Origin of the sequence: Actinomadura rugatobispora, assembly GCF_042656285.1 — a bacterium.
GTDB lineage: Bacteria > Actinomycetota > Actinomycetes > Streptosporangiales > Streptosporangiaceae > Spirillospora > Spirillospora rugatobispora.
Genome location: NZ_JBHSON010000005.1, coordinates 115344 through 171994 on the forward strand (window position 1 = coordinate 115344; position 56651 = coordinate 171994).

The following is a 56651-nucleotide window of genomic DNA, read 5'->3' on the forward strand; positions in this document are numbered from 1 at the left end:
CACGATGTCGTCCACTGGACGGAGTTCGACCGGGGCGGTCATCTTCCGGCGCTGGAGGTGCCGGAGCTGCTCACCGGCGATGTCCGGGCGTTCTTCCGGCTCCTGCGCTGAGGCCCGTTCCGTCCAACGTCAGGAAGTCGATGACGCGGGCGATGCTCTCCCTGCCGTGGCCCGCGTCGATGGCGCGCCGGGCGGCGGCGTGGGCACCGCGCAGGGACGCCGCGTCGATGCCGCGTGCCTCGGACGCCTGGATGACGTGTTCCATCCCGGCGGCGATCGAGGTGGTGTTGGAGACGTCGTCCCGGAAGTCGCCCGTCTCCAGGTTGCGGACGATCTCCGTGCCGAACGCGGGCAGCATGCCGAGGATCCCCTGGGCGAACGGCGCCAGGTCGCCCGGGGCGATGTTCTCGGCCCTGGCCAGCGCGAACGCGTGGATGATGGCGCTGACGGACGTCCAGGCGATGCCGAGCAGGGCCACGTCGTAGGCCGCGGCCCGTCCCGGGTCGGCGCCCAGGTAGGTGCCCGTGCCGCCCAGGGCTTCGAGGGTGTCGCGGTGCGCGCGGTAGACCGGCTCTGGTCCGCTGTAGAGCAGGACGGCGTCCGGTCCGCCGATGGTCACGGTCGGGGTCATGATCGAGCCGTCGAGGTAGTCGATGCCGTGCCCGGACGCCCACGCGGCCATCGCGCGGGCGCGTTCGGGCGAGTCGGCGGTGAGGCTGACCAGCGTGCGGCCCTTGAGCGCGGACGCGGCGGACTCGGTGATCGTCTGGACGGCGTCGTAGTCCAGCACGCACACGATCACCAGGGGGCTCGCGGCCGCGGCCTCGGCGGCGGTCGGCGCGGCGGAGGCCCCTTCGGCCACGAGCGCCTCAGTCTTCGCGGCGGTGCGGTTCCAGACGGTGGTGGCGTGCCCCGCCTTGAGGAACGCCCTGGCCAGCGCCTGCCCCATCGGGCCCGTCCCGAGGATCGTCACGGGGGCGCGGGTGGCGGTGGTGGTCGTCATGTCGGCTCCTTGGTCTTCGGTGGTTTCACCCTGCCGGGGAGCACTTCTGGCGGACTTCCGGACCGCTTTCGGCCGGCGGCGCGCCTCCTGGTCGGCCCCGGGCGAGCCCGGGGCCGATCGCCGTCAGCCCGCTTTCCTGATCTGGTCGATCAGGGGCGGGAGGAGGTCGTCGTGACCGGCGTCCACGATGTCCTGCATCGCGATGAGCAGGTGGCTGAGGAGCACGTTCGGGACGCCCTCGCCGCGGGACGCCTCGACGATGTTGGACATCCCGACCGCCTGCATGCCGAGCGGCGAGGCCTCCTCGTCCTCCGCCGCGCCCTGCCCGATCGGCGCCGCCATCGCCTGCAGCCACGGAGCGAGGTACGCCGAGCCGAACTCGGCGGCCCGTTCCTCCCCCACCATGGTGATCGCGTGCCGGACTCCGGAGGCCATCCCGTACATGGCGCTGAGCAGGGCCAGGTCGTACAGCGAGGCGAGCCCGGCGTCCCCGCCCAGGTAGTGGGCGCCGCCGAGGCGGTCGAGCGCCGGCCGCGCCCGGTCGAACGTCTCGCGCGAGCCGCTGTAGAGAATGAACCCCTCGGGCGTGCCGATGAGCCGGGGGATCGCCATGATGCCGCCGTCGACGTACCAGGCGCCGCGCGCGTCCAGCCGGGCGGCGAGCGCCCGGGCCTGGTCGGGCGTGCCGTTGGTGAGGTTGACCAGGTCGCGGCCGGTGAGGGCGTCGGCGGCCGGGGCGAGCAGCTCCTCCACGACGGGATAGTCGAGCAGGCAGGCGATCACCAGCGGGCTCGCCTTGATCGCGTCGGTGACGGAGGCGGCCCGGACGGCTCCGGCCGCGACGAGGTCGTCGGCCTTCCCGGGTGAACGGTTCCAGACGGTGGTGGGGTGCCCGGCCTTGAGCAGGGCCGCGGCGAGAGCGCTTCCCATGGAGCCGAGCCCGAGCACGGTGACCGGGCTGTTCGTCGTCGTATCGGTCGTCATCGTCTTCCTCGTCGGTCGTGGTTCGGGGCGGTCTCAACACTGCGGGACGGGCGTTGCGGTCTGGTTCGGGTCGGCTTGTGGTGCGGTGCGCGGCGGGGTGCGGGTTAACTGGCCGCGTGCGTTTCGGGGTGCTGGGGTCGCTGGAAGTCTGGGCGGCGGACGGAAGGGCCGTCCGCGTACCGGAGACCAAGGTCAGGGCGCTGCTGGCCGTCCTGCTGATCCATCGCGGCCGTCCCGTGCCGGCCGACCGGCTGATCGAGGACCTGTGGGGGACGGAACCGCCGGGCAGCCCCGCCGCCACGCTCCGCGCCAAGGTGTCGCAGCTCCGCCGCGTCCTGGCCGGCGCGACCGGCCGTCCCGGCCTCGAACTGGTCGCCTTCCGCTCCCCCGGCTACCTGATCAGGACGGTTCCGGGGGAGGTGGACGCGGACCGCTTCCTCGCGCTGCTGCGGGACGCGGACGAGCGGGCCGGCGCCGATCCGCGGGCCCGGGCACGGTCGCTGGCGCAGGCCCTGGACCTGTGGCGCGGCCCGGCGTTCGCCGACTTCGCCGACGAGGAGTTCGCGCGGACGGAGATCCAGCGGCTCGAGGAGCGGCGGCTCGTCGCGGTCGAGGACCTGGCGGAGACGCGGCTGGAGCTGGGGGAGCACGGGACCCTGGTGAGCGAGCTCGGTGATGCCGTCTCGGTCCATCCTCTGCGTGAACGGCTCCGCGCCGCGTACATCCGGGCCCTCTACCTGTCGGGACGGCAGAGCGAGGCCCTGGCCGACTACACCGGCTTCCGGCACCTGCTCCAGGACGAACTGGGCATCGACCCAGGGCCGGAGCTGGTCGCTCTACACCAGGCCATCCTGCGCCAGGACCCCGCTCTGCGAACGCCGCCGTCACGGTCTCCCGCGACGGCTCGTCCCGTGAGCAACCTGCCGCATCCGCTGACCGCGCTGATCGGACGGGAGGACGCGGTGCGGGAGGTGCGCGGGCTGCTCGCGTCCGAGGAACGCCTGGTGACGCTGACCGGGGCCGGCGGCGTCGGCAAGACCCGGCTGGCGTTCGAGGCCGCGCGGCGGTCGGAGGACGCGTTCCCCGACGGCGTGCTGGCGGTGGAACTGGCCGCGCAGCCCCCGGCGAAGGCGGGGAGCGAGGGTGCCGCGCGGGTGGCCGAGGCCGTCGCCGCGGTGCTCGGCATCCGCGACGACGGCCCGGCCTCGCGTCCGGCGGCGGACGAACGGACCCGCCCGCTGCTCGAACGGCTCGTCGAGGCCGTGCGCATGAAGCGGATGCTGCTCGTGCTGGACAACTGCGAACACGTGGTGGGCCCCGCCGCCGAACTGGCCGCCGAGCTGCTCCGCGAGGCACCGGACCTGCGCGTCCTCGCGACCAGCCAGGAGCCCTTGGCGGTGGTCGGGGAACGCCTGTGGACCGTCCAGCCCCTGGACCTGCCTCCCGCCGAGGATGCCGGCGACCTGCTGGAAGGGCGGTCGAGCGCGGTGCGGCTGTTCGTGGCGCGGGCGCGGGCGGCCGCCCCCGGCTTCGCCCTGGACGCGTCGAACGCCGCCGCGGTCGCCGCGATCTGCCGCCGGCTGGACGGGATCCCGCTGGCCCTGGAACTGGCGGCGACCCGGGTACGGGCCATGGGCGTGCACGAGCTGGCGGAACGGCTCGACGACCGGTTCCGGGTGCTGACGGCCGCTCCGCGCGGCCTGCCCGCCCGCCAGCGCACGCTCCGGGCGATGATCGACTGGAGCTGGGAGCTGCTGACCGAGCCCGAACGGGTCGTGCTGCGGCGGCTGGCGGTGCACGCGGGCGGCTGCACGCTGCGGTCGGCGGAGGAGGTCTGCTCGGGGGACGGCGTCCGGGCGGACGAGGTGCTCGGGCTGCTGGGCCGGCTGATCGACCGCTCCCTGGTCGTCCCGGTGCACCCTCCCACCGCGGATGCGGCCGGGGCGCGGGAGGTGCGTTACCGGCTGCTGGAATCGGTCGCCGCGTACGCCAGGGAACGCCTGGACGAGGCGGGCGAACTCGACCGCGTGCGGCGCCGTCACCTCGACCACCACCTGGCACTGGCCGAACGCGCCGAACCCTTCCTCCGCGGCCATGACCAGCGCCGCTGGCTGGAACACCTGGACGCCGAGGCCGCCAACCTCCGCACCGCCCTGGAAACAGCGGTAGGCACCGCATCAACCGGCGCCGCGCCGACGCCTGGCCCGGGGCCAGCGTCCGCTGTGGGGCTGGCGCCGGGCGCTGCGTGCGACGCCGGTGTGGCTCCCACGTCCGATGTGGGGCTGGCGCCGGGCGCTGGGGACGCGTCCGGTGCGGGGGCGAGGGCTCCGGAGGCGGCGTTGCGGCTGGTCAATGCGCTGGCCTGGTACTGGTTTCTGCGGGGCCGGTACGCCGAGGCGCGCCGCTCACTCCAGTTGGCCCTGACGGCGGCGGGCACGGCGGTTCCCTCGGCCGATCCGGTGCGGGCGGCGGCGATGGCCTGGGACGCGGGCATGGCGCTGCTGGTCCTGGACGGCAGCGAGCCGGATCCGATCCGGTACAGCCGATCGGTCCTGCGCCTGTACGACGAGGCCGACGACCCGGCGGGACGGGCGCGGGCGCGCTGGTTCGTGGGGTTCTGCCGGCTCGGTTTCGGCGACTCCGCGGCCGGTGCCGGGTTCGCGCTGGTGGAGGAGGCGCTCGCGGAGCACCGCATGCTCGGTGACCGCTGGGGTACGGCGGCGGCGCTGAGCGTCCGCGCGGAGGTCTCCCTCTACCGCGGCGAGACGGACCGGGCACAGCGCGACGGCGAGGAAGCCATGGCGCTGTTCCGGGAGCTCGGCGACCGCTGGGGGGAGCTGAAGATCGTCCATGTCCTGGGCGAGCTGGCCGAGATCACCGGCGATTACGAGCGCGCCGAGCGGCTGCGCCGGGACGGCCTGCGCGTGGCCGAGGACCTGGGGCTGTGGAACGAGGCGTCCGGCATGCTCGCCAGGCTGGGACGGGTCGCCCTCCTCAAGGGTGACCTCGACCAGGCTGAGGAACTGCACCGGCGTGCGTGGGACCTGGCCGCGGCACGCTCGTACCTGCGCGGCCAGGAGTTCGCCGAGGTGGGCCTGGGCATGCTGGCCCGAAGGCGGGGACGCCTGGACGAGGCGGAGCGGCACCTGCGGGCCTGGCTGGAGTGGTGCCGCCGCTGGGAGGGCGAGGCCGGGGTGGCCTTCACCCTCGCCGAGCTGGGGTTCGTGGCGGAACTGCGTGGCGACGCCGGGGAGGCACTCGCGCTGCACCGGGAGGGCTTGGCCGCCGCTCGTTCCACAGAGGACCGGCGCGCGCTGGCGTTGGCGTTCGAGGGCCTGGCGGGGGCGTGGGTACTGGTGGACGAGCACGGCCGCGCGGCCCGGCTGCTGGGCGCGGCGCATGCGGCCAGGGCGTCGGTCGGCCTTCCGCTGCCATCGGCGGAGCGGGGCGATGTCGACCGCATCGCCGCCGGCCTCCGCCTCGCCTTGGGCGACGCCGCCTACGAGAACGACTTCGAGGCGGGCGCCGCCGAACCTCTGGACGAGGTCGCCCGCCGAGAAGCCTCCAATTGAGGGCGCCGGCCGAGGGACGTTCGGCGGTCAGGGGGTGGGGGTGGTCTTCGAGGTGGCCAGGAAGTCGCGGTAGTAGGCGGCGAAGTCGGGACGGGTGCCGTCCACGTCGGTGAACCCGTACTCCGCGGACAGGCCCCCGGTGTCGTACGAGCCGCCCGTCTTGGACATGATCTCCGGGTCGGCGGCGAGCGCGACGACGGCTCTCCCGATGTAGGCGGGCGTCTCGGACTGGGCGAAGTGCGGGTCCTTGGCGGCGCCGTCCCGCCAGGTGGCCTCGGTGACGCCGAAGTGGTCGAGCATGGCCTCCGAGCGCAGGAAGCCGGGTGTGAGCGAGAGCGCCGCGACGCCGTGCGGTTTGAGCTCGGCGGCTTGGTTGCGGGCCATCCTGATCACCGCGTGCTTGGCCAGGTCGTAGAAGAACGTGCCGCGGTAGCCGTCGAGCATCTCCTCGACCCACTGCTCGGTGCCGTCGGTGATCTCGATGACCAGGCCGCGGCCCGTGCCGATCAGGAGCGGCAGCGCGTGGTGGCTGGTGATGATGTGGGTGTCGACGGCGCGGTGCAGCAGCGTGAGGCCGTTGCCGAGGTCGTGCTCCCACAGCCGCTTGTCCCACTGGGTGAGGGCGTCTCCGCCCCAGATGTCGTTGACGAGCAGGTCGAGGCGTCCGTGGTCCTGGGCGATCCGCTCGGTGAGGGCGCGCACCTGGTCGGGGTCGGAGTGGTCGCAGCGGACCGGGATGCCGGTGCCGCCGCGTCCGGTGACCTGTTCGGCGGTCTCCTCGATCGTCTCCGGACGGTCGAGGTCGGAGCGGCCGGTGTCCCGGGACGTGCGGCCGGTGACGTACACCGTCGCCCCGGCCGCGCCCAGCTCGGTGGCGATCCCCCGGCCGGCCCCGCGCGTGGCGCCGGCGACGAGCGCGACGGTGTCGGTGAGCTGCCCCATGATCGTCGTCCCTCTCCAGAGTTAATAAATGTCTGTTCGTTTACTATAGGGCACAGCAGAGGGGAGGGAACGGCGTTCGAAGTCGGGTCAGGCGGTCAGGCGGGGACGAGGCGCCAGAGGGAGGTGACTTCGGCCGCGCGCGCCTCGTGGAGCTGGTCGTCGGCATCGGCGGCGCGCGGATGGACGGGCTTGGCGTCCAGGCGTCCCGCCACCTTCAGGCCGCCGGCGTCGAACGCCGCCAGGAGTTCTGCGCGCGTCCGCAGGCCCAGATGCTCGGCCAGGTCGGAGAGGATCAGCCAGCCCTCGCCGCCGGGCGCGAGGTGCTGGGCGAGTCCGCCGAGGTAGGCGCGGAGCATACGGCTCTCAGGGTCGTAGACCGCGTGCTCCAAAGGGGAGCTTGGGCGTGCGGGCACCCACGGCGGATTGCACACCACCAGCGATGCGCCGCCTGACGGGGACGGCGGCCACAGGTCGGCCTCCACGACCTCCACCCGGTCCGTCAGACCCAGGCGCGTGATGTTCTCGTGGGCGCAGGCAAGCGCGCGCGGGTCCTGGTCGGTGGCCACGACGCGTTCCAGGCCACGGCGTGCCAGGACGGCTGCGAGCACCCCCGTCCCAGTGCCGATGTCGTACGCCAAGGACCTGGACACCGGAAGAGGAGCCTCCGCGACCAGGGAGACGTACTCGCCCCGCACCGGGGAGAAGACCCCGTAATGCGGATGGATGCGGTCTCCGCCCAGCGCCGGGATGGAGACGCCCTTCTCGCGCCACTCGTGCGCGCCGATGACGCCCAGCAGTTCGCGCAACGACACCACGTAAGGCTCGTCGCCCGGCCCGTACGCCTCGAAGCACGCCTGCCTTACATCGGGAGCGCGTCGCAGTGGAACGACATGGCCCGCCTCCACCGGGATCAGCACCATGCCCAACGTGCGGGCGCGCTGTGCCTGCGCCTGGCGGTGCATGTGGAACGCCTGAGTCAGGGACGGCTCCGCGGCCTGCTGCCGCTTTCGCTGCGCGCGCTTGGGCGGACGGTCCACGCGCCGCATCATCGCTTGGAGCAACTGCCGCGCGTTCTGGAAATCGCCCTGCCAGAGCAGCGCGGTGCCCTCGCAGGCCAGCCGGTACGCGTCGTCGGCCTTCACGCGGTCGTCCGCGACCACCACGCGTCCGGGCGGGGGCGCACCGCTCTCCGAACGCCACCGCGCCGAATGCCGCGCCCCGCTCCCGTCGCCGTCCCGCTCATCCGCCCAGGTGAGGGTCTCGGCCTCGCCTTCGACCAGAGAACGCGCCGCCCGCCTTCCACGCCGACCGTTCATGAGTCCGCCATCCCCGTGGGCCACGCCGTTCACTCGATCGTATCGGCGCCCTATCCAGCCCTATCCAGCCCTATCCCGCGTCACGGCGCCCGGGGAGAGCCCGGGGTTGCGCTGGGGGAACCGTAGGAGCGCAACCCCACCTCACCGGCCCGCAACCACGCCCCCCCGTCCGGCCTCAAGGCCCCCACCGGGGCGCCTCCGCCCCGCCCGGCCTCAACCCGCCCGGGGCGTCTCCGCCCCGCCCGCGCCGGACCCGTCCTCGCCGGAGCCCGCCCCGCCCTGGAATCCGCGCCAGACCCTGCGCCGAGCCCGTCCCCGGAGTCTGCGGCGCGGTTCCGGGTGAGCGGGGCTGGGACGGGTTGGGCCGGGTCAGGCGGCGGGGACCTTGTCGAGGAAGCCGTGCACTTTGCCGATCCGGCCGTCACCGGTCAGAACCGCCACGTCGAACCCGACCACCACGGCCTCCCCGCCCTCCGGGCCGAGTTCCCAGGTGAAGCGGGCCAGGTCGTGGTGCGCGTCCACGTCTCCGGCCAACCGGAAGACGAAGTCGGGGAACCGCTGCTGGACGGCGCCGATCACGGCGTCGATCGCGTCCCGGCCCGCCACGTCCACCAGCGGGTCGGTGTAGGTGGCGTCCTCGGCGCAGAGGCCGTCGACGGCCGCGCGCCGGGCGCCGGCGTCCCGCTCGTTCCAGGCGGCCAGGTAGCGTTCCACCAGGTCCTTGACGTCGCTCATCGTCCGCTCCTCCGTGTCCGGTGACGCGGGCGGCGGGGGTTCGCCGCCCGGCACGGACCACGGTGCCAAGCCGGACGCGGAAGATCGATTACCTGGCGGGTCATCGCCGCCGCGACCGCCGACGATGATGTCGGATTCTCGCTAGTGGAACGCGGTGACCATCGACGATGCTGGAGGCATGCACGAGGACGTGGAGCGATGCGTACGCGCGGTGCAGTCCAAGGACGCCCGGTTCGACGGGTGGTTCTACACCGCCGTCGTCACCACCGGCATCTATTGTCGGCCCAGTTGCCCCGTGGTGCCCCCCAAACCGGAGAACATGCGCTTCTACCCCAGCGCCGCGGCCGCCCAGCAGGCCGGGTTCCGGGCGTGCAAGCGCTGCCGTCCCGACGCCAGCCCCGGCTCTCCCGAGTGGAACCACCGCGCGGACGTCGTGGCCCGCGCCATGCGGCTCATCGCGGACGGGGTGGTCGACCGCGAGGGCGTCCCGGGCCTGGCCGCGCACCTCGGTTACAGCCCGCGGCAGATCGAACGGCTGCTGAACGCCGAACTGGGCGCCGGCCCGCTCGCGCTGGCCCGCGCCCAGCGCGCGCAGACCGCGCGGCTGCTGATCGAGACCACCGCGCTGCCGATGGGCGACATCGCGTTCGGCGCCGGGTTCGCCAGCATCCGGGCGTTCAACGACACCGTCCGCGAGGTGTTCGCGCTCACGCCGAGCGAACTGCGCGACCGGGTGGCGCGCGGGCATCCGGCCACCGCGGGGCCGGGGTCGCTGTCGCTGCGGCTGCCGTTCCGCGCCCCGCTGTGCCCGGACAACCTGTTCGGGCACCTGGTGGCCACCGCCGTCCCGGGCGTCGAGGAGTGGCGGGACGGCGCGTACCGGCGCACGCTGCGCCTCCCCCACGGGCACGCCGTCGTCGCGCTGCGCCCGCACCCCGACCACGTCGCCTGCACGCTGTCCCTCACCGACCTCCGCGACCTGACCATCGCGATCAGCCGCTGCCGCCGCCTGCTCGACCTCGACGCCGACCCGGTCGCCGTCGACGAGCTGCTGCGCTCCGACCCGCTCCTGGAGCCGCTGGTGGAGAAGGCCCCGGGACGGCGCGTGCCGCGCACCGTCGACCCGGCCGAGTTCGCCGTGCGCGCGGTGCTGGGCCAGCAGGTGTCCACCGCCGCGGCGCGCACCCACGCCGCGCGCCTGGTCACCGCCCACGGCGACCCGATCACCCCGGTGGGCGGGCTCACGCACCTGTTCCCCGGCCCCGAAGCGCTGGCCGGCCTGGACCCGTCCACGCTCGCCTTCCCGCAGTCGCGCCGCACCACCTTCACCACCCTCGTCGCCGCCCTCGCCAGTGACGGCATCGACCTCGGCGCGGGCAGCGACTGGGACAAGGCCCGCGCCGCCCTCGGCGAACTCCCCGGAATCGGCCCCTGGACGATCGAGACGATCGCCATGCGCGCCCTCGGCGACCCCGACGCGTTCATCCCCACCGACCTGGGCGTCCGCGCCGCCGCCCGCGACCTCGGCCTGCCCGGGACGCCCGCCGCGCTCACCCGCCGCGCCGCCGCGTGGCGCCCCTGGCGGGCATACGCCGTCCAGTACCTCTGGGCGACCGGCGACCACGCCATCAACCGCCTCCCCGCCGCCTGAGCGGCCATGCCATCGAAAGGAAAATCATGAGCATCGGCACGACGTCCACGGGCGAGCGCACGCACGCCGTCCTGGACAGCCCCATCGGCCCGCTGACCGCCGTGGTGGACGGCGGATCCCTGGCCGGGCTCTACATGGACCTGCAACGGCACCGCCCCGCCCAGGAGACCTTCGGGGTGCCCGCGGACTCGGCCGACAGCACCCCCTACAGGGAGGTCGCCGAGCAGCTCAAGGCCTACTTCGCCGGTGAGCTGAACCGGTTCGAGGTGCCGCTGGCCATGCGCGGCACACCCTTCCAGCAGCGGGTCTGGGACGCGCTCCAGGAGATCCCCTACGGCGAGACCGTCTCGTACGGCGAACTCGCACAGGAGATCGGCAAGCCCGGCGCCTCACGCGCCGTCGGCCTGGCCAACGGCCGCAACCCGGTCAGCGTCATCGTCCCGTGCCACCGCGTCGTGGGCTCGTCCGGCGGGCTCACCGGGTACGGCGGCGGGCTGGAGCGCAAGCGCTACCTCCTCGACTTCGAACGCCGCGTGAAGGACTCCGGCACGCCCGCGACCACCCTCTTCTGACCGCCGGGCGGCGTTCTGTCGGACGCGGCGGTTACGGTGGCCCTGCACGCACGAATCGGGGCAGAGGAGCACGACCGATGGAGTTCCGGGTCGATCGTCAGGCACTGGCCGACGCGGTCGCGTGGGCGGCGCGGACGCTGCCGTCCCGGCCCGCGCTGCCCGTCCTCGCGGGCCTGCTGGTCGAGGCGACCGCCGACGGCGAGCTGGCGCTGGCCGCCTTCGACTACGAGGTGTCCGCCCAGGCCAGGATCACGGCCGAGGACGGGCTGACCGTCACCGCGCCCGGCCGGGTCCTGGTGCCGGGGCGGCTGCTGGCCGAGATCGTCCGCAACCTCCCGCACCAACCGGTCGACGTCGCGCTCAAGGGCTCGGAGATCGTGGTGAGCTGCGGCAGCGCCGAGTTCGGCCTGCTCCCCCTCCCGGTGGAGGACTACCCCAGCCTGCCCGAGCCGCCCGCCCGCGCCGGAACCGTCCCGGGCGAGGTGTTCGCCGCCGCCGTCGCCCAGGTGACGCCCGCCGCCGGCCGCGACGACACCCTCCCCATGCTCACCGGCGTCCGGATCGACGTCGAGGGCACCACCATGCGGATGGCCTGCACCGACCGCTACCGGATCGCCGCCCGCGAGCTGGCCTGGACGCCGTCCCGCGACGACTTCGCCGCCGGGGTCGTGGTCCCCGCCCGCACCCTCGCCGACACCGCCAAGGCGATCAGGCCGGGCGCCGAGGTGGCCATCGGCCTGACCGGCACCGGCGACGTCCTGATCGGCGTCTCCGGCGGCGGCCGCAGCATGACCACCCGCCTCCTCGACGACCAGTTCATCGACTACCGGTCCCGGCTCACCGGCGTGTGGACCTCCACCGCCCGCGTCCGCGTCGCCCCGTTCGTCGAGGCGATCAAGCGGGTGGCGCTGGTGACCGAGCGCAACACCCCGGTCCGCCTGGCGTTCGCCTCCGGCCAGGTGCGGATCCGCGCCGCCTCCGGCGACTCCGCCCGCGCCAACGAGAGCCTGCCGGCCGCGCTGGACGGCGAAGAGATCGACATCGCGTTCAGCCCGCAGTACCTGCTCGACGGTCTGGCCGGGATCGACACCGAGTTCGCCCGGCTCCAGTGCACCGGCCCCACCAAGGCCGCCCTCCTCACCGCCGTCCCCGACCCGGAGAAGGACGCCGAGGCGCCCGAGGACGAGACCCCACCGGACCCGGGAGGCGACACCGGCTACCGCTACCTGGCCATGCCCGTCCGCCTCTCCTCCTGAACACCCCTCGGTAACAGCCGCCCACCCGCCTATCGCGGGGCCCGGCACGTCCCCGCCCTCGTCGGCGTGGGGTGCCGGGATCCGCTTGCACGGCGATGCGCCTGCCGGCGCCGCACGACGGCCTGACGCCTCCTTAGGAGTCGCCGGATTGGGCGGTGATGCTGGAGGCGGTGCCGACCGTTCCGGCCTGGGGGACCTGGTGGGAGCCGACCAGCCATGCGCCGCCCGCCTCGGGGGCGGGCAGGGAGGCGGAGGCCAGCCACACGGCGGTGTCGCCGAGCGGCTGGGGCGACGGCGTCCGGCTCCAGGTGCGGCCGTCGAAATGGGCGAGTTCGCCGCGTCCACCGGCGACCCACACGTCGTCCGGGGCGAGGGCGGTCACGGTGTTGGCGGCCGTCACCGGGGCGTCCACCTTGCGCCACTTGCGGCCGTTCCAGCGCAGTACCCGATCGCGGCCCACGGCCCAGGCGTCGTCCCGGGCGAGCGCCACGACACCGGTGAGCGGGAAGCGGGTCGTGGGGATCGGCACGCGCGTCCAAGAGCGGCCGTCGTAGTGCATGACGAGCCCGGTACGGTCGGCCGCGCCCACGGCCCACACGTCCCCGTCGCTGGTCGCGGAGACGGCGAGCAGTCTGCCCTTGGCCACGGAAGGCGTCTCGGCGGCGTGCCAGGCGCCGCCGTGCCGGTGCAAGGCCACAGGGCCGGGCGGGCCGCCCCGCAGAAGGCCGTGTCCGACCGCCCACGCCTCCTCGCCGACCATGGCGACGTCGGTCAGGACGAAGCCGCGGGCCGCTCGGGGATCCTCGGGCCAGCCCTCCCAGGCGTCCCAGACGGAGCCGTTCCAGTGGTGGATGAGCGGGACCTCGGCCGCGGCCAGCCGGTCGTAGCCGCCGCCGACCGCGATGGCCTGGACGGACACGTCCGCTTCCGGCCTTCCGGCGGGACGTGCGGGCTTTGCCCGGGAGTCACGGCCGGCGACGGCTATCCCCCGGAAGCCGGCGCCGATATGGCTCGCGACGGGCAGCGGGCCCGGCGGGATCGTCCACCTCGTGCCGTCCCAGCGGGCGACGAGGGGATGCTGCCCGACGTGCCCCACCACCCACACCTCGGCCGGAGACGCGGCGGCGACTCCCGCGAGCATGTGCGAAGCCTCGACGACCGTGGGGGAGACGACCTGCCACGCGGTGCCACCGGAGAGCACCATCAGCGCGCCTGTAACCCCGGAGCGGCCCTGGGTCTCGTGTCGGTTCACCGCTGACGGCCTCTCACCTGAGCCTGGGACGAATCGCGTCGGGTGGGATCAACGACCGTCCCGTGGCGTCCTGACAAGCGTCTGCACACCCCGTCCAACGCGTTGACGCGCATGCTCCGTTCCTGATTCACGCTCGTCTACGACGATGCGCCGAACGCCGCGCGGAGAAAACCCCTCGCGGACCGGAACGCGCTTTGGGGGTGAAAGAACCGGGGGCGTCAGAGGTCCAGGACGGCCAGGATGAAGCGGAGATCGTCCTTGCCCGCGTTGCCGTAGGTGTGCGGCCGGTCGCCGACGAACACCGCCGCCGTCCCGGCCTCGACCAGGTCGCCGCGGCCGTCGACGTTCAGGGTGAGAACGCCCTCCTCCACGTACACGATCTCCTTGGTGCCGGGCACGTGCGGATCGCTCTCCCTGACCTCGCCCGGCCGCAGCTCCCAGCGCCACAGCTCCAGGGACGGCCGGGGATCGCTGCCGCCCAGGAGCGTGCCGGTGCCCCCGTGCGTGCCCTCCCACAGGACGACGTGGCGGTCGGGCGGGAACATCCTGATCGGCGGCTGCTCCTCGACCTGGACGAGCCGGGTGAGCGGCACGCCCAGGGCGTCGGAGATGCGGATGAGGGTGCCGAGGTTGGGGTTGCCGCGGCCCTGCTCCAGCCCGACCAGGACGCCCTTGCTCACCCCGGCGCGGCCGGCCAGCTCGTCCAGGCTCCAGCCGTGCCCGGCCCGCAGCGCCCGCACGGTCCTGGCCACGGCCTCGCCGATGGCTTCCTGATCGCTCACGGTGTCCTCCCCTCCGTCACCTTAGAGCGTCGCGAGCACCCCTCGCGGTCGGTAAGATGGTATGCGGAGTTCATTAAAATGACCGTGCTGGAGGGGAGCCCGGAATGCTGGAGCGGATCGTCATCGACGGGGCCGTGCGGGAGTTGCGCCCGGACGTCGCGGTGCTCGCCGTCACCGCCGAGGGCCTGGCCAACGGGCCGGGCGACGCCCTCACGGCGGACTGGCTGGCGCTGGCGGCCAAGGCCGCCGCACAGGCCGCCGACGACCCGCACCTGGAGGCCTGGCGGAACGCCTACCGCGCCTTCGGCGCCAAACCGCAGCGTACCCGCCCCTCCGTGGACGCCCTGGTGCGCCGGGCCGACTCCCTGCCCCAGATCAACAAGGTCGTGGACGCCTACAACGCGATCAGCGTCGAGTACGCCCTGCCGGTCGGCGGCGAGGACCTCGACGCCTACCGCGGGCCCGCACGGCTCGTCCGGGCGGCCGGGGACGAGCCGTTCGACACCGTCGCGGGCGGCGAGCCTGCCGTCGAGCACCCGCTCCCGGGCGAGGTGGTCTGGCGCGACGACGCCGGGGTGACCTGCCGCCGCTGGAACTGGCGGCAGTGCGTCCGCACCCGCATCACCGAATCCACCGTGAACGGGCTGTTCCTGCTCGAACGGCTCGACCCGTACCCCCTCGACCGGCTCCGCGCCGCCGGCGACGACCTGGCCGCCCGGCTGCGCGCCATCAGCCCGGACGTGCGGATCGAAAGCCGGCTGATCGGCGCGGACGGCTGATGGTCACGCTGCTGGCCCTCGGCGCCGCCCTCGCCTACGGCGTCGCCGACTTCCTCGGCGGCGCCGTCTCCCGCCGGACCAGCGCGCTGAAGGCGCTGGCCTGGTGCGTGCCGGTCGGCCTGGCAGTGATCCTGGCGGCCGCGCTGGTCATCGGCGGGCGGTTCACCTGGACGTCCCTGGCCTGGGGGTTCGGCGCCGGCCTGGCGGGCGGCACCGGCCTGATCACCTTCTACCGGGCACTGGCCCGGGGCCCGATGAGCGTGGTGGCCCCCGTGTCCGCACTCGCCGCCGCCGTCCTGCCCGTGGGCGTCGGCACACTACGCGGCGAGCAGCTGGACGCCCCCGTCCTGGCCGGCGTCCTGCTCTGCCTGGTCGCGATCGGCCTGATCAGCATGGAGAACAACACCCCCACCGCAACCGGGGCATCTCCGAATCCATCGGCATCCCCGGAGGCGGCCGCGTCCACGGATGGGCGGGTGGCGGGCATGCCTGCCTGGTCCGCCCGGCTCGCGGACAGCGGGCCGCTGATGGCCGGGATCTCCGGCGTCTGCTTCGGGATCTTCTTCATCATGCTCAAGGGGGCCGGCGACGCGAGCGGGCTCTGGCCGGTGGTCGCCGCCCGCGTCGGCAACCTGTGCGTGATCGGCGCGGCCTTGGCCGTCATGATCTGGGCCCGCGGCGCAGACCTCGGCCCCCCGGTCTCGGGACGGCTGCTCATCGGCCTGGCCGTCCTGTCAGGCACCCTGGACGCCTCCGCGAACGCCCTCTACTTCGTCGCCGCCCAGCAGGGCATGCTCAGCCTTGCCGCCGTCCTGACCTCGCTGTATCCCGCGATCACGGTGCTGCTGGCCAGGATCGCCTACAGCGAGCGGCTACGCGTCGTCCAACGCCTCGGGCTCGCCATCGCCGCAGCGGGCGTGGCCCTGGTCACCATCGGCTGATCAGCCGCCCCCCAACAACCCAGTTGCCCCGACGCTCAGACCGCCGGGGGCACCGGGACGCTAGGACCGCCCGGACCACGGGCCGCCGGAGGCGTCCGGGGACAGGTCGGGACGCTGGGACCGTCCGACCGCCGGGGGCGTCCGGGGACAGTTGGGACGCTGGGACCGCCGGGTCCGCCCGGACGCCGGGTCCGCCCGGACCGTCGGGACGCTGGGAGCGTCGGGGGCGCGGGACCGCCCGGACACCGGGACCGCCCAGACGCCGGGACCCTCGGGGGCGTCGAGACCGTCGGGGTGCCGGGGCGCTGGGATCGTCGGGGGCGTCGGAACCGCCGGGGTGCCGGGACGCCGGGGCCGCCCGAGACGCTGGGGCCGCCCGGACAGCGGAACCGCCGGGACGCTGGGACCGTTCGACCGCCGGGGGCGTCCGGGGACGTCGGGGCGCTGGGACCGACGGGGCCGCCCGAGACGCCGGGGCCGCCCCGACACCGGGACCGCCGGGACCGCCGGGACGCTAGGAGCTTCGGGGGCGTCGGAACCGCCCGGGGTGCCGGGAGTGCCCGGACGCTGGGACCGCCCGAGACGCCGGAACCGCCGGAACCGCCGGACGCTGGGACCGCCGGGGGTGTCGGGGGCGTCGGGACGCTGGGACCGTCCGACCGCCGGGGGCGTCCGGGGACAGTTGGGACGCTGGGACCGCCGGGGCCGCCCGGACGCCGGGTCCGCCCGGACGCCGGGTCCGCCCGGACGCCGGGTCCGCTGGGAGACTCGGGGTGCCGGGGCGCTGGGAGCTGGGAGCGTCGGGGCGTTGGAACCGCCGGGGGTGCCGAGACCGCCCGGACGCCGGGGCTGCCCGGACGCCGGGTCCGCCGGAAGCGTCGGGGCGCTGGGAGCGTCGGAGTGCCGGGGAACGCTTGAGGATGTTTGGGGGCGCTGGGGCCGTCCGCCCGCCGGGGGTGCAGTTGGCCTGTTCCTGGCGGGGCGGTAGGCCGTTTTGCATCTGCCGCGCTGCTCGCCGCGGCGCTGGGGCGGCTCCTTCGGAGCGCGGGCCTACCGGAGTGGTCAGGGGCTGGGTTAGGGGGTTACCCAGAGGCGGACGGTGTCGTCGCTGCCGGCGCTGGCCAGCGATCTGCCGTCGGGACGGAAGGCGAGCCCGTTGACCGTCGCGGAATCGTCGTGGCCGGCGAGGACGGTGGTGACGCGGCCGCCCGCCACGTCCCACAACTTGATCAGACCTCGGCCGGTGCCGGTGGCCAGGGTCTTCCCGTCGGGGCTGAACGCCAGCGAGTAGAACGACGAGTCCTCGACGTTGGTGAAGGTCTTGGTCAGGCTGCCGGTGGCGACGTCCCAGAGCTGGACGCTGTTCTTGTCGTTGGCCTTGGCCAGGGTCTTCCCGTCCGGACTGAAGGCCAGCATGTCGCTGAAGATGGACAGTTCCTCGCTGGGGATGACGCGGAGGGCGCGGCCGGAGGCCACGTCCCAGATCCGGACGGTGTTGTCGAGGCTGCTCGAGCTGGCCAGGAGCCTGCCGTCCGGGCTGAACGCCACCGAGCCGGCGGACTTGGTATGGCCGCTCAGGGTGCGGGCGGTGCGGTTCCCGGGCACGTCGAAGATCCGGATCTTCTTTCCCTCGCTCCGGGCGACCTTCGTGCCGTCGGGGCTCATCGCGATCCCGCCGGCGCCGTCGGGGTCGGACATGATGACCGAGGAGCTGCGGGACGCCACGTTCCAGAGCCGCACGGAGCCGTCCCACTGGCCGCTGATCAGGCTTTTCCCGTCGGGCCTGAACGCCACCATGGGGAACTTGGGCGTTTCGAGCTTCATGGTGACGGTGGGGCGGCCGCCGGTCGCGTTCCAAAGCCTGATCGAGCCGCCGTCGGAGCTGCCGGCCAGCTTGGTTCCGTCCCGGCTGAACGACACGGACCGTGCCCCGCCGGTGGTCTTGAGCGTCTCGCGCGGCGTGCCGGTGACCTCGGGGCTGGGGCTCGGCTGCACGGGAGGAGGCGCTCCGAGCGGCGTCGAGCCGGTCGCCGGGACGAGCCGGTCGTTGTCGGACTCCGGCCAGAAGAGCACCGCCGCCCCGATCACGACGGCCGCGACGAGCACGGCCGCCAAGGCGCCGATGAGCTGGGGACGCAGTTCGTCGGATGAGTCCGGCGTCGCCTGCCGTGCGGGGCCGTCCGCCCTGGTTTGTGGCTGTACGGGCGGAGGGCCGGGTGGTGGCACCTGAACGCCTGGCATTGGCAGGGGCGCAGGGGCGTCGGCCGGTGGTGGAGGAGCGGGTGCTTCGGTGGCCAGGGCGGCCAAGAGGTCGTGCGCGCGGTCGGCGGTCAGCCGTGCCGCCGGGTCCTTGTTCAGGAGACCGGTGAGCACCTCACTGAGCGGTCCGGAGTGGACGCAGGGGGCGGGGTCCTCGGTGGCGATGGCCACGAAGACCGCTCCGGGGTTGGTGCCGGTGAACGGCGGGCCGCCCTCGGCCGCGGCGAAGAGCGTGGCGCCCAGGGACCACAGGTCCGACTCGGGGGTGGCGTCCCGCCCGCGCACCTGCTCGGGGGCCATGAACGCCGGGGTGCCCAGGATGGCGCCGGTCTGGGTGAGGGTGGCATCGCCGTCCAGCGCGGCGATGCCGAAGTCGGTCAGCACCACCCGCCGGCCCTCGAGCAGCACGTTGGCGGGCTTGATGTCGCGGTGCACGATGCCCTGGCCGTGCGCGAGCCGCAACGCGTCCAGCATCTGGACGCCGATCTGGGCGACCTCGCCGACCGGCAGCCGCTCCCTCTCGGTCAGCAGGTCGTGCAGCGAACCGCCCTCGATGTACTCCATCACGATCCACGGGCGGCCGTCCTCACCGGCCACCCGGTCGTAGACGGTGATGATCCCGGGATGCTTGAGCCGGGCCGCGGCACGGGCCTCGCGTTCCATCCGGGCGTAGAAGACCTGGCGCTCCTCCGCTTCGACCTGCTCGGGCAGCCGCAGTTCCTTGATCGCGACCGTGCGGTCCAGGTCGGAGTCCCAGGCGCGCCACACCACGCCCATGCCGCCGCGGCCGATCGGGGCGAGGATCCGGTACCGGCCGCCCAACAGCTCCCCGAGGTCCTCGATCACAGCGGGAAGCATAGTGCGAACCCCCTCCAAACAGACACCGGTGTCTGCTGATGGCCTGGGCCGTCCATCGGTCGAAGGAGCCGGTCGCGGAACCGGCGGGCCTGTCGTGTGAGGTGCCTTGTGGAGTGGGTGGCTCGGCGGCATCCTGCCGGGCGGCGTGCGGAGGCTTCAGGAGCCCCTGGAAACGCGGAGCGCCCCCGGCGTGGCGTGGTGCACGGCAGGGGCGCTTCAGAATGGCGGTGGTGGTGGGATTCGAACCCACGGAAGGTTGCCCTTCACACGCTTTCGAGGCGTGCGCCCTCGTCCACTAGGCGACACCACCGCGGGGAAGCCTACCCGACTCTGCGGTGCGCGAAGAACTCGACGAGGAGCGCGCCGCACTCCTGCGCCAGCACTTCGGCGATGACCTCGGGACGGTGGTTGAGACGGCGGTCGCGTACGACGTCCCACAGCGAGCCCACGGCGCCCGCCTTGGGGTCGATCGCTCCGTACACGATGCGGTCCACGCGGGCCTGTACGGCGGCCCCGGCGCACATGGTGCACGGCTCCAGGGTCACCACCAGCGTGCAGCCGTCCAGGCGCCAGGAGCCGCGTGCGGCGGCCGCGGCGCGCATCGCGACGATCTCCGCGTGGCCGGTGGGGTCGGCGGAGCGCTCGCGGTCGTTGTGGCCGGTCCCGATGACCGCGCCGGACGCGTCCAGGACGACGGCGCCGACCGGAACGTCCCCCGACTCGGCGGCCCGCCGCGCCTCGTCCAGTGCCAGCCGCATCGGCCCGCCGAACTCGGCCTCGACCGCTCCGCCGCCCGCCGGAGGACGGTGCGCGGTGCCCTGGGGAGTGATCTCAGTCACGGAGCCGGTCGAACTCCTCGCCGAACCCGGCCAGTTCGGCGACCGTCAGCAGGGCGTCCCCCGGCAGCGCCCGCTCGCCCAGGTCGGCGAGCCGCTTGCCGTCGACGCCGAGATCCTCCAGCAGCTCGGGGTCGCCGCCCACGTCGCCGTCCGGGGCCTCGCCCACCAGCTGGTAGAACAGGCCCCCCAGCCCGTCCTCGCGGACGGTCGAGATGAAGGCCCTCGGCTCGTTCTCCCCGTCGAGGCGGAGAACGGCGAACCAGTCGTCGTCCTGCTCGATCAGGAGCAGCACCGGATCGCCGTACGATTCCACGGCGGCCTCGCGCATGAGGTCGGCGACGTCGTCGACGCCCTCGGCCTCCGCGAGCACGGCCTCGGTCCCCACCCACCCCTGCGGGGTCCGGGCGAAGACGGCGGCGAAGTAGGACACCAGCTCATTGTGACCCACGAGATCGCCCCGGTCACACCCCTTGTCCGGGACCGGGCGGGGGTGATCAGCCGATGGCGTCCAGCGCCCGCTCGAAGGCGGGGGCGAAGCCGACGCGGCCGGCGATGCTCAGCAGCATCTCGTCCGGGTAGAGCTCCAGGTCGCCGGAGATCGCGCCGAGCTCCATCTCGTCCAGGCCCAGCTCCGCGAAGATCGACATGTCGCCCACCGGGAGGACCTGGTCGAGCTCCTCGTCCTCCGGGATCGGGATGTCCAGATGATCGAGCACCTGACCGGCCAGCGGCCAGTCCACCGACGCGGTCACGTCGGAGAGGAAGACCATCACCTCGTCGCCGAGCAGCCGGATCGCGACGAAGAAGTCGTCGCCCACCGACACCAGCCCGATGGTGCCGCCCAGGCTCGGCTGCTGGCGGAGGGCGTGGATCAGCCCGTCCAGGTCCTCGGTCAGCGCGACGGGGAGGACCTCCGCCTCCCAGCGTTCGTCCTCCCGATACACCACGACGGCGAAGTCCGTCGCGTCCACATCCGTCATTTCCACCCCACCGGCGCGGTTCCTGCCAGGGCATGGTCGCAGATGCGGCGCGCCCTCGTGTCCCCCACCGCCAAACTGGCCCTCGTGACCGTCCGTGAGGTGAGCCGACAGCGCCTTCTGGGCGCCGCGGACGAATCTACTCGATTCCTGATCAGTTAATCCGGAAGGTGCGGCGACGGAGGGCCGCGTGGATCCGGGCGCGGCGGGAGCGGTGCGGGGTCACGCGGCGGCGCAGTTCGCGCGCCTCGGCCAGTTCGCGCAGGAAGATCGCGCGGCGGCGGAGGTGGTCGCGGACCTCCTCCGGGGACACGGCCGGCTCGGTGGCATCGTGCGCGCCCTCCGCCGCCTCCTCGGAGTCCTCGGGGGGTGTCCACGGGCGTGCGGTGCGGTCGCGGGACGGGGCCCCGGCGGCCGCGCCCGGCGCCGCCCGGTCCTCCTCGTCTCCGCCGCCGGCCGCGGCGTCCCTGGCGCGCGCTCCCTCGTTTCTCGCCAGCGCTCCGGTGACCTCCAGGAAGGCGTCATCGGCCGACGCCGCGCGTCTCGGCTGCTGGTCGCGATCTCGGGTCATAACGGCATCGTGCCCCGCAGGGCGGACTCCTATCCTCCTGTCGGCTTTGTGTGGCCTTGACGGACGCGTTCCGGGGCCGCGGCCTGGGGTGCGGGCCGGATGATCGGGCGCGGGTACGGTGTGCGCATGCAGACCCTTGCCGTCGACCACCCGCTCGTCGCGCACAAGCTCACCATGCTGCGGGACGTGACCACCGACTCCCCCACGTTCCGCCGCCTGGCCGACGAGCTCGTCACGCTGCTGGCCTACGAGGCCACCCGTGACGTCCGGGTCGCCGATGTCACCGTGGAGACCCCGCTGGTGCCGGCGCAGGGGGTCCAGCTCGCCAGCCCCAAGCCGCTCGTCGTCCCGATCCTGCGCGCCGGGCTGGGGATGCTGGACGGGATGACCCGCCTGCTCCCCACCGCTGAAGTGGGATTTCTCGGGATGATCCGCGATGAAGGGACGCTGCAGGCGCAGACCTATGCGACGCGTCTGCCCGAAGACCTCTCCGGACGCCAGTGCTACGTCCTGGACCCGATGCTGGCGACCGGCGGCACCCTGGCGGCCGCGATCCGGCTGCTGTTCGAGCGCGGCGCCGACGACGTCACGGCGATCTGCCTGCTGGCGGCGCCGGAGGGGCTCATGTACATGGAGCAGGCCTTCGAGGGGACGCAGGCGCCGATCCGGGTCGTGACGGCCGCCATCGACGCGCACCTCAACGAGCAGGGCTTCATCATGCCCGGCCTGGGCGACGCGGGGGACCGCCTCTACGGGGTGGTCTGAGCACGTCCCATCGCCCCATCGGCCCTGCGCCCTTCTCCCGAAGCCGTGTGACATATCCCACTCACACGGCTTCTTCTCTTCTGTCCCCGTGGCCGCCGCACGGGCCGCGCCCCGGCCCCAGAGTCCGCACTGGGACGAATAGTTCCTCTCACCTGCGTTGACGCCGAACTTGCGACGGACCGTACCGACTCTTGACCAAGCCCAGAAGGTGCGATGTTCGCGGATGGGTCACGGTGGGTAATAAGCAGCTACGGAACGCAGTGATCGTTCCCCTCCGCCGCCCTGGCAACTGGGGACCGCGAGGACCGGGGCGGTGCGAGCGAGGCTCGAGGACACGTGATGGCTCACCAAGGGGACAACCAGCGGCTGTCGGGCTACGAAGAGGTCGGCGACCGTCTCACCGAGGAGTTCGCGGGCGTGCACCCGCCCGAGACGGTGCAGCGCTGCGTCGCCGCGGCGCGGCACGGCGCGCAGGAGGTCACGGGGGGCGCGGCGCCGGACCTGGTGGAACGGATCGCCCGCAAGCACCTGCAGGTGCTGGCGGTCGTGGCCGCCGAGAAGCGCCGGCGGTCGCCGCGCTCGACCCTCGGCAACGCTCCATAGCCCTTACTTTGCGGCACATCGGGGCTGTGCGAGACTGGCGTGGGGTCTGTGGGTCATCATGCTCCGGGAGGCAGCCGTGCCCGCCAAGAAGTACATCACGTGGGCTGCCGCGGCCTTCGTGGCGTTCTATGTCGTCAGCCAGCCCGACCGCGCGACCCGGTCGCTGAACGACGCGGCGGACGGTCTCGCCTCCGTCGCCGGTTCCCTGGTCACCTTCGTCAACACGCTGGCCTGAGGGGGTCGGGATGAGGCTGGTGACCCCCGGCGACTCCGCGCCGGCGTCGGTGAACAAGTACCTGCTGCCGCACGAGAACCAGGTGATCACGGTGCGGCGGCATCCCGCCGTGCTGATGCTGCCGGTCGGCCTGGTGCTGGCCGGGCTGATCGTCGCCGGCGTGCTGAGCAACACCGTCACCCAGGCCACCAGCTGGATCTGGTGGGGCTGGCTGATCCTGCTCGCCTGGTTCGTCTGGCGGGTGGCCGAGTGGTCGGTCGACTACTTCGTGATCACCAACCAGCGGATGCTGCTGACCACCGGGCTCATCACCCGCAAGGTCGCGATGATGCCGCTGGCCAAGGTCACCGACATGAGCTTCCGGCGGACGATCATGGGCCGGATGCTCGGGTACGGGGACTTCGTGCTGGAGTCCGCGGGTCAGGACCAGGCGCTGGACACGGTGGACTACCTGCCCTACCCCGAGCAGCTGTACCTCGAGGTCTGCGAGATGATCTTCCCCAACAAGAACCCCTCCGACGACTGATCCCCGTCCCGGCTCCCGCTCCGCCTCGGGTCGTTCTGGGGTGGTTCGGGGGTGAAAGTCGGCCGGGTTCGGCCGTACTCGACGGTAGCAACTGCCGTGATATGGCGGGTTTGTAGGGATTTTCGGGCTCGGTCTACGCGAATTTAGGGCATCGCCGACCGATCGGCACGTGACCGGCTACGGTAAGAGGAAGATCCCCTGAGCGCGCGGGTGATCCCGGGGCCCCGACGGCGTCCCGGGATCGGCGGCGCACACCGGTGAAGGGCATGGGGGCCGGAGCCGGCCAGGTGATCGCCACCCGTGCCGCTTCTTTACTCTCGATGTGTGTTAACCCGCAATGTGCAATCATGTCGGCACCCCAGCCGCCTGATTACTTCCGCTAAGTGAGTCCACATGCCGGGTCCAGGCAACGTCGGCGAACGTGTCCGCAACCTGCGCCTGACCAGACGCTTGTCGCAGGCGCAACTCGCCGGTCACGACCTCTCCGACAGCTATATCTCTCTGATCGAGTCCGGAAAGCGGACGCCCACGCCGACCGTCCTGCGGATGCTGGCCGAACGGCTCGGCTGCACCCCGGAGTACCTCGCCGAGGGCGTCGAGCCGGAGCAGCGCGCCCACCTGGAGGTCCGGGAGAGGCACGCGCACCTGGCGCTGCTGGCCGGTGACCCGGCCACGGCGGAGGCCGGCTTCGACGATGTGATCGCCCGCAGCGACGATCCCGACCTCACCTCCCGCGCCCGCTGGGGCCGCGCCCGCGCGCTGGAGGAGCTGGGCCGTACCGACGACGCCATCACCCTGTTCGAGGAGCTGCGCGAGCAGGCCGAACGCGACCCGGGCCGGACGAGCTGGCTGCCCCCGGTGATCGCGCTGGCCCGCTGCTACCACGCCGTCGGCGACCTCGGCCAGGCGGTCGCGCTGGGAGAACGCGCCCTCAACCGCCTGCGCCATCTGGGCCTCGGCGTGGGCCACGAGTACACCGAGGTCGGGCGGATCCTGCTCCTGGCGTACGTGGACCGGTCCGACCCCGTCCGCGCCCACGCGCTGGGACGGCGCATGCTGGCGCCCAGGGAGACCACCCCCGACGAGCCCGCGGAGTACACGGAACCGGCCGACGGCTACCAGAAGGCCAGCTCGCGCGCGCTGAGCGAGGGCGCGGTGGGGGACGCCCTCTACCTGGCCGACCAGGCGCTCGCCGCGTACAGCGGAGCGAGCCCCGCCTTCGCCCAGGCCCGCCTGAACCTGGCCGGGGCCAAGGCCCTCCTGCGAGGCGTCGCCCCGTTCGGCCACGAACTCGACCTCGCCACCCCCTTGGAGAAGGGCGACGAGGAGCAGCCCGTGGGCGGTGTGCTCCTGGGACGTCCCGCGGGCCCCGGCTGGCAGCGGAACGAGGGGGCGCGCGCGACGGCCGCCGAAGAGGCCATCGAACTCCTTGAGGGCACCTCCGTCCTCGAAGGCTTCGAGGCCACCGAGAGCACCATCGAGAAGGCCCGCGCGCTCGTCCTCGTGGGCCGTCCCGACCAGGCGACCGCCATGCTGGAGGACTTCCTCGACACCGGCATGGCCCTGGCCGCGCCCACGGCCAACATCCCGGCCCATGTGACGGCCCACCCCGGAGTCGACCCGGCCGCCCGCGTGCGCAAGACCACGCAGGCACGCATGGTCCTGGCACGGGCACGGCTGGCCCAGGGCGACCCGACGGCCGCCCTGGTGGTCCTGCGCGCCGCCGACGGTGACCTCAAGCGGCTGACCCCCGGCCGGCAGGCCGCCCAACTGTTCAGGGAACTGGGCGAGCTGTTCGAACTCGCCGGCGACACCGAGGGCGCCACCATCGCGTACCGCCAGGCCCTAGAGGCCGCCGGACTCCGCCCCGCCCGCGCCCACACCGCCGACTGCGACCTGGGCCGAGTCTGAGCCCGGCTCAATGACCTCGACCGTTCTGAGCCCGGGGCACCCCGGGGATGGCCGAACCCCGGACGATCTGGCACGGGTCTGAGCCGGGCCGACCCGGCACGGCCTGAGCCCAAGGCGACCTGGCACGGGTCTGAGCCCGGCAAGCTGCGGCGAAACTGAGCCCAGGCGAGTCGGGGAGAGGGCCGAGCTCAGGGCGACCTGGCCCTCGTCCGGTGAAGGCGTGACCGGCTTCTTTGGCAGGGCCGGAATATAACCACGGCAGCGGTGGTCCTAACATGTAAACGTAGGATGATTGGTGGAATCGGCCGCCGCCGTCCTGCCGCCGTGATCGTTCGAGGGGGAGTCTTGACTCTGCGCACAGCCCGCCGCTCGTCCCTGGTCGAGCAGGTGATCGACCAGCTCAGGGGTGAGATCGCGACGGGCGTGTGGCCGGTCGGGGCCAAGATCCCGCCCGAGCCCGCGCTCGCCGAGAGCCTGGGCGTCGGCCGCAACACCGTCCGCGAGGCCGTACGGGCACTGACCCACGCCGGGTTGCTGGAGTGCCGCCAGGGCGACGGCACCTACGTGCGGGCCACCAGCGAGCTGTCCGGCGCCGTACGGCGGCGGCTGCAGACCGCCGAACTGGTCGAGATCCTCGAGGTGCGGCGCGGGTTCGAGGTGGAGGCCGCCCGGCTGGCGGCCGCGCGCCGTACTGAGGCCGACATCGCCGCGATCGGCGACGCGCTCGCCCGGCGGGACGCCACCTGGGCCGCCGGGGCGCACGCCGAGTTCGTGGAGGCCGACCTGGAGTTCCACACGGCGGTCGTGGAGGCCACCCACAACCGGGTGCTGATCGAGCTCTACCGCGACTTCAGCGCCGTGCTGCGGGCCAGCATCGGGGCCGCGGGCACCCTGCTGCGGCACTCGGACGTCCCGCACGGCCCCATCGCCGCCGCGATCGAGGCGGGCGACGCGGAGGCCGCGGCGCAGGCCACGCACACCTGTCTGGACGAGATCCTCCGGTCCACGGAGACGCGTCCGCCGGCCACCCAGGCCGCACCGGCTCCTTCTTGACGGCCTCCCGGCCCGTTCCGCCGTTCCGCCGTTCCGGCCCGGCCCGTTCGTCGGGACCGTTCCAGGCGCCTGACCACGTGCGCCGCCGGCCCGCCGGCTCGTCGTCCACCACGAGCCGCTGATCCCGCGGGCGTGCACGCCCGGCGGAGCCCGGCCCCGGCCCCATCCCGTCCCCGATACCTGTTCCCCTGCTCTCCTGCCCGGTCGCGCGGGCGCCGACGAAGGCGAAATGACTGCTTCATCACCGAACATCAGCCGTGCCACCGCCGCGTGGACGTTCCTCGGCCTGATCCTCCTGACCGTCAACCTGCGGGCGGCCATCACCGGCATCTCGCCGATGCTCGCCGACCTGCGGGACGTGTTCGGGCTGTCCGGGGTCGAGGTCAGCGTCCTCACCACGCTGCCCGTGCTGTGCCTGGGCCTGTTCGCCTACCTCGCGCCCCTCCTGGCGCGGCGGCTGGGCGCCGAGCCCGCGATCGCGCTCTCGCTGCTGCTGATCACGGCCGGGATCGTGCTCCGGGTGGTCCCGTCGCGGGCGGCGCTGTTCGCCGGGACGGTCCTCGCGGGCGCGGGCATAGCGATGGGCAACGTGCTGACGCCCTCGGTGGTCAAGCGCGTGTTCCCGCGCCGCGTCGGGTCGCTCACCGGCATGGCGATGATGCTGATGGCCACCAGCGGCGCGATCGCCGCCGGGCTGGCCGTCCCGCTGAACGACGCGGCCGGCTGGCGGGTCGCGCTGGCCGTGTGGGCCGTGCCCTCGCTGTTCGCGGCGCTGGCCTGGGGCCCGCTGGCCCTCAGGGGCCGCCGCCGCGAGGACGCGACGCCCGTCCGGGACGGGGCGTCCGCCGGGGCGGAGCGCGGGCACGGGTCGCTGCTGCGTTCGCCGCTGGCCTGGCACGTCACCGCGTTCTTGGGCTTGGCCTCGCTGATGTTCTACGTCCTCATGTCGTGGCTGCCGGAGATCATGCGCGATCACGGGCAGCCGCCCGCCGCCGCCGGGAGCATGGTCTCGGTCATGATGATCATCGGTATCCCGCTGGGCTTCCTGGCCCCGGTGGTGGCCGCCCGGATGCGCGACCAGCGGCCCCTCATCGTCGGCATCGCGGCGATCATGGCGGTGGGCCTGACCGGGCTGCTGCTGTTCCCCGAGCCCGCGTGGGTGTGGGTGACGATCCTCGGCGTGGCCACCGGCAGCGCGTTCCCGCTGGGCTTCACACTGCTGACCCTCCGCTCGCCGACCCCGCTGGTGGCCGCGCGACTGTCGGGTATGGCGCAGGGCGGCGGCTACCTCCTGGCCGGACTGGGACCGCTGGCCGTCGGCCTCCTGCACAGCGCCACCGGGAACTGGGACGTGTCGCTCGGCCTGCTACTGGCCCTGGTCGTCCCCGAACTGATCTTCGGCCTGCTCGCCGCCCGCCCCGCGTTCGTCCGGACGGGCCCACCCCGCCGCGAGGAGGGCGTGGAGAAGCTGATCGAGCCCAAGGGCGTCCCCGCGGCCGTCCCCGCGGGATCGGCCGCCGGTGGCCGGAACGCGCTCGGCTAACCGTTCGGGCGGCCCGCGTCCATGTCGAAGACGCGCGCGTGCAGGACGAGCCGCTGGTGGAGGGCGGCGCGGAGCGCCCGGTGCAGGCCGTCCTCCAGGTAGAGCTCGCCCTGCCACAGGACGACGTGCGGGAACAGGTCGCCGTAGAACGTGGAGTCCTTGGCCAGCAGAGACTGCAGGTCCAGCTCCCGCTTGGTGCTGACGAGCTGGTCCAGCCGGACCTGGCGGGGCGGGATCTTGGCCCAGTCACGGGGCGTCAGGCCGTGCTCCGGATAGGGCCGCCCGTCACCCACCGCCTTGAAGATCACCCTCTGAGTCTACGGCGTCTGGTGGGGCCAGAGAAGACGGCGCAACCGGCCGGGTCACCCGTGCCGGTGCGTCCGGTCAACCGCGAAGTCACTGATCAGAGCCCTCTGCGGCACCGTCCGGGACACGCCCCGGCGGCACGTCCACCGCCCGGACCTGGCCTCCGTGTAACGCTACGCGCCCCCGCCCGGACGGTGTTCGGCCGCCGCCGCGATGTTGCGCGCCATGCCGCCGAAGACCGCCGCGTGGAACGGGGAGACGCCCCACCAGTACGCGTGCCCCGCCAGCCCGTGCGGATGGAACACCGCCCGCTGCAGGTACACCGTCCGGCCCCGGGCGTCGCGTCCGATCATCAACTCCAGCCACGCCGGCCCGGGCAGGCGCATCTCCGCGCGCAGCCGCAGCAGCCGACCCGGTTCGATCTCCTCCACCCGCCAGAAGTCCAGCGAGTCGCCCGCCCGCAGACGCGCCGCGTCCCGCCGCCCGCGCCGCAGCCCCACCCCGCCCAGCAACCGGTCCATCCAGCCCCGCACCGCCCAGGCCAGCGGGAACGAGTACCAGCCGTTCTCCCCGCCGATCCCCTCGATGACCCGCCACAGCTCCCCGGGCGTCGCGTCCACGACCCGCGCGCGACGGTCGGCGTAGAGGCTGCCGCCCGCCCAGCCCGGGTCGGTCGGGAGCGGGTCGCTGGGGGCGCCGGGCACGGACGCCGACGACCAGCGCGTGCTCACGTCCGCCTCCCGGATCCTCTGGAGCGCCAGCCCCACCGCCCGCTCGAACCCGACCCTCCCCTCGGGCGGATCCGGGACGTACCGGGTGATGTCGTTCTCCTGGCACACCACCTCGTGCCGCAGCGACTCGGCCAGCGGCCGGGCGATCCCCGGCGGCACGGGCGTCACCAGCCCCACCCACAGGCTCGACAGCCGCGTCGTCAGCACCGGCACGGGCAGGATCAGGCGCCGCGGCAGCCGGGCGACCCACGCGTACCGCTGCATCATGTCCCGGTACGACAGGACGTCCGGGCCGCCGATGTCGAACCCGCGATCCACCTCGGCCGGGAGGGACGCGCATCCGACCAGGTAGCGCAGGACGTCCCGGACCGCGATCGGCTGCACCAGGGTCCGCACCCACCGCGGCGCGACCATCACCGGCAACCGCTCGGTCAGGTACCGCAGCATCTCGAACGACGCCGACCCCGACCCGATGATCATCGCGGCCCGCAGCACCGCGGTCGGCACGGCCGACGACTGCAGGATCCGCCCGACCTCGGCGCGCGACCGCAGATGCGGGGACAACTCCTGGTCCGCCTCCTCAGGGGGCACCGGCCCGCCCAGGTAGACGATCCGGCGCACGCCCGCCTCCTCGGCGCAGGCCGCGAAGATCTCGGCGGCGCGACGGTCGGTGGCCTCGAACTCCGGACCCTTGCCGAGCGCGTGGACGAGGTAGTACGCGACCGCGACGTCCTTCAGCGCCACCGCCATCGACTGGGGGTCGGTCACGTCACCCTGCACGACCTCCACCCGATGCGCCCACGGATGGTCGCGCAGCTTCTCGGGCGACCGCGCCAGGCAGCGCACCGCGTACCCGGCCTCCAGCAACTCGGGCACGAGTCGTCCGCCGATGTAGCCGGTCGCCCCCGTCACCAGGCACAGTTCGCCGTTCCCGCGCGGTCCGTCCATCTCACTCCCCCCCCGGCCGGTCCTCCGAGCCCCACCATTCCCCATCAGCCGTCCCCGTCACCCCCAAGACACGGAACCCGCAACCGGTCACGCAGCGGAAACCCCACCCGACCCACACCCCATCGCACCGCTCCGCTCGAACGTCCTACCTCCGACCGGCTGCGCAAGGCCAAAGGCCCCCACACGCTGCTTGACCGTGCCCAGAGCCCCGGCGAAGCTTCCCCACCGCCTAGGTCGTGCGCGCAGCGGCCGCTTCAAAAGCCGGGCGCAGGGCGTAGGTCGCGAAACGCCGCAGGTTGGGCCGACTCCCGGTCGCCGCCGGGCGATGCCTCCGAGCTCGCGCGCCTGCGCCAAGCCGCCGCGCGCTGGCGGGTCGGGCGCCGGATGCCATTGGGCGTGGCGGCCCGTCACCGTGCTGCTGAGCACCACACCGCGCTCATGCCTCTAGGGGCCGGGGAGGCAGGGGTTTTGGGGGCGGTCGCTCAGGACCGCTCGGAGGGGCACCAGACCGGCGGCCCGGCGGTCCCGAGTCGTGACCTCAGGAGCCGTCGGCCGCGGGAGGTCAGCGTTGACGGGGCGGTGGGTACGGCTCGTCGAGCGCATGCTCGGCGGCATGGTCTTCGCCGGCGCGGCGCGGGCGCTGACGGGCCTGGCGGGGCTCCGGCCGGGCGATGCCGCCGAGCTAGGCCGCCGCCAGTGTCTGGCTGCCGTCTCGGCGCGCCATGAGGAGATCACCAGCCCGCACTTCCCCTGTCTCCGCGCGGTGCCGGGTCGGGTGGTCTTGTCCGAGACGGCGCCGGACGTCATGTTGAACCCGGCGGCGGTCAGGGATCGTCCGGCAGCACTGGCGGCGAACGCGGCGAATGATCCCGCGTCGTTGACGGATGGCACGCGCCCCAGGGCGGTCGCCTCGTCCAGGGATGCCAGCAGCTCGGGCGTGGACGTGTCACCGGCGTAGGTGCTGCCGTAGTCGGGGGCGTCGACGATCGACTCGCGGAACCCGCCGGTCCGGAACCATTGGACTCGCACTCCCGATGGGCCCAGTTCGACGGCGTACTGGCGATACATGGCTTCGACGAGCTGCCACGCCAGCGCCGTCGATCCCATGAGGGGGTGGGGCGGCCCATATCCGACCATGGTCTGGACGACGCCGTCGCGTTGCTTGATCATGTGGGGTGCCACTGCCTGGACCGTGTGCATGTGGGACCGGGCGGCGACGGAGAGGGTGCGCTCGACGTCGTCGACCGGCAACTCGTGAAGAGGGGTCCCCTGTACCTCGTCATAGGTGACGGCTGTGAAGGCGATGTCGATGCGGCCATCGACGTCCACGACAGACCGGGCGTGCTCGCCGGTGGCGACGGCGTCGGTGACATCGAGTGCAGCGGCGGACGCGCTGAGCCCGGAGCCTGTGAGTTCGTCCGCCAGGGCTTGGACAGCCGAGTGGTTTCGACCGGCCAGGTGGACGCACGCCCCGTTCTCGGCGAACGCACGTGCGACGGCCCGGCCAACGGATCCGCCGGCTCCGTAGATCACGGCAGTCTTCCTTTGCAGCATGTGAATCCCTCCGGTGCGACTGTTCGCCTGGGTAGACCTGCGACCACGCGCTGAATCATTGGTGACGGGAGGCGCCCCAGGGGCACGTGGGGCTGGGTAGCCGACCCCACGCCGGGCCGGAGGCGTGGTGAGCGAGCGCCCGGCTGGGGTGGCCGGCCTACGCCGCCGGAGGTGGCGCCTTGATCTCCTGGAGGCGGATTCGGTGACTTCGCATAACAGGGCGGTGCCGCGATGCGACGGGCGATCGCAAGCCGTGCTTCCGGAAGGCACCAGGAACCCCGCTGCGCTCGCCAAGGCACGGCGGGCAGCGAATCTGAGGTCGAGCCGTACACCGTGGATGAGGTGCGTCGCTGCCGGTTGAGGGCCCAGGCGTCGAGGCCGATGATGACGGTCAGCGCGGCCGCGGCCACGCCCAGGAGCGCGCGGTTGCCCGAAACGCCTTTGCATGATGGCGCCTAAGGGCTGGCGAGGCGTCATGGGAGTGATCGGCTCGTCCACCAGGGCGATGGGCCGCTCGCCACCAGCACATCACCGGGGCCGTGCACAGCGCCTGGGCAGGCTGATCTGGATCTCGGGCCGATCCGACGGCGAAGGAGACCAAACGCAGAACGCCGGGTGCTCCGCTGTGGGAACCGCCCGGCGTTGTGCCTGTTCACGCTGGCGGAGGATGCGAGATTCGAACTCGCGAGGGCGTGAACCCAACACGCTTTCCAAGCGTGCGCCCTAGGCCACTAGGCGAATCCTCCGCAGGAGAGCTTACCGGTTCTCGAGGACTGACCGGACATCAATAACGGCCGAGAGGGGGATCGGGCCGTAGACGTGGGGGAAGAGCTGGCCGTCGGCTGGTTCGTGGCGGACGGGGGCCGGGAGCTGGGCGGGGTCGATGACCAGGAGGACGAGGGTCGTGCGGTCGATGTCCTTGTAGAAGCGGGACAGGACGCCCTCGACCTGGGCGAGGTCGGCGGAGCAGTGGATGAAGCCCTCGTCGTCCAAAGTGCGGCCCAGGGTGGACATGGTGTACGACACACCCGTGTCGCGGGCGGATTCCCAGTGGTGGCGCTCGGCGATGTGGAGGAGCGTTTCCTGGGGGGACGAGCGGTGGGGGGCGGGCATAGGGCCGGAGCCTACGTGAGTCGATCTGGGGCGGACGTGGCAACCGTGCAAACCCGGGGCCGCGGATGCCATAGACTCGGGGCAGACCCCTCGCACGGCGTCACCCTGTGAACCTCCCCAGGGCCGGAAGGCAGCAAGGATAAGCAGGCTCTGGCGGGTGTGCGGGGGGTCCCTTGGTTTAAGGCGACACTGTGCTTTCTGACGCTCTGCTTCTCGAGGAGGGCGGACCCCCGATGACCCTGGCTCTGTACCGCAAGTACCGGCCAGCGACGTTCGCCGAGCTCAAGGGGCAGGAGCACGTCGCAGAGCCCCTCCAGCAGGCGTTGCGGAACGGGCGGATCAACCACGCCTACCTCTTCAGCGGTCCGCGGGGCTGCGGCAAGACGTCCAGTGCCCGGATCCTGGCCCGCTCGCTGAACTGCGAGAAGGGGCCCACGCCCGAGCCGTGCGGAAGCTGCGACTCCTGCGTCGCGCTCGGCCCCACCGGCAACGGCCACATCGACGTGATCGAGATCGACGCCGCCTCCCACGGTGGTGTCGACGACGCCCGTGACCTGCGGGAACGCGCGTTCTTCGCGCCCGTCTCGGCGCGCTTCAAGGTGTACATCATCGACGAGGCGCACATGGTCACCCGGGAGGGCTTCAACGCGCTGCTGAAGCTGGTGGAGGAGCCTCCCCCGCACCTGAAGTTCGTGTTCGCGACCACCGAGCCGGAGAAGGTCATCGGGACGATCCGGTCCCGGACGCACCACTACCCGTTCCGGCTGATCCCGCCGGGCGTGCTCCAGGACCTGGTCGAGGAGATCCTCAGGGCGGAGGACGTCCCGTACGAGGAGGCGGCGCTGCCCCTGGCCGTACGGGCGGGCGCGGGATCGGCGCGGGACACCCTGTCGATCCTGGACCAGCTGCTGGCCGGCTCGGACGAGAAGGGCATCACCTACGCCAAGGCCGTGTCGCTGCTGGGCTACACCGACTCGGCGCTGCTGGACGAGGTGATCGGGGCGTTCGCCGCCCGTGACGGCGCGGCCGTGTTCGCCGCGATCGACCGGGTGGTCGAGAGCGGGCAGGACCCCCGCCGGTTCACCGCCGACCTGCTGGAGCGCGTCCGGGATCTGGTGATCCTGTCGAACGTGCCGGAGGCGGGCGGGACCGGGCTCCTGAACGTGCCGCCCGACGAGCTGGAGCAGATGCGGCGGCAGGCCGCGTCGATGGGGCCGGGAGAGCTGACGCGCGCCGCCGACCTGCTGCACACCGGGCTGACGGAGATGCGCGGGGCGACGTCGCCGCGGTTGCTGCTGGAGCTGATCTGCGCACGGATCCTCCTTCCCGCCGCGTACGAGGACGAGGCGTCGATGTTCGCCCGGCTGGACCGGCTGGAGCGCCAGGCGGCGCAGGGCGGGTTCGCCGGAGCCGGTGGCGGTGGCCCTGCGGGCGGCGGGCCGGCGCCGGCGTTCGCGGACGTTCCGGTGCCGCAGGCGGGGCCGTCCGGCTCGTCTTCGATTGTCGAGCGTGGTGGCGGGGGCGGGGAAGGCGAACGGGGTTCTGTGGATAACCGGCCGGGCGGGGACGCCGGCCGGGGCGCCCCGGCCGATGCCGGGCCCGCAGCCGCCGCCCGTCCGCAGGAAGCCCCCCGATCGGCGCCGCAGCCCGCCGCAGTTCAGGCGGCCGCGCCGCCACGTCCAGCGGCCCCGGCGCCAGCCCCGGCCCCGGCGGTACAGCAGTCGGCACCAGCGGCCCCGCCGGCGCCCTCGCAGGGCGGGGCGGACGTCTCGGCCGTCCAGCGGTACTGGCCGGACATCGTCGAGGCCGTCAAGCAGAAGAGCCGGGTCGCCTGGATGGCGATCATGTCGGGCGTCCGGCCGATCTCGCTGGACGGCAACCTCCTCACCCTGTCGTTCGAGGCGGAGGGGGCGCGGACCAACTTCACCAACGGCGGCCGGGACGTGGTGCTCCGCGAGGTCCTCCGGGAGCGGATGGGCGTCGAATGGAGGATCGACACCGTGCTCGGCGGTGCGATGCCCGCCGGTCAGGGCGGGCGTTCGGGCGGTCGGCAGGCGGGCAGGCCCGGCGGATCGGGCGGTCCCGGGGGCGGTGGATTCGGAGCGGCCCCCGCGTCGGCGTCCGGATTCGGCGGGGGCGGGGCCTCCGCGCCCGAGCCTTCGCGTCCCGGACCCGGTCAGCCGGCAGCGCAACCGGAGCCGTCCGGCGCACCGCAAGTGCACGGGGCGTCCGCGGCCTCCGTCCCGGGAGCGGGGCAAGGAGGGGCCGGTCCCGTACGGCAGGACCCCGACCCCGGGCCTCCGCCGCCCGACGAGCCTCCGCCACCGCCCGAGCCCTCGCCGGTGGACGAGAGTGACGAGGTCGACCCGGAAGGCGACGCCGACGCGGACGGTGCGGAAGCCGAGGCCAGCGGCATGGCCCTCATCCAGCGGGAGCTGGGCGGCCAGATCATCCGCGAGATCGACAACTCCTGAAGGCCGCCCGACCCTGAACCCCCTGAGCGGCGCCATTGGGCACGGGCAGGGGGCAGCACCGATAGCCCGCGCCCTAAGCGGGCGGGGGTGCCGGCGCAGGAGTCCTTTGGGGTTGGTCCGGGCGTGTCGGGCGAGATCATCGGGGGTGCGTGCCTTGGAGCAGCGCCGTTCCGCGACGGGGGCGCGTGGGATTCTGGATACGGAGTCGGCACGTACCGGAACGCGGGCGAAACCCGTAGTCTCGGGAAGACAGACGCGATGGTCGGCGGATCCGCCGAGTACGGGGCCCTTCGGGGGCGAGAGGAAACGGAGCACGCCGTGGAACCCGGTGGTCAGGTGAACTTCCAGGAGCTCCTGCAGCAGGCGCAGAAGATCTTCACCGCGCAGCAAGAGCTCGCGGAGGCCGAGGTGACGGGCACTTCGGGCGGTGGGCTCGTCACCGCGACGGTCAACGGCCAGGGCGAGGTGACCGGTCTGTCCATCGATCCGAAGACGATCGATCCCGACGATCCGGCCGATACCGCCGAGACCCTGGCCGACCTGGTGCTCGCGGCCATCCGTGACGCCGGACGAGGCGTACAGGAGCTGCAGCAGTCGGCGATGGCGCCGCTCGCCGCGCTCGGTGGCGGGCTTCCGGGGCTCGGTGGTGCCGGAGGGGGTGGTATCCCCGGCATGCCCGACATCTCCGGCCTCCCGGGCATGCCCGGATTCCCAGGATTGCCCGGCTCCGGTGCGCCCGGTGCGCCCGGTGGCCCCGGCGGGCCGAGCGGTTCGGAGGACGAAGGCGGCGAGGGCCCGGAGGAGCAGGGCGGCGCCGGGAAGCCGGGGAGCTGATCTTCCGTCGGAGCCGGACACGGCCCGGTGCCTGGACGGATCGGCCGTTCCGGCAGGCCGGACAGGCCGTCCGCAAGTCACCGTGAGGTGAGCGGACCATACCGTCACCGCGCCGGGAGTCGTATCGTGGTCGGTCGTCGTCACCCATCGACGGCCTAGCGTGAAAGGAAGGGACCGTTGTACGAAGGGGTCGTTCAGAACCTCATCGACGAACTGGGCAGGCTGCCCGGCGTCGGCCCCAAGAGCGCGCAGCGGATCGCCTTCCACCTCCTCGCCGCCGATCCCGCCGACGTCGAACGGCTGTCCAAGGCGCTCAAGGAGGTCAAGGACAAGGTCCGTTTCTGTAAGACCTGCGGCAACGTCGCCGAGGAGGAGGAGTGCCGGATCTGCCGGGACGCGCGCCGCGACCCCCAGGTCATCTGCGTGGTCGAGGAGTCCAAGGACGTCGTCGCCATCGAGAAGACCCGGGAGTTCCGCGGCCGCTACCACGTGCTCGGCGGGGCGATCAGTCCCATCGAGGGCGTGGGCCCGGAGGACCTGCGCATCCGGGAACTGATGCAGCGACTCGCCGACGGCACCGTGAACGAGCTGATCCTCGCCACGGACCCCAATCTGGAGGGCGAGGCCACCGCGACGTATCTCGCCCGTCTCGTGAAGCCCATGGGGCTGACCGTCACCCGCCTGGCCAGCGGCCTGCCGGTGGGTGGGGATCTGGAGTACGCCGACGAGGTGACGCTGGGCCGCGCATTCGAAGGACGGAGGCTGCTCGATGTCTGACTCCAACAGCCCACAGGACTGGAACGCCCTCGCCGAGCGGGTGGCCCGCCATGTGGAGAACTATCTCAACGGGCTCGAGGCCGTCGCCCGGGGCGATGGCGGCCGCCACACCGTGCCGCTGCTGCTCCTGGAGGTGTCGCAGGTCATCCTGGCCGGTGCGCAGCTGGGCGCCAGCGCCGACGTGATCCTTCCGGACAACTGGGAGCCGGAGGTCGGCGAGGACCCGGACCTGGACGAGATCCGGCAGGGCCTGTCCGAGCGGCTCATCGGGGTGGACGAGTACACCGAGGTCTTCGACCCGTACAAGGACGACGAGACGACGTCCTACCGGCTCTCCGACGACCTCGTCGACGTCGCCAGCGACCTGGTCCACGGACTGCGCCACTACCAGCACGACCGTCCGCTGGAGGCGCTGTGGTGGTGGCAGTACTCCTACTTCAACCACTGGGGCAACCACGCCGGCGCCGCGCTCCGGGCCCTGCACGCCGTGATCGCGGGCGCCCGCCTGGACGTCGCCGACGAGGCCACGGCGGCGACGGAGGCGGCCGGCGTCCTCTGACGCGGTGACGGGGTCGGCGGCGGCGCGTCGTGCGCGGCCGCGGCCCGTACGTGCCCGGGCGGTCTCCGAGCCGGCCGGGCGCCGCTCTGACCGGAGCGAGTCCGGATATTCGCGGTTTTGCGGGGCATACTCGATCAAGCGTGATCAAAGTCGTGGAGTTACCTGGTCGTAACGCATTCGAGTCACCTCGGTAGACTCGACCGCGGTACGCCAGACCCCTATCCGAGGAGCGCCCACTCGTGGCTCTTGTCGTGCAGAAGTACGGTGGCTCCTCCGTCGCCGATGCCGAGCGCATCAAGGCGGTCGCCCAGCGCATCGTCGCGAACAAGAAGGCGGGGAACGACGTCGTCGTCGTGGTCTCCGCCATGGGTGACACGACGGACGACCTCATCGATAAGGCCAAGCAGGTCAGCCCGCTCCCGCCGGTCCGTGAGCTGGACATGCTGCTCACCGCCGGGGAGCGGATCTCCATGGCGCTGCTGGCCATGGCCATCGCCAACCTGGGCCACGAGGCCCGCTCGTTCACCGGCTCCCAGGCCGGGGTGATCACCGACGGAGCGCACGGCAAAGCCAAGATCATCGACGTCACGCCGGGCCGGATCCGCACCGCCCTGGACGAGGGCTCGATCTGCATCGTGGCCGGGTTCCAGGGCGTCTCGCAGGGCACCAAGGACATCACCACGCTCGGGCGCGGCGGCTCCGACACCACCGCGGTCGCGCTGGCCGCGGCGCTGGACGCCGACGTGTGCGAGATCTACACCGACGTGGACGGCGTCTTCACCGCCGACCCGCGGATCGTCCCGGCCGCGCGCCAGATCCCCCGCATCTCCTACGAGGAGATGCTGGAGATGGCCGCCAGCGGGGCCAAGATCCTGCACCTGCGCTGCGTGGAGTACGCACGCCGCTACAACATCCCGATCCACGTGCGGTCCTCCTTCAGCCAGAAGGAGGGCACCTGGGTCGTCGACAGCAGCGATATCGAGGGCAAGAGGGACCAGAACATGGAACAGGCGATCATCTCCGGCGTCGCGCACGACCGCAGCGAGGCCAAGATCACCGTGGTGGGCGTCCCGGACAAGGTCGGCGAGGCCGCCTCGATCTTCACGGTGCTCTCCGAGGCCGAGATCAACATCGACATGATCGTCCAGAATGTCTCGGCCGCCTCCACCGGCCGCACCGACATCTCCTTCACCCTCCCGGCCACCGACGGGCAGACCGCGCTCACCGCGCTGAACAAGGTGAAGGACCGGATCGGGTTCGAGTCGCTGCGCTACGACGACCGGATCGGCAAGGTCTCGCTGATCGGCGCCGGGATGCGCTCACACCCGGGCGTCACCGCGTCCTTCTTCTCCGCGATCGCCGACGCGGGCGTCAACATCGAGATGATCTCCACCTCGGAGATCCGGATCTCGGTGGTGGTCGCCCAGGACGACATCGACACCGCGGTGGCGGCCGCCCACCGCGCGTTCGACCTCGACGCCGAGCAGGTCGAGGCCGTCGTCTACGGCGGCACCGGCCGCTGACGCCGGCCACCGATCGTCGACGAGCGCCCGGCCGTCGCCGGGGGCCTTGACCCCCCGGCGCCGCCCGTCGTCGTCGATGCCCCAACCGTTGAAGCGAAGGCGCCCTACCGTTGGCGAGGGCGCTTGGCCATCGGCGGTGGGCGGCGGGGTTTGGCCCTTTGGCGCTGGCGACGGGTCGTCGAGACTTCTTGGGGCGCGGGGGTGGCGGCCTGGGCGTCAGCGCGGACGGTTGATCGTTGAGGCGGTCGCCTTGGCCGTTGGCGTTGTCTGCTCGGCCGTTGACGTCCAGTGACTTGTCGTCAAGGCGATCGACCGGCCTCGGACGTCGTTGTGCTGGGGGACGGCCCGGTGAGGTCATTTGGGATTCGGGCGCCCGGGAGCGGCGGGGCGGGGCGCGAACAAGTTGAGCTTCCGCGCCTTAGGGTGGCCTACGTGACCGAGACCAAGGCGGTGAAGTCGGAGCAGACGCGTGCGCTGATCGTGCAGACGGCGCTGCGGCTCTTCCGCGAGCGCGGGTACGAGGCGACGACGATGCGGGCGATCGCCAAGGAGGCCGGGGTCTCGGTCGGCAACGCCTACTACTACTTCGGCTCCAAGGAGGAGCTGATCCAGGCCTACTACGACGAGCTCCAGGAGGACCACGTCAAGGCCTGCCGGGCCGTCCTCGACACCGAACGGGAGTTCGCGGCGCGGCTGATGGGGGTGCTGAAGGCCCGGGTCGACACGATGGTGCCGTACCACGAGTTCGCCGGGAAGTTCTTCAAGTTCGCGGCCGAGCCCACCAGCCCCCTCAACCCGTTCAGCGCTGACGCGGGTCCGGCGCGGACCGCGGCCGTCGCCATCTACCGCGAGGTCGTGGACGGCTCCACCCTGAAGATCGACGAGGAGTTCCGCAAGGAGCTTCCCGAGCTGCTGTGGCTCTACTCCATGGGGATCGTCCTGTACTGGGTGCACGACAGCTCCCCCGGCTGCCGCAAGACCTACCTCCTGGTGGACCGCACCGTGCCGCTGGTCAACCGCATGGTCGCGATGTCGCGGCTGCCCGGCTTCAAGTCGGTGACGCGGGAGCTGGTGGACATCATCCGCGACGTCCGCGCCTGACGCGACCCCGCCCGCCGGTCGTGCTCACGGCACGTCAGGTGAGGCCGAGGTGCTTGCGGGCGAAGGTCATCTCGGCCTCCATCTGCTTGATCCGCTCCTCGACGACCAGGGAGCCGTGGCCGGCGTCGTACCGGTACACCTCGTGCGGACGGCCCAGTTCGGTGAGCTTGCCGAGGTAGTTGTCGATCTGCCGGATGGGGCAGCGCGGGTCGTTCTCCCCGGCCAGGATCAGGACGGGCGCCTTCACGTTCTCGATGTAGGTCAGCGGGGACGACTCGCGGTAGCGCTCCGGGACCTCCTCCGGCGACCCGCCGAACAGGGAGCGGTCGAAGGCCTGGAGGCCCTCCATCTCGTCCTCGTAGGCGGCGAAGTAGTCGGCGACGGGGACGGCGGCGACCGCCACGGCCCAGTCGTCGGACTGGGTGCCGATGCCCAGCAGGGTCAGGAACCCGCCCCAGGAGCCGCCCGTGAGGACGAGGCGGGACGGGTCGGCCAGGCCGGACGACACCGCCCAGTCGCGGACGGCCTTGATGTCCTCCAGTTCGGTGAGCCCGACGCGGCCCTCGATGGCGTCCCGCCACTGCGAGCCGTACCCGGTCGAGCCCCGGTAGTTGACGCGGACGACGGCGAAGCCGTGGTCGATCCAGGCGGCGGCGGCCGGGACGAAGGAGTCCTGGTCCTGGGCGGTCGGGCCGCCGTGGACGTCGAACACCGTCGGGAACGGGCCCTCCCCCTCGACCGGCCTGCTGACCAGCGCGTGGACGCGGCCTCCGGGGCCGTCCACCCAGGCGTCCTCGACGGGCACCGACGGCGGGGCGGTCGGGCCGGGCGGGGTGAGCACCACGGCGCCGGACGTGGACCGCACGACGGGCGGTTCGGCGGCCGACGACCAGGAGAACTCGACCGTCCCGTCGGGGCGGGCGGTGGCGCCGCCGATCACGCCGCGGGGCGTGTCGATGCGGGTGAGGGAGCCGGCGCCGGAGCCGGACAGGTCGTAGCGGTAGAGCTCGTCGCGGGCCTCGTGGGAGTGGGAGACCAGCAGCGCGGAGCCGTCGGCGTACCAGTCGGCGCCGATCTCGCCGGGCAGGTCGAGGACGATCTCCTGCTCGGTGCCCGCGACCGGGTCCCAGATCAGCAGCTCGTCGCGGCCGCGGCGCTCGTGGCCGACCAGCAGCCGGGGGTCGCCCGCGACGGGGGAGAAGCCGGCGCCGTACACGCCCTTGCCGGGGCCGTCCCACAGGTCGGCGACCGCGGTCCCGTCGGGGCGGACGACGCGCAGGGCCATGTGGCGGCTGTCGCCGTGCTCGCTGTGGCCGATGGCGACGAGGGTCTCGTCGCGGGAGAGGGCGGCGACGTGCGCGTCCTCGGCGTGCTCGTACAGCGTCTCCGGGGCGGCCCCGGGACGGCACAGGTGGACGGTGTTGCCGCTCTCGGTCGTCCGGCCGACGAGCGCGAGCCCGCTGGACCCCAGGGCCAGCCCGGACGGGTAGGACGGCTCCAGGCCCGGCACGGCGGGATCGCTGCCCGAGCCGTCGGCGCCGGCGATGTCCGCGGCGCCGAACGGTGTGCGCCGCCAGATGCCGAACTCGTCGCCGTCAGTGTCGGCGAACCACCAGATCGACTCACCGGTGGGGTCGACGCCGCCCATCCACGTGCCGTTGGGACGGTCGGTGACCTGCCGCCGGGTGCCGGTCGTGCGGTCCCAGGCGTAGATCTCCCAGGTGCCGGTGACGTTCGACCGGTAGGTGCTGCGGTGCGGGGCGTCCAGGGCCCAGCCGGGCAGGCTCACCCGCGCGGCACGGAACCGGGCCTTCCAGCGCTCTTCGTCGACCATGCCCTCAAGTATGACGGTGCGGTCTCGATGCCGACGCCCGCTCGGCGGCGCTGACCGCGGAAGGCCGGAGGTCAGGGGCGCCTGGGCTCGGAGGGGGCGGCCAGCCGGGCGAGCACCCGGTCGATCTCGGCTCTCACCTGGCGGTCCATGGCGCGGGCGAAGCCCGCCTCCACCGCGACCTGGGCGCCGGGGCGCAGCCGGGCCAGCACGTCGGTGAGGCCGGCGAGGTCCTGCTCGGCCATCCGCGCGACCACATGCCTGGTGATCAGCCGGACGAACACGGCCGCCAGGTCGTCCATGCTCCGTTGCAGCTCCTGGCTGGCCGAGAGCACCTCCTCGAGCGGCACGCCCGCCTGGACCAGCGTCACGGTGGCCTCCAGCTGGCGGCGGCTCCAGTGGGTGACGCGGTCGCCGTCGATCTCGATGTGCCCCAGGCGCACGGCCCGTTCGACCGATCGCGTGCTCACCTGGCCGGGGAACAGCGCGGCGAGCTCGTCCAGAGTCAGGGTCACGGGGGTCTCGGTGGACCAGGGGGTGGTCACGGCCTGCTCGACGCCGAGCACGGCCTCGATGTCGCGGCCCTCTTCCCAGGCCGACAGCAGCTCGCGGATGCCCTCCAGGGTGTGGCCGCGCTCCAGCAGGCTCGCGATCATGCGGAGGCGGGCGAGGTGGTCTTCGGAGTACAGCCCGATCCGGCCCGCGCGGCGCGGCGGGGGCAGCAGCCTGCGCTCCTGGTAGTAGCGCAGCGTGCGGACGGGGAGTCCGGCGGCCCGGGCGAGCTCGGCGATGCGGTACTCCCGGACGGGGCGCGGCGGCGCGGGATCGGCGCTGGTGATCGCTTCGTTCGCCGGGGTCGGGCCCCCGTTTTCCCGCGCCGGATTGTCGCTCACGGCGCAAGCATAGTTCGCCACGGTCCCCGCACACTGCGTGATCGCGATGAAGCGGGACCGGTCGGGGTTTGCGGCCCGATATCCGGGTCTGTCCCCGCGGTCGGTTCACCGTTCCGGTACCGGGACTTCCCAGGGGCGCCCTATGGGGCCGGGCCTGGGTGGGCTAATCTCAGCCGGTCCCGTTCACGCGCTCCCCGTTCTGGAAGGGTGATCGTTCATGCCCAGGACCTCATCCACGTTGGTCGCGGCCGTCGTGCTCGTCTCGGGGCTGGGGGTGACCTCGTGCTCGCAGGACCGCTGGTGTGAGCATGACGCGACCGACACCGTGGTCAGCGACAGCTTCTGCGAGAAGAACACCCCCGGGTACGAGTGGGAGTCCGGCGGCGACTCCAAGAAGAAGAAGCGCAAGAAGAGCCACTAACGCACGACGCGTCCGCGGGGGCTAGACGCGCCTCCGCCGGGCCGTGGTCTTGCGTGGCCTGCGCCGCCGGGGCCGATCCTTGCGTTGCGGGTCATCGGCCAGGAGCAGTTGCTCAAGCGAACGCGGCACGATCTCTTCGCGCCTGTCGGTGAACTCTTCAGGCTTGTCGGCGTATCGGGAGCGCATCTGGGTCGCCTCCTCTGCGCACGGTACGACGAGGGCTAGGCGGCGGTGGTGTAGGCGGGAAAGGCGAGGGCGATGGCATGGAGGGCCCAGCGCATCCGGACGGTGTACGCCTCGGGGTGATCGCCGGCCTCCTGCGCCACGTACGCGGCGCACGGCGCGTGGTCGCCTCCGCAGGCGCACAACCGCGCGTCGATCGCGGCCCGGACCTGCTCGGGCGTGGGACGTCCCGATGCCTGCAGCGGGGAGGCGAACAGGATCTGGGCCAGGTCGGAGGTGCTCATCGAGGTGGGGCTCAGCGTGTGCGACATCGTGTGCCTTCTTCCGTCGGTGGGGGGTCTCCAAGCCCCTGCCGCTAAGTAAGACTCTGACGATCCGGCGAACTCATCGCTATCGGGGAAAGCCCCCAAAGAGAGGGGACCTAGCCCCTAGAGCCGTTCTAGGCATAACTCCACCCGCCCCGCGAAACTTCCGGTCCCCCGCATCCTTTACCTGCGAGCCTCTGCGCTACGAGCGTGCGAGCGTCTCGTAGAGCAGGGCCTGGCTCTCGTGCGGGGGGAGGGCGTCTCCGGAGAGCAGGCCCCACTCGTGGACGAAGCGGTCGACGTCCTCCTGCTTGTCCATGTAGTACTCGCCGGTCGCCTGGTTCAGGTGGACGACGTCGGGCAGGTCGTCCTCGGCGAAGCGGAACACCGTGTACGCGCCCCCCACGCCGAGGGCCGTCACGGCGGTGAACGGGACGATCTGGAGGGTCACCTCGGGCGATTCGCTCAGTTCGAGCAACCGCTCCAGCTGCCCGCGCATGACCTCGGCGCCTCCCCAGGCGCGGTGCAGGACGGCCTCGTCCAGGAGGGCCCAGAGCTTGCGGCCGCCGGCCTTCAGGAACAGCTCCTGGCGTTCGATCCGCAGGTCGACCCAGCGCTCGACCTCCAGATCGGGGGTGCGGGGCTGCCTGAGCCTGGTGACGGCCCGCGCGTAGTCCCTCGTCTGGAGGAGTTCGGGGACGACTTGCAGCTCGTACACCCGGAGGAGCGAGGCGGCCACCTCCAGGCCGAGGTAGTGGTCGGTGCCCGTGGAGATCAGGTCGCTGTAGCCGTACCACCATCCCGGCCTGTTGCTCTCCTGGGCGAGCTGGAGCAGGGACTCCCGCTCGCGTGCCTCGGTGATCCCGTACAGGGTGAGCAGGTCCTCCACGTCCCGCACCTTGAACGGGGAGCGGCCCAGCTCCATGCGGCTGATCTTGGAGTCGCTGGCCCGGATGGCATGGGCGGCCCTGGAACGGGGAATCCGCCGCGCCTCCCGGAAGCGGCGCAGCCGCGCCCCCAACAGAATGCGCGGAACAGTGGGCCCGCCCAGCCCACCCATGGGTTCGCCTGGGGCGGTTGGGGCAGTGGGGCCGTCGGGGACGGTGGGTTCTTCCGGGGCGTGGGCGGGTCCGCCGTCCGTTGCGTTCCCAGCCTTCACTGACCCTCCCGAACGACGAATCGCGGTGTCCCCGCCGACCCCTTGACCTTAGGGTCGTCCCGTTGCGCGCACAGCACCGGCCCCAAAGCCGAAAACGGTCAAATCGCCCATTTTCTAACGCCTTCCGCGCGGGGATCATCAGATCAACAGCGTGAGAGGCGGCCCCCGAATGACCGACCTGATCCAGCTCACCGACCGTTCGGACGTCACCCCGGCGCTGCGCCGGGGCCTCATCGACTGCTGGACCCGAGTGACCAACGGCGACGGCGAAGCCGGCTTCCCGTTCCCGCCCGTCCACGCCCACAACGTCGCCCCCGTCATGGACGCCCTCATCACCCGCCTGCACCCCCATCGCGAACGGCTCCTCGTCGCCCGTTGCGGCGCCGCCCTCACCGGGTGGGTCGCCCTCAGCCGCGACCCCAACCCCCGGATCGCGCACTGGGGCAGCGTCAACCTCCTGCAGACCCTGCCGTCCCACCGCAAGCGCGGCGTCGGGACGGCCCTCATGCGCCGCCTCCACCACATCGCCCGCGAGGAGATGCGACTGGAACGGCTCCAGCTCGCCGCACGCGGCGGACTCGGCCTGGAGCATTTCTACGAACGGCTCGGCTGGCGGGAAGTGGGCCGATGGCCCAAGTCCGTCTGCCCGGGAAAGAATGGCACCCGAGACGAAGTCATCATGGTCCTGCGTCCCCTGTAGCCGCACGCAGCCAATTCCCGGATCCGCCACGAGGTCCTCGGCGACCACGGCCCGGCCTCCATCATCATCACCGGTATCTACGACGAATCCCGGCTCCTGGAAATCGAGGCGGTCGCCGTGGCGCGCGGCGTCCCGGAAAGAAAATCGACATACCAGTACATAGACTCTGCATCTCGTGAGAAGCCGCGCGCCCTCCGCGATCGTGACCGAAGATGGAGGGCGGGAGGCGTGAATGACCGGCGATTACCGAGGTCCGAACATCAACGCCCGCCGTCTCGGGCTGTACCTCCAGCGCACCCGGGAGATCGTGGGGCTGTCGTACGAGGAGGCCGCGGCGCGGACGGGCTGCGAGTCCGACTGGCTGGTGCGGGTGGAGACCGGCTTCGCGCCGCCGGCGCCCGCCGAGGTGGAACGGCTGCTGGAGCGCTACGAGGTCCGCGAGGCCAAGGTCGCCGAGCTGATGATCGACCTGGCCTCGCGACCGGACGGCCCGCCCTGGCTGGCCGGGCGCACGATGAAGGCGGAGGCGCGCGACGCCCTCATCTCCGAGTCGGAGGCGTGCGTCGTCCACACCTACGGCTTCCAGAAGATCCCGGATCTGGCGCAGGCGGAGGAGTACGCCCGGTTCGTCGCCTCCGTCCAGATCATGGAGTGCGACGAGGAGGCCGAGTGGGAGCTGCTGGACCACCGCCGGCGTTTCCGCGCCGGCGGCCGCCGCCGCTTCCTCGACGTGATCGTCGACGAGCACGCCCTGACCCTGCCCGTCAAGGATCCGAAGGTGATGCGCGCGCAGCTGCGCCACCTGCTGGAACTCGGCGAGAGCCCCGACGCCAGGGTGCGGGTGGTGCCCGACGGGGCGCTGTTCTACGAGGACCGCGCCCACCCGTTCGACGTCCTGGAATTTCCCGGTATCAGCGACCGGATCAGCCTCATCCACACCATTCTGGGCATCGGCCTGGCGCGGGGTGATCTCACCGACCTCTGGGAGACCATCGAGGAGAAGTCCGCCGCCTCCCCCGAGGAGTCCCGCACCCTCCTCCAGACCCTCCTGGAAGAACGCACCACCGGCTAGCGGCGCCGCGCCTGCCGTGGGGCGGCTCCGGCCGCCCCACGGGCCTCCAACGCCGCGTGGACGCGATCGCGCGCCAGCGGAAGCGTCCCGAAGCGGATGCCGGTGGCGTCCCGCACCGCGTTGGCGAGCGCGGGGGCCACCGGGTTGAACGGGCTCTCGCTCATCGACTTGGCGCCCAGCGGGCCCAGCGCGTCGGACGTGTCGGCGAAGAACACCTCGGTGCGCGGCACGTCCCCGAACGAAGGCACGTGGTAGTGCCGGAAGACCGGCGTCGCGACCCGCCCGGCCCCGTCCACGACGAGCGACTCGTACATCGCCGCGCCCACCGCCTGCGCCACACCGCCCTCGACCTGCCCGCGGCACTGCATCGGATTGATGACCCGCCCGGCGTCCGCCCCGTGGACGCTCTGCAGGATCCTGATCTCCCCGGTCGCGGCGCACACCGCGACCCGGAACCCCTGGACGTTGAACGCCACCGAACACGGCGCCCCGTCGGACGCGCCGTCCGCGACCAGCTCCCGGCCGCCGAGCCGCGCCGCCGCGGCGACGGTGGCGAGCTTCAGGCAGGTGCCGCCGGAGCGGATCTCGTCGCCGTCGAAGACGAGGGTGGACGGGTCCGCGCCCGCGTGGTCCCCGGCGACGGCGGCGACGCGTTCGCGCAGCGCCCCCGCCGCGCGGGCGACGGCCAGCCCGGTGACCGTCGTCCCGGTCGAGCCGAACGCGCCGGTGTCGTGGCCGACCTTGTCGGTGTCCGCCTGATCGATCCGGACCCGGTCGACGGTCGTGCCCAGGACGGCGGCGGCGAGCTGCCGGTGCACGGTCGTCGTCCCGTTCCCGAACTCGGCCATGCCCACCGCGAGCTCGTAGGCGCCGTCGGCCAGCAGCCGGATCCGCGCCTCGGACCGGTGCCCGCGCGGCGGAATCGTGTCGATCATCGCCAGCGCGACGCCCCTGCCCACGGACCAGCCCTCCTCCTCGGGCCCGTCGCCGCGCCCCAGGGCCTCGTCGACACGGGCCAGGCACTGGTCCAGGCCGTAGCTGCCGATCACGGCCTCGTCCGCCGACGGGACCTGGAAGCTCACCATCGCGTCGCCGGGACGGATGATGTTGCGTTCCCGGAAGGCCACCGGGTCCATGCCGATCGCGCGGGCGAGCTCGTCGATCGCCGACTCGACGGCGAAGATCCCCTGGCTGAGCCCGTAGCCGCGGTAGGCCCCGGAGGGGACGGTGTTGGTGTAGACGGCGTACCCGTCCACCCTCTTGTTCGCGCAGCGGTACACGCCGATCGACTCGTTGCAGGCGTGGAACACGACGCCCGCGTGGTTGCCGTACGCGCCGGTGTCGGTGACCACCCGCAGCCGCAGCGCCGTGAGCGTGCCGTCGTCCCGCGCGCCCGCCTTGACCTCCACGGTCGCCGGATGCCTGGTCACGGCCGCCTCGAACTCCTCCTGGCGGGTGAACTCCAGTTGCACCGGACGTCCGGTCCGCAGGGCCGCGAGCGCGACGACGTCCTCGGTCAGCATCTCCTGCTTGGCGCCGAACCCGCCGCCCACCCGGCCGCACACCACGCGCACGCCGTCCTCCGGAAGGTCGAAGAGCGCGCACAGGGCGTCCTTGGTGAGGAACGGCACCTGGCTGCTCGTGCGCACCGTCAGCCGGCCCGACTCGTCCACCCAGGCGATCGATGCGTGGGTCTCAAGGTGCGCGTGCTGGAGACGATGGCTGGCATAGGTGTGCTCATGGACGACGTCGGCCTCCTCGAACGCCGCCTCGACATCGCCTATGCCGCCGTGCACCTCGGCCGCGATATTGCGTTCCGCACGGGCGATGTGCTGCTCGGCGCCCTTGTCCCCATGCAGCACGGGCGCACCATCCCGCATCGCCTCGTCGGGATCCAGGACGGCCGGAAGCACCTCGTAGTCGACGGCGATCCGTCGGCAGCCCTCCTCGGCGGCCGCCACGCTCTCGGCCACGACGGCCGCGACCCGCTGACCGGTGAACCGGACGACGTCGTCGAACAGCAGCGTGTCGGAGGGGTCGTCGCCGGGGTTCTGATGCCGTCCGGTCGAGTAAAGCCGCCGCGGCGCGTCCTCGTGCGTGAACACCGCCTGCACGCCAGGGACAGCCTGGGCGGCGCTCGTGTCGATAGAGACGATCCGGGCGTGCGCATGCGGCGAGCGCAGCAGCTTGAGGTGGAGCAGGCCCTCCATGGCCACGTCCAGGGTGTAGCGGGCCTGCCCGCTAACAATCTCTGGCCCGGCCGGTGCCGGTACGTTCCGTCCACACGGATCGCCCTCCTCCGGCTCCTCCACGTGGACGATCCCGTGCACGGCGTCGTCGATCGCACGGTAACCAGTGCAGCGGCACAGGTTCCCCTTGAGCGACCGCGCGAGGTCTTCCCGCTGCCCTTGATCGAGCGCGGCCACCGTCATGATCATTCCCGCGGTGCAGAAGCCGCACTGGAAACCCTGCGCCGCCAGGAAGTCGCGCTGCAGCGGATGCGGCCCCAGCCCCTCGATCGTCGTCACCCGGTGCCCGGCCGCGCGGAACGCGGGAAACAGGCAGCTGTGCACGGGCCGGCCGTCCACGTGCACGGTGCACGCGCCGCAGTCGCCCGCGTCGCAGCCCTTCTTCACCCCGAAATGACCGAGCTCCCTCAGAAAGGTCCGCAGGCACTGCCCAGGACATGCCTCGGCATCGAACACCCGACCATTGACCTCGATCCGCATCCGGATCACCTCCCCCCGGCCGTCGCGAGCTCGTCCCTGATCTCCTCGGCGAACCGGAGCGTCATGTGCCGGCGCCATTCCGGCGTCCCGTGCACGTCGTCGAAATAGGACTCCGGGGGGATCACGACGTCGAGGGCATCCCGAAGCTCCCTCGACCCGGGCGTCCGGCGGAAGAACAGCAGCACCGGACGCGGCGTCGAGGCGGTCACCGTCAGCGCGAAGGAGCCGTCGTCAGGCGACCACCTGCCGATGAGCAGCGCCGCCGAACGGCCGAGCGGCGCCAGCGAGGTCCAGCGGAACGCCGTCCGGAACCGCATCGCCCACTCCGGCAGCATGATCGAACGCAGCAGCTCACCCGGCTCCAGGACATTCCTTCCCGGCCCGGTGACGAAATCCGCCGCCGCGACCCGCCGCTCGCCCCCGCCGGTCGTCCAGATCGTGCACTCGCCCTCCAGGGCCGCCGTCAGGGAGATCATCGGACCCGCGGGCAGCGACATGCACAGATTGCCGCCCACCGTGGCCTCGTTCCACACCTTGAAGGAGCCCAGCAGTGCCCGGCGGCACTGGTCGATCAACGGCGCCGCCGTCCAGTCCGCCGGCATGTCCACCGACAACTTCGCGAAGGTGCACGTCGCGCCGATCTCCAAACCCCCAGGCCCGATCCGCAGCGGCTCCCAGCCGAAGCCCCGGAGATCGATGAGCCGCTCAAGGTCCGGCTGCGGCTCGGAGAACAGCCACGTCCCGCCGCCGAGCCACGCGTCCCCCGGCCGCCACGCCGCCTGCACCGCCCGGGTGGGCGCCTCCACCACCGAAGTGATCCCGTTCAGGTCCATAAGCAGTCCATTCACGTGACCAGTGCGAACAACACGATGAGCAGCACGTAACACGCCACCACCAAAGCCGCGCCCGCGACCTGAACGCGCCGCGAGCGTCCGGGCGGCAGCCAGAAGGCCAATCCCCGATTCACCAGCGGCATCATGACCCAGGTCAGAATCGAGACACTCAGCACATTCCCAATGAACAGCGCCAGATACAACGGCGCCCCCAGACCGGAAACCTCCCGATCCACCGTCAACGTCAACACCATGACCGTGGGATACAACGCAAGCAGCACCGCCATGGCCTGCTTCCAACTAGGTGGAGCCCCCTCCCGCGCCCCCTCGAACCGGAACCACCCACTGAACGCCGACCGGATCTCGCGCACCTCATAATCGCTGAAACACTCGTCCCCCTCGTCCAACAACCGCCTCCGAACCTCGGAGTCCATCCACCGTCCCAAATTCTCCCGACTATCAAAACGAAAAATAACGACCCACCTATCCTGAATCCCCTCGACAGGCTCGAACAGCTCCGACCCCATGAACCCGGGAAATTTCTCCTGCGCCTTCAACGTCTTACGCTGCCACTCCAAAAAATCCTGTTCCCGCCCAGCCCTGACCTCATGCGACACCACCGCGGTCACCGCCTCCTGCGCGCGCGCCCCACCACTGAGCACCTCCTGCGCCGGCTCCTCCTCGAACAGCCCACGCCCCTCCTCGATAAGCCGCCGCCGCGTACCGGACCTCAACCACGCGCTCAACTGGTCGACGTCGGAGAAGCGGAACACCACCACCCACTCGTTGCTCGCGCCGGACTCCGGCGGGTACGACTCCGTCCCCTCGAACCCGTCGAAGCCCCGTGCGGCCCGGTTCACCCCTTCCTGCCAGCGCCGGTAGTCGTCCTCGCACCCCCGCAGAACCTTCTGGGACGTGACCACCGTCGCCCCGGCCGAGCCGTCATTTGCCCTGACGCCCATAAGGGGTAGCGTAGTAACAAAGCGACAAACAGGACAAATTGCCCATAAATTACCGAGCGGAGGTTGCGCCATGGGGCAGCGGGAGTTCCTGGAAGAGGCCGTCAGGCTGGCCGTCGAGTCGGTCGAACAGGGCTGGGGCGGCCCCTTCGGCGCCGTGATAACCCGGGACGGCGAGATCGTCGCCCGGGGTCAGAACCGCGTACTCCTCACCGGCGACCCCACCGCGCACGCCGAAGTGGAGACCATTCGCAAAGCGATCGCCCGCCTCAACCCCGAAGCCCCCTCCATTTCGGAGGAGCACCAGAACGAGAGCACCCTCGAATACGTCCCCCGCCCCGAAGGCTCCCCCGACCCCCTCAGCGAACGAGCCCGCATGCTCCAGGGCTGCACGATCTACGTGAGCGGCGCCCCCTGCCCGATGTGCATGAGCGCCATCTACTGGTCACGCATCGACGAGGTCTACTTCGCCAACGACCTGGCCGCCACCGCCGCCATCGGCTTCGACGACGCCTTCCAGTACGAGGACTTCCAAAAACCAATGGACCAACGCCGCATCCACATAGAACAAATCCACCCCGAACTAGGTGAAAAAGCCTACGAAGCCTGGACCACCAAACCCACCCGCCACCCCTACTAACCCGAACCACCAAAGCCCCCTCCGTCACGGAAGGGGGCCACGACGGCGTCCACACGATTTGAGCCCTGAGTTCAAAACCCCCTTTCTCAAGGCCATTCAAAGAAGTGCGCGGCGGCGCAGACCTCCAGGCGGTAGCCAGAACGCCTCCACCGCCACAACCGAGCGCTACCCACACACTCCCCGACGCCGGGGAAACCCCAGGCCAACCGCTCAATAGAGGGGCAGAACTGTAGGGAGGACCCGGCCCTCCTGGGGCAAAGCATTGTCGGAGCGATCACAGGTCGACGTGTCATGCGCCGCACCGGAAAAGTGGCTGACGTGGCGAACGCGCCATGGCCCCACCTTGCGAGTCTGGGTGAATCTCGCGCCCCGCACGAACTCGCTACTGGGTCTCCCGGATGAGGGTGGCGGCCTGGCCGGAGAAGCGCACGGTGGCGTTGTGCGGCGCGGCCTTCACCCAGTCGTCGAATCCGGCCATGGAACACTTGCTGGCGCCGGGCGGCCTGATGCCGTCCGGGCACGTGCTCCCGGCCACGTACAGGACGGTGTCCTCGGCGGTGAAGAAGACGACGTCGCCGACGGCGAACTTGCCCGGCGCCATGTAACGCAGCCGTCCCCACTGCGACTTGATCTGCTGGCCCCCTTGCTGCGCGAGCGGGGTGCGCTGCACCGCTGGGGCACCCGAATCACCCGAGCCCTCAGGGGTGGAGGTGCCGCCCCGCGGAGTGGAGTTGTCGCTCGGCGCGGGCGCGGAGCCGGCGGGTGACGAGGGCGCCGCCGCCGGACCGTTGCCGTCGCAGGCCGTCAGACCGAGCGCCAGCGCCGCCGCCACACCGGTGATCACGATCTTCCGCATGGGTCTCCGCTCCCGTCCTCGGTGCGCGTTCTTCATGATCGCGCTGTACCGGGTGAGATACGGGCGCGGGCCGGTGAGGTTGGCGCGCCGCGACGTGATCAATCCGACCCGGCGCGTCCCGAACCTGCGGCCCGGTGCGGGCGTCCGTGCGTACCGGCGGCACAGGGACGGCCGCTTTGAAAACGTGCACCGCTCCGCGCAGTTCTCTCGACACCCACAGCAGGGTGCCGCCCAGGCTGGCCAGGACCTTCAGGTTCATCTCGCGCCTGCGCTGTTCGCTCGAGTAGAACAGTCGATCGCGATGGGTACGCTGTCCATGCCGGCCACCTCGGCCACGACCACGGCGAAAACCTCACCGACGTACTTGGCCGCCATGGCCAGGCTCTGGCCGAGGCCAGGCACCATACTCAAGTTCTCTGTGTGGCCCTCAGGGACGCCCAATCCGCTATCAACGCTGTCCACTCCCTTCCGACCTGCGAACGCGCAGCCGCCTCGACAGCCGGAGGCGAGACACACGCGGAGGTCGGTGTAGCAGCGGCGGCCAATGACTTCCCCAGACCGATCACCGACCCGACGCTCCTCCCACCGCCTCCTACCAGCGAACGCAACAGCCATCCACGTCCGCAGTGGAAAACATCCAGGAGGCCTGATGATCGAGCCGATGACCCACGAGGAACTCGCCGCCCTCCCCACCACAACCACCATCGAGACCGCCGCCCGAGCTCTCGGCCTCGGCCGAACCTGCACCTACCAACTAGCCCGTTAGAACCGCTTCCCCTGCAAGGTCATCCGCGTAGGCACCAGCTATCGAGTCGTCACCGCCGACCTCCGACGCCTCATGGCTAGCATTGATCGACCATGGTCGAGTTGTCGTCCCCGGGACAGCACGCAGACCCCGCCTAGATCAGGGTGAGAACTCAAGGGCACCCGCTACAAGGGGGCCTGCAGCCCCGGGGCGGCAGGCTGCGACCTCTGCGGTGTGCCCCGACCGAACGTTGTGTTCTGACAGCTGCAAACCGGCACCGCCCGAGATTTAGATGATCCTTTCAAGGGGCGGTGTCTGACGGTGGGTTGGTTGCGCGCGGTTGAACTTGAGCAAAAGGGGTCTCGCAATCCCCAGCCCCCGCGATCCAGAGGAGTCCTCCTCGCGGCATCTGTCTGTCACACCGTCCCCCGCTGTTCACACGGATAAGCCCTCCGGGTCGTTACACGCGCCACCTATCGGGTGGTGATCAGCGTTACCAGGAGGTTCGGCAACAATTCATCGTCCGCATTGGACCATGTTCACCAGCCAGGCTGAGGCCTGCGCAACCAAGGCGCGCAAGGGCTGCTCGGTGCTTCTTGAGGGGGTCACGCTGTTGATGCGTGTGTCTCTGCTGCATCAACGTTTGGTGACTCAATATCCATGGTGTCGTCGAAACTGAGCTGACCGTCTTTTGTGGCGACCTTAAGGCGGTTCTCAGCTGCGTCTATATATTTCTCACTGATATCATAACCTAGGCATCGGCGCCCCATTAGGACAGCAGCGACCGCTGTTGTCCCGGCGCCTACGAATGGATCAAGTATGAGATCGCCTTTTCGGCTGGTCAAGGCGATGCAGCGCCCAGCGAGCGCCAAAGAAAATTCTGCGCCGTGCCCATTCTTGCCCGTTGACGTGGGTAGAGACCATACATCGGTGATCTTCTCTGCTGATTCATGGCGCAGGTTGGGGCCGCCGAGGTCTGGTTCCAGAGCTTGCCATGCTTCCTTATTAAAGAATGGCGTGCGCTCGATTGTGAGGTGCAGGATGTACTCGGCTTGCCGGGAAACCCGGCTCTTGGCAGGCTCTGGCATTGCCGGATGTTTTCGCCAAGTTATGAAACTCTTGAGTTTGTAGCCAATTCGCGACGCGCGCTCTGCGATTCGCGAAGGAATGGAACTCAGTTCAGCGTCATCGAGGTACATATGTCCAGCGCTATGCCGACAGGCGCTATGCTCCGTCCACCCTTTACGGCTTCCGGATTTTTCTCCCATGGCATCCAGCCACTCACGAGCGTTTCCACGGATAGGCGTCCGAGTGTTGTAAGTATCCATGATATTCCACCACACCGATCCTTCTGATTTGATAGCTGGCTTCAAAAGCAGAAGTAGCTCAATCGTGTGGCGAATGAAGCCTTCGGGGGTCTGTTCGAAGCCGTACGGGCAGCTTTCGCCGTCGGCCCAACGGATGTTTCGCTCATTATCGTAAACGCGCATGCCCCAATAGGGCGTCGACGTCACTACGCACTGCACCGAGCCGGCCTCGAGCCGCGGAATTAGTTCCCGAGCGTCCCCGACACACAGCGTAGCGTCTCCGATCTGTCTTGACGAGCGGCGAAGCCCAGGAATCTGGCTGGGTGGCGTCGCCGAATACTCAAGAAGGTACTTCGGGATGCGACTGCGAGGAATGAAGGTCTCTTGAAAGCCATCGACGTCTAGCAACGTCAGGACTTCAGCGAGTGTGAATACCCGAGGGCGGGTACCTGGCCGGTCGAGCGCACGGACCATGAAGGCACGGCTCATCCCGATGACAGCCGAAACGAGGTCAGCATCGAACTCGGCCTGAAGTTCTTTCTTGCTGTAGTCTCGCTTGAGCCTGTCGACGGGGGATCTGGGGATGATGTCGTCGATCACGACGACCTCTGCCACTTCATTGAAGCGACGATACTCGCACTGTCAACCCATGCTCACAACGACACGCCGCGTCAGGCGATCATTGCTAGACAGCTTACGGGTGTCCTCGTTCAGTCTTGTGTGGGTCCGAAGGTACGAACGAGCCATTCACGGATCTGCTCCCACTCGGGATCCGTCTTGCGCCTTGCTGCCCGTCGTTCCTGCTGCATCGCCGTAATCCCTGCGATCAAGTCTTCGGCCCGTGCAAAGTATGCCTTTCGCCCACCGCTGTATGCGCTGCGAGCTCTTTCGAACGGCACGTGACGGCTAAGTTGCGTGTCGATCTTGTAGCTCGCAAGCCCGCCGGCCTCCACCAACGAACGCACCATCACTTTGTGGTCTGCCGTGACCTGGACCTTCGGATCCTCACCCTCGCGGTAGGCGAGTCTCGTGACCTCGAACCTCGGCGTGTACTCGGATGGTCTTGAGTGCCGCCACTCTTGAGTCAGCGCGAGGTCGGCCGCCGTTTCGTCCCAGGCCCGGCCGGTAACCTCGGAAGCGCTCTCGTGCACAGCATCTACGACATCACCTTGCAAGCGGCCAATGTTACTGTGCACTGCGATCAGGATACGATTCAGCGGCATGTCGCGCAAATGCGCAGCTTTTCGCTCCTTTTCAGAGCCGTACTTCAAATATTCGACGTCGAGCTGCAGGATTGTAGCCGCCCGGCGACGAGCCAGCCCATCAACGATGGTACCGTCCTCATACTCAACGACGGGGAACTGCTTCATGAATCCATGCTCGCGCATTGAGGAAAGCAGTGCCTGAAACGGGCCCCCCTCTGGCTTATCGGCGATACTGGGGATGAACTTTCGGACGTCAAATCCAGCTGCTCTTAGGCGTGTGTTGTCACGGTCGAGTCGCTCGCGTGCAGGTTCGAGCCCTGGCGTATATTTACGAATTTCTCCGTCGGGATAGCGGACGAGTGGCGGCCGCCCCGTCAAGCTAAGAGTCCGTGTTCCGTTATCGATCCCCGTGATGAGGATCCCTGCCTGCACGCAGGCCTGGACCTTTTCGTTCACGTATTCGCTGTCCCCAGCGAGATGCAGCTCACGAGGTACAAGCACGCGTAGGCGTCCGATTACGCGTCCAAAAAGCTCGATGTCGGTTATTGCTGAGCTATCGGTATCTGCAACGTACTCGTGAACGGCGTCGTAGATAGCCAACCGTGATGCGTTGTCGGGGGGGAGATCTTGAGTGTTCGCAGTCTCTCGCATCGGTCCATCATCTCACATGCGTGAGATCGCGCGACTGTGGAGAGTCTAGCTGCTCGGTCGAGGGGAAGTCATCCAGGTTCCAATCGACCCGCGCTTGCGTGAGCGCTCCGTCGAGTAGCCCCCGGAGACGGCTCATCCGCGTGAACATCTCAGCTTGCTTGTTTGGAGAGACGTCCAGAAGGTCATCTACCTCGAAGCGGAGCAAGCCGCTAATGTGAAGCGCCGATCCCTTGCTCTTGCGGGGAGTACTCTTGAACCCCGACGCGATCGCCTTGATGTCCTCGGATCGAGCTGCGCGGGCTCGTGTGACTACCTCG

The 56651-nt window shown here is 71.4% G+C and carries 50 protein-coding genes, 2 tRNA genes, 1 other RNA gene and 1 pseudogene (2 of these 54 cut by a window edge); 25 read left to right on the plus strand and 29 right to left on the minus strand.

Annotated features, from left to right (window positions below; genetic code table 11):
* On the plus strand, positions 1–111 hold the 3' end of the coding sequence (locus ACFPZN_RS05125; RefSeq protein WP_378280615.1) for an epoxide hydrolase family protein. Its footprint begins 1014 nt before the window's first position; 111 of the gene's 1125 nt are visible here — the last part of the coding sequence; its start codon lies beyond the left edge, outside the window; it ends in the stop codon at positions 109–111.
* Here ACFPZN_RS05125 and ACFPZN_RS05130 read toward each other — a convergent pair.
* Together ACFPZN_RS05130 and ACFPZN_RS05135 are read right to left on the minus strand one after the other, a co-directional pair.
* Positions 71–1003, minus strand: coding sequence for an NAD(P)-dependent oxidoreductase (locus ACFPZN_RS05130; protein WP_378280616.1), 933 nt, complete (start codon positions 1001–1003; stop codon positions 71–73). The genes ACFPZN_RS05125 and ACFPZN_RS05130 overlap by 41 nt on opposite strands.
* Before the next feature lie 123 nt (positions 1004–1126).
* A complete protein-coding gene (locus tag ACFPZN_RS05135) occupies positions 1127–1987 on the minus strand; it encodes an NAD(P)-dependent oxidoreductase (RefSeq protein WP_378280617.1) in 861 nt (286 codons plus the stop codon).
* A 116-nt stretch (positions 1988–2103) separates the two neighbouring features.
* Between ACFPZN_RS05135 and ACFPZN_RS05140 the strand changes: the two genes are divergently transcribed.
* Positions 2104–5559, plus strand: coding sequence for an AfsR/SARP family transcriptional regulator (locus ACFPZN_RS05140; RefSeq protein ID WP_378280618.1), 3456 nt, complete (start codon positions 2104–2106; stop codon positions 5557–5559).
* Positions 5560–5586: 27 nt separating this feature from the next.
* Here ACFPZN_RS05140 and ACFPZN_RS05145 read toward each other — a convergent pair whose 3' ends face one another.
* From ACFPZN_RS05145 to ACFPZN_RS05155, 3 genes are all read right to left on the minus strand, one after another.
* Positions 5587–6501: an SDR family oxidoreductase gene (locus ACFPZN_RS05145; protein ID WP_378280619.1), complete on the minus strand. Its 915-nt coding sequence runs from the start codon at positions 6499–6501 to the stop codon at positions 5587–5589.
* A gap of 95 nt (positions 6502–6596) precedes the next feature.
* Positions 6597–7817 carry a methyltransferase gene (locus ACFPZN_RS05150; RefSeq protein WP_378280620.1) on the minus strand — a complete coding sequence of 407 codons (1221 nt, stop codon included), beginning with the start codon at positions 7815–7817 and terminating at the stop codon, positions 6597–6599.
* A 369-nt stretch (positions 7818–8186) separates the two neighbouring features.
* Positions 8187–8552, minus strand: a complete 366-nt coding sequence (locus ACFPZN_RS05155; protein ID WP_378280621.1) for a nuclear transport factor 2 family protein — start codon at positions 8550–8552, stop codon at positions 8187–8189.
* Positions 8553–8730: 178 nt separating this feature from the next.
* Here ACFPZN_RS05155 and ACFPZN_RS05160 point away from each other — a divergent pair, with 178 nt between their 5' ends.
* The 3 genes from ACFPZN_RS05160 to dnaN all read left to right on the plus strand — a co-directional run bounded on the left by ACFPZN_RS05160 (position 8731) and on the right by dnaN (position 12031).
* The gene (locus ACFPZN_RS05160) at positions 8731–10203 is read left to right on the plus strand and encodes an AlkA N-terminal domain-containing protein (protein ID WP_378280622.1); all 1473 of its coding nucleotides are present in this window, start codon (positions 8731–8733) and stop codon (positions 10201–10203) included.
* Positions 10204–10229: 26 nt separating this feature from the next.
* Positions 10230–10775 carry a methylated-DNA--[protein]-cysteine S-methyltransferase gene (locus ACFPZN_RS05165; protein ID WP_378280623.1) on the plus strand — a complete coding sequence of 182 codons (546 nt, stop codon included), beginning with the start codon at positions 10230–10232 and terminating at the stop codon, positions 10773–10775.
* Between the two features lie 77 nt (positions 10776–10852).
* Entirely contained in the window at positions 10853–12031 is a 1179-nt protein-coding gene (dnaN, locus tag ACFPZN_RS05170; protein WP_378280624.1) for a DNA polymerase III subunit beta, read from the plus strand.
* Positions 12032–12164: 133 nt separating this feature from the next.
* Here the strand turns inward: dnaN and ACFPZN_RS05175 are convergent, their stop codons facing one another.
* Together ACFPZN_RS05175 and ACFPZN_RS05180 are read right to left on the minus strand one after the other, a co-directional pair.
* Positions 12165–13235: a beta propeller repeat protein gene (locus ACFPZN_RS05175; protein WP_378280625.1), complete on the minus strand. Its 1071-nt coding sequence runs from the start codon at positions 13233–13235 to the stop codon at positions 12165–12167.
* A 266-nt stretch (positions 13236–13501) separates the two neighbouring features.
* Positions 13502–14065: a helix-turn-helix domain-containing protein gene (locus tag ACFPZN_RS05180; protein ID WP_378280626.1), complete on the minus strand. Its 564-nt coding sequence runs from the start codon at positions 14063–14065 to the stop codon at positions 13502–13504.
* Between the two features lie 104 nt (positions 14066–14169).
* Here ACFPZN_RS05180 and ACFPZN_RS05185 point away from each other — a divergent pair, with 104 nt between their 5' ends.
* Positions 14170–14844: a B3/B4 domain-containing protein gene (locus tag ACFPZN_RS05185; protein ID WP_378280627.1), complete on the plus strand. Its 675-nt coding sequence runs from the start codon at positions 14170–14172 to the stop codon at positions 14842–14844.
* Positions 14844–15785, plus strand: coding sequence for an EamA family transporter (locus ACFPZN_RS05190; RefSeq protein ID WP_378280628.1), 942 nt, complete (start codon positions 14844–14846; stop codon positions 15783–15785). The genes ACFPZN_RS05185 and ACFPZN_RS05190 overlap by 1 nt, the downstream gene beginning before the upstream one ends.
* Positions 15786–16859: 1074 nt before the next feature.
* Here the strand turns inward: ACFPZN_RS05190 and ACFPZN_RS05195 are convergent.
* The 6 genes from ACFPZN_RS05195 to ACFPZN_RS05220 form a co-directional block, all read right to left on the minus strand.
* Positions 16860–18890, minus strand: coding sequence for a WD40 repeat domain-containing serine/threonine protein kinase (locus tag ACFPZN_RS05195; RefSeq protein ID WP_378280629.1), 2031 nt, complete (start codon positions 18888–18890; stop codon positions 16860–16862).
* 234 nt (positions 18891–19124) lie between these two features.
* A tRNA-Ser gene (locus ACFPZN_RS05200) sits at positions 19125–19212 on the minus strand.
* Positions 19213–19222: 10 nt separating this feature from the next.
* Positions 19223–19660, minus strand: a complete 438-nt coding sequence (gene tadA, locus ACFPZN_RS05205; RefSeq protein WP_378280688.1) for a tRNA adenosine(34) deaminase TadA — start codon at positions 19658–19660, stop codon at positions 19223–19225.
* Between the two features lie 73 nt (positions 19661–19733).
* Positions 19734–20171 carry a tRNA adenosine deaminase-associated protein gene (locus ACFPZN_RS05210; protein WP_378280630.1) on the minus strand — a complete coding sequence of 146 codons (438 nt, stop codon included), beginning with the start codon at positions 20169–20171 and terminating at the stop codon, positions 19734–19736.
* 64 nt (positions 20172–20235) lie between these two features.
* The gene (locus ACFPZN_RS05215) at positions 20236–20721 is read right to left on the minus strand and encodes a tRNA adenosine deaminase-associated protein (RefSeq protein WP_378280631.1); all 486 of its coding nucleotides are present in this window, start codon (positions 20719–20721) and stop codon (positions 20236–20238) included.
* A gap of 151 nt (positions 20722–20872) precedes the next feature.
* The gene (locus ACFPZN_RS05220) at positions 20873–21289 is read right to left on the minus strand and encodes a hypothetical protein (RefSeq protein WP_378280632.1); all 417 of its coding nucleotides are present in this window, start codon (positions 21287–21289) and stop codon (positions 20873–20875) included.
* A 126-nt stretch (positions 21290–21415) separates the two neighbouring features.
* Here ACFPZN_RS05220 and upp point away from each other — a divergent pair, with 126 nt between their 5' ends.
* The 7 genes from upp to ACFPZN_RS05255 all read left to right on the plus strand — a co-directional run bounded on the left by upp (position 21416) and on the right by ACFPZN_RS05255 (position 27925).
* A complete protein-coding gene (gene upp / locus ACFPZN_RS05225; protein WP_378280633.1) occupies positions 21416–22054 on the plus strand; it encodes a uracil phosphoribosyltransferase in 639 nt (212 codons plus the stop codon).
* Between the two features lie 339 nt (positions 22055–22393).
* Positions 22394–22657, plus strand: coding sequence for a three-helix bundle dimerization domain-containing protein (locus tag ACFPZN_RS05230; RefSeq protein WP_378280634.1), 264 nt, complete (start codon positions 22394–22396; stop codon positions 22655–22657).
* A 76-nt stretch (positions 22658–22733) separates the two neighbouring features.
* Positions 22734–22892 (plus strand): hypothetical protein, encoded by a 159-nt coding sequence (locus ACFPZN_RS05235; protein ID WP_378280635.1) that lies wholly within the window; start codon positions 22734–22736, stop codon positions 22890–22892.
* Between the two features lie 10 nt (positions 22893–22902).
* Positions 22903–23418, plus strand: coding sequence for a PH domain-containing protein (locus ACFPZN_RS05240; protein WP_378280636.1), 516 nt, complete (start codon positions 22903–22905; stop codon positions 23416–23418).
* 393 nt (positions 23419–23811) lie between these two features.
* Entirely contained in the window at positions 23812–25329 is a 1518-nt protein-coding gene (locus ACFPZN_RS05245; protein ID WP_378280637.1) for a helix-turn-helix domain-containing protein, read from the plus strand.
* A 345-nt stretch (positions 25330–25674) separates the two neighbouring features.
* Complete coding sequence (locus tag ACFPZN_RS05250; RefSeq protein WP_378280638.1) at positions 25675–26382, plus strand: FadR/GntR family transcriptional regulator; 708 nt, start codon at positions 25675–25677, stop codon at positions 26380–26382.
* Between the two features lie 229 nt (positions 26383–26611).
* Positions 26612–27925: a CynX/NimT family MFS transporter gene (locus tag ACFPZN_RS05255; RefSeq protein ID WP_378280639.1), complete on the plus strand. Its 1314-nt coding sequence runs from the start codon at positions 26612–26614 to the stop codon at positions 27923–27925.
* Here the strand turns inward: ACFPZN_RS05255 and ACFPZN_RS05260 are convergent.
* The 5 genes from ACFPZN_RS05260 to ACFPZN_RS05280 form a co-directional block, all read right to left on the minus strand.
* Positions 27922–28233 (minus strand): type II toxin-antitoxin system VapB family antitoxin, encoded by a 312-nt coding sequence (locus tag ACFPZN_RS05260; RefSeq protein WP_378280640.1) that lies wholly within the window; start codon positions 28231–28233, stop codon positions 27922–27924. The genes ACFPZN_RS05255 and ACFPZN_RS05260 overlap by 4 nt on opposite strands.
* 171 nt (positions 28234–28404) lie before the next feature.
* Positions 28405–29910 (minus strand): SDR family oxidoreductase, encoded by a 1506-nt coding sequence (locus ACFPZN_RS05265; RefSeq protein WP_378280641.1) that lies wholly within the window; start codon positions 29908–29910, stop codon positions 28405–28407.
* A 444-nt stretch (positions 29911–30354) separates the two neighbouring features.
* Positions 30355–31464, minus strand: a complete 1110-nt coding sequence (locus tag ACFPZN_RS05270) for an SDR family NAD(P)-dependent oxidoreductase (protein ID WP_378280642.1) — start codon at positions 31462–31464, stop codon at positions 30355–30357.
* Positions 31465–32122: 658 nt separating this feature from the next.
* Positions 32123–32210: transfer RNA gene (locus ACFPZN_RS05275), tRNA-Ser, on the minus strand.
* Positions 32211–32220: 10 nt separating this feature from the next.
* A complete protein-coding gene (locus ACFPZN_RS05280) occupies positions 32221–32577 on the minus strand; it encodes a DUF952 domain-containing protein (RefSeq protein ID WP_378280643.1) in 357 nt (118 codons plus the stop codon).
* Between the two features lie 81 nt (positions 32578–32658).
* Between ACFPZN_RS05280 and ffs the strand changes: the two genes are divergently transcribed.
* From ffs to ACFPZN_RS05315, 7 genes and pseudogenes are all read left to right on the plus strand, one after another.
* Positions 32659–32754, plus strand: an RNA gene (gene ffs, locus ACFPZN_RS05285) — signal recognition particle sRNA small type.
* 56 nt (positions 32755–32810) lie between these two features.
* Entirely contained in the window at positions 32811–35051 is a 2241-nt protein-coding gene (locus tag ACFPZN_RS05290; RefSeq protein ID WP_378280644.1) for a DNA polymerase III subunit gamma and tau, read from the plus strand.
* A gap of 336 nt (positions 35052–35387) precedes the next feature.
* Positions 35388–35726, plus strand: a pseudogene (locus ACFPZN_RS05295) (YbaB/EbfC family nucleoid-associated protein); the annotation flags it as partial.
* Positions 35727–36062: 336 nt separating this feature from the next.
* A complete protein-coding gene (recR, locus tag ACFPZN_RS05300; RefSeq protein ID WP_378280645.1) occupies positions 36063–36662 on the plus strand; it encodes a recombination mediator RecR in 600 nt (199 codons plus the stop codon).
* Entirely contained in the window at positions 36655–37221 is a 567-nt protein-coding gene (locus ACFPZN_RS05305; RefSeq protein ID WP_378280646.1) for a DUF5063 domain-containing protein, read from the plus strand. The genes recR and ACFPZN_RS05305 overlap by 8 nt, the downstream gene beginning before the upstream one ends.
* A 239-nt stretch (positions 37222–37460) precedes the next feature.
* Positions 37461–38744 (plus strand): aspartate kinase, encoded by a 1284-nt coding sequence (locus ACFPZN_RS05310; RefSeq protein ID WP_378280647.1) that lies wholly within the window; start codon positions 37461–37463, stop codon positions 38742–38744.
* 432 nt (positions 38745–39176) lie between these two features.
* Entirely contained in the window at positions 39177–39845 is a 669-nt protein-coding gene (locus tag ACFPZN_RS05315) for a TetR/AcrR family transcriptional regulator (RefSeq protein ID WP_378280648.1), read from the plus strand.
* Between the two features lie 34 nt (positions 39846–39879).
* Here ACFPZN_RS05315 and ACFPZN_RS05320 read toward each other — a convergent pair whose 3' ends face one another.
* Together ACFPZN_RS05320 and ACFPZN_RS05325 are read right to left on the minus strand one after the other, a co-directional pair.
* Positions 39880–41679, minus strand: a complete 1800-nt coding sequence (locus tag ACFPZN_RS05320) for a S9 family peptidase (RefSeq protein ID WP_378280649.1) — start codon at positions 41677–41679, stop codon at positions 39880–39882.
* A gap of 71 nt (positions 41680–41750) precedes the next feature.
* The gene (locus ACFPZN_RS05325; RefSeq protein WP_378280650.1) at positions 41751–42569 is read right to left on the minus strand and encodes a MerR family transcriptional regulator; all 819 of its coding nucleotides are present in this window, start codon (positions 42567–42569) and stop codon (positions 41751–41753) included.
* A gap of 217 nt (positions 42570–42786) precedes the next feature.
* Between ACFPZN_RS05325 and ACFPZN_RS05330 the strand changes: the two genes are divergently transcribed.
* Positions 42787–42990 (plus strand): hypothetical protein, encoded by a 204-nt coding sequence (locus ACFPZN_RS05330; RefSeq protein WP_378280651.1) that lies wholly within the window; start codon positions 42787–42789, stop codon positions 42988–42990.
* A 221-nt stretch (positions 42991–43211) separates the two neighbouring features.
* Here the strand turns inward: ACFPZN_RS05330 and ACFPZN_RS05335 are convergent, their stop codons facing one another.
* Together ACFPZN_RS05335 and ACFPZN_RS05340 are read right to left on the minus strand one after the other, a co-directional pair.
* The gene (locus tag ACFPZN_RS05335) at positions 43212–43484 is read right to left on the minus strand and encodes a hypothetical protein (protein WP_378280652.1); all 273 of its coding nucleotides are present in this window, start codon (positions 43482–43484) and stop codon (positions 43212–43214) included.
* A gap of 196 nt (positions 43485–43680) precedes the next feature.
* Positions 43681–44499 carry a DUF5753 domain-containing protein gene (locus tag ACFPZN_RS05340; RefSeq protein ID WP_378280653.1) on the minus strand — a complete coding sequence of 273 codons (819 nt, stop codon included), beginning with the start codon at positions 44497–44499 and terminating at the stop codon, positions 43681–43683.
* Between the two features lie 307 nt (positions 44500–44806).
* Here ACFPZN_RS05340 and ACFPZN_RS05345 point away from each other — a divergent pair, with 307 nt between their 5' ends.
* Positions 44807–45337: a GNAT family N-acetyltransferase gene (locus ACFPZN_RS05345; protein ID WP_378280654.1), complete on the plus strand. Its 531-nt coding sequence runs from the start codon at positions 44807–44809 to the stop codon at positions 45335–45337.
* A 232-nt stretch (positions 45338–45569) separates the two neighbouring features.
* Positions 45570–46409, plus strand: coding sequence for a helix-turn-helix domain-containing protein (locus ACFPZN_RS05350; RefSeq protein WP_378280655.1), 840 nt, complete (start codon positions 45570–45572; stop codon positions 46407–46409).
* Here the strand turns inward: ACFPZN_RS05350 and ACFPZN_RS05355 are convergent.
* Genes ACFPZN_RS05355 through ACFPZN_RS05365 form a run of 3 tightly spaced genes read right to left on the minus strand, consistent with a single transcriptional unit; the run spans position 46406 to position 50933 of the window.
* Positions 46406–49138: a molybdopterin-dependent oxidoreductase gene (locus tag ACFPZN_RS05355; RefSeq protein WP_378280656.1), complete on the minus strand. Its 2733-nt coding sequence runs from the start codon at positions 49136–49138 to the stop codon at positions 46406–46408. The two genes, ACFPZN_RS05350 and ACFPZN_RS05355, sit on opposite strands and share 4 nt — an antisense overlap.
* 5 nt (positions 49139–49143) lie before the next feature.
* Positions 49144–49971, minus strand: a complete 828-nt coding sequence (locus ACFPZN_RS05360) for an FAD binding domain-containing protein (RefSeq protein ID WP_378280657.1) — start codon at positions 49969–49971, stop codon at positions 49144–49146.
* Positions 49972–49982: 11 nt separating this feature from the next.
* Positions 49983–50933 (minus strand): antibiotic biosynthesis monooxygenase, encoded by a 951-nt coding sequence (locus tag ACFPZN_RS05365; protein WP_378280658.1) that lies wholly within the window; start codon positions 50931–50933, stop codon positions 49983–49985.
* Between the two features lie 70 nt (positions 50934–51003).
* Between ACFPZN_RS05365 and ACFPZN_RS05370 the strand changes: the two genes are divergently transcribed.
* Positions 51004–51570, plus strand: coding sequence for a nucleoside deaminase (locus ACFPZN_RS05370; protein WP_378280659.1), 567 nt, complete (start codon positions 51004–51006; stop codon positions 51568–51570).
* Positions 51571–51952: 382 nt separating this feature from the next.
* Here the strand turns inward: ACFPZN_RS05370 and ACFPZN_RS05375 are convergent, their stop codons facing one another.
* From ACFPZN_RS05375 to ACFPZN_RS05390, 4 genes are all read right to left on the minus strand, one after another.
* Positions 51953–52426, minus strand: coding sequence for a hypothetical protein (locus ACFPZN_RS05375; protein ID WP_378280660.1), 474 nt, complete (start codon positions 52424–52426; stop codon positions 51953–51955).
* 1350 nt (positions 52427–53776) lie between these two features.
* Positions 53777–55093, minus strand: a complete 1317-nt coding sequence (locus ACFPZN_RS05380) for a DNA-methyltransferase (protein WP_378280661.1) — start codon at positions 55091–55093, stop codon at positions 53777–53779.
* Between the two features lie 95 nt (positions 55094–55188).
* Positions 55189–56334 carry a ParB N-terminal domain-containing protein gene (locus tag ACFPZN_RS05385; protein WP_378280662.1) on the minus strand — a complete coding sequence of 382 codons (1146 nt, stop codon included), beginning with the start codon at positions 56332–56334 and terminating at the stop codon, positions 55189–55191.
* A 7-nt stretch (positions 56335–56341) separates the two neighbouring features.
* Positions 56342–56651, minus strand: partial view of a ParB N-terminal domain-containing protein gene (locus ACFPZN_RS05390; protein ID WP_378280663.1) — the 3' portion only. It continues 698 nt past the right edge of the window; 310 of the gene's 1008 nt are visible here — the last part of the coding sequence; the start codon falls outside the window, past its right edge — the gene reads right to left on this strand; its stop codon occupies positions 56342–56344.

What these genes read in the sequence shown, in the direction of transcription:
- tadA (WP_378280688.1), bottom strand. Translation starts at nt 19,660, where the DNA reads ATGCGGCTGGCACTGGACGAGGCGCGGCGGGCCGCCGAGTCGGGGGAC.
- ACFPZN_RS05280 (WP_378280643.1), bottom strand. Translation starts at nt 32,577, where the DNA reads ATGCCCGCCCCCCACCGCTCGTCCCCCCAGGAAACGCTCCTCCACATC.
- ACFPZN_RS05330 (WP_378280651.1), top strand. Translation starts at nt 42,787, where the DNA reads ATGCCCAGGACCTCATCCACGTTGGTCGCGGCCGTCGTGCTCGTCTCG.
- ACFPZN_RS05190 (WP_378280628.1), top strand. Translation starts at nt 14,844, where the DNA reads ATGGTCACGCTGCTGGCCCTCGGCGCCGCCCTCGCCTACGGCGTCGCC.
- ACFPZN_RS05345 (WP_378280654.1), top strand. Translation starts at nt 44,807, where the DNA reads ATGACCGACCTGATCCAGCTCACCGACCGTTCGGACGTCACCCCGGCG.
- ACFPZN_RS05185 (WP_378280627.1), top strand. Translation starts at nt 14,170, where the DNA reads ATGCTGGAGCGGATCGTCATCGACGGGGCCGTGCGGGAGTTGCGCCCG.
- dnaN (WP_378280624.1), top strand. Translation starts at nt 10,853, where the DNA reads ATGGAGTTCCGGGTCGATCGTCAGGCACTGGCCGACGCGGTCGCGTGG.
- ACFPZN_RS05320 (WP_378280649.1), bottom strand. Translation starts at nt 41,679, where the DNA reads ATGGTCGACGAAGAGCGCTGGAAGGCCCGGTTCCGTGCCGCGCGGGTG.
- ACFPZN_RS05135 (WP_378280617.1), bottom strand. Translation starts at nt 1,987, where the DNA reads ATGACGACCGATACGACGACGAACAGCCCGGTCACCGTGCTCGGGCTC.
- ACFPZN_RS05220 (WP_378280632.1), bottom strand. Translation starts at nt 21,289, where the DNA reads ATGACCCGAGATCGCGACCAGCAGCCGAGACGCGCGGCGTCGGCCGAT.
- ACFPZN_RS05230 (WP_378280634.1), top strand. Translation starts at nt 22,394, where the DNA reads ATGGCTCACCAAGGGGACAACCAGCGGCTGTCGGGCTACGAAGAGGTC.
- ACFPZN_RS05165 (WP_378280623.1), top strand. Translation starts at nt 10,230, where the DNA reads ATGAGCATCGGCACGACGTCCACGGGCGAGCGCACGCACGCCGTCCTG.
- ACFPZN_RS05215 (WP_378280631.1), bottom strand. Translation starts at nt 20,721, where the DNA reads ATGACGGATGTGGACGCGACGGACTTCGCCGTCGTGGTGTATCGGGAG.
- upp (WP_378280633.1), top strand. Translation starts at nt 21,416, where the DNA reads ATGCAGACCCTTGCCGTCGACCACCCGCTCGTCGCGCACAAGCTCACC.
- ACFPZN_RS05130 (WP_378280616.1), bottom strand. Translation starts at nt 1,003, where the DNA reads ATGACGACCACCACCGCCACCCGCGCCCCCGTGACGATCCTCGGGACG.
- ACFPZN_RS05150 (WP_378280620.1), bottom strand. Translation starts at nt 7,817, where the DNA reads ATGAACGGTCGGCGTGGAAGGCGGGCGGCGCGTTCTCTGGTCGAAGGC.
- ACFPZN_RS05265 (WP_378280641.1), bottom strand. Translation starts at nt 29,910, where the DNA reads ATGGACGGACCGCGCGGGAACGGCGAACTGTGCCTGGTGACGGGGGCG.
- ACFPZN_RS05355 (WP_378280656.1), bottom strand. Translation starts at nt 49,138, where the DNA reads ATGCGGATCGAGGTCAATGGTCGGGTGTTCGATGCCGAGGCATGTCCT.
- ACFPZN_RS05375 (WP_378280660.1), bottom strand. Translation starts at nt 52,426, where the DNA reads ATGCGGAAGATCGTGATCACCGGTGTGGCGGCGGCGCTGGCGCTCGGT.
- ACFPZN_RS05175 (WP_378280625.1), bottom strand. Translation starts at nt 13,235, where the DNA reads ATGGTGCTCTCCGGTGGCACCGCGTGGCAGGTCGTCTCCCCCACGGTC.
- ACFPZN_RS05245 (WP_378280637.1), top strand. Translation starts at nt 23,812, where the DNA reads ATGCCGGGTCCAGGCAACGTCGGCGAACGTGTCCGCAACCTGCGCCTG.
- ACFPZN_RS05160 (WP_378280622.1), top strand. Translation starts at nt 8,731, where the DNA reads ATGCACGAGGACGTGGAGCGATGCGTACGCGCGGTGCAGTCCAAGGAC.
- ACFPZN_RS05305 (WP_378280646.1), top strand. Translation starts at nt 36,655, where the DNA reads ATGTCTGACTCCAACAGCCCACAGGACTGGAACGCCCTCGCCGAGCGG.
- ACFPZN_RS05385 (WP_378280662.1), bottom strand. Translation starts at nt 56,334, where the DNA reads ATGCGAGAGACTGCGAACACTCAAGATCTCCCCCCCGACAACGCATCA.
- ACFPZN_RS05255 (WP_378280639.1), top strand. Translation starts at nt 26,612, where the DNA reads ATGACTGCTTCATCACCGAACATCAGCCGTGCCACCGCCGCGTGGACG.
- ACFPZN_RS05240 (WP_378280636.1), top strand. Translation starts at nt 22,903, where the DNA reads ATGAGGCTGGTGACCCCCGGCGACTCCGCGCCGGCGTCGGTGAACAAG.
- ACFPZN_RS05350 (WP_378280655.1), top strand. Translation starts at nt 45,570, where the DNA reads ATGACCGGCGATTACCGAGGTCCGAACATCAACGCCCGCCGTCTCGGG.
- ACFPZN_RS05290 (WP_378280644.1), top strand. Translation starts at nt 32,811, where the DNA reads ATGACCCTGGCTCTGTACCGCAAGTACCGGCCAGCGACGTTCGCCGAG.
- ACFPZN_RS05360 (WP_378280657.1), bottom strand. Translation starts at nt 49,971, where the DNA reads ATGGACCTGAACGGGATCACTTCGGTGGTGGAGGCGCCCACCCGGGCG.
- ACFPZN_RS05155 (WP_378280621.1), bottom strand. Translation starts at nt 8,552, where the DNA reads ATGAGCGACGTCAAGGACCTGGTGGAACGCTACCTGGCCGCCTGGAAC.
- ACFPZN_RS05365 (WP_378280658.1), bottom strand. Translation starts at nt 50,933, where the DNA reads ATGGGCGTCAGGGCAAATGACGGCTCGGCCGGGGCGACGGTGGTCACG.
- ACFPZN_RS05270 (WP_378280642.1), bottom strand. Translation starts at nt 31,464, where the DNA reads ATGCTGCAAAGGAAGACTGCCGTGATCTACGGAGCCGGCGGATCCGTT.
- ACFPZN_RS05370 (WP_378280659.1), top strand. Translation starts at nt 51,004, where the DNA reads ATGGGGCAGCGGGAGTTCCTGGAAGAGGCCGTCAGGCTGGCCGTCGAG.
- ACFPZN_RS05335 (WP_378280652.1), bottom strand. Translation starts at nt 43,484, where the DNA reads ATGTCGCACACGCTGAGCCCCACCTCGATGAGCACCTCCGACCTGGCC.
- ACFPZN_RS05145 (WP_378280619.1), bottom strand. Translation starts at nt 6,501, where the DNA reads ATGGGGCAGCTCACCGACACCGTCGCGCTCGTCGCCGGCGCCACGCGC.